The following is a 57671-nucleotide window of genomic DNA, read 5'->3' on the forward strand; positions in this document are numbered from 1 at the left end:
TCCTCCTCTTATGTCTTGTCGTCCGGTGTGGGGGTGTTGGTTTTTTTTTACACCTCCGTCCTGGGGTGGGTGGGGGGGGGGGGGGGGGGGGGCGCCCCCCCCCCCCCCCCCCCCGCTCCACATCACCGGAAGGGGGCGCTCCGTACGGATGTACATCACGTCCACCCTCGTGCGGGTGATCCTTCCACGAGGGCGCGGTGCGCGGCCCGTCGCATGACTACACTTCTCAACACATACACGCGTCAGGGCCCACAGTGTCGTGCGTCTACCACGCGGCTAGCCCCTCCACCGCCTGCGGCCGTCGGGACGGCCGTCCGGCACTGGACTTGTGAGGACTCACGTGAGCTCGAAACCTGTCGTACTCATCGCTGAAGAGCTGTCGCCCGCCACGGTGGACGCTCTGGGTCCGGATTTCGAGATCCGGCACTGCAACGGCGCCGACCGCGCCGAACTGCTCCCCGCGATCGCCGACGTCGACGCCATCCTGGTGCGTTCCGCCACGAAGGTCGACGCCGAGGCGATCGCCGCCGCGAAGAAGCTCCGCGTGGTGGCCCGCGCGGGTGTCGGTCTGGACAACGTCGACGTCTCCTCGGCCACCAAGGCCGGCGTGATGGTCGTCAACGCCCCGACCTCCAACATCGTCACCGCCGCCGAGCTGGCCTGCGGTCTGCTGGTCGCCACCGCGCGCAACATCCCGCAGGCCAACACCGCCCTCAAGAACGGCGAGTGGAAGCGCTCCAAGTACACCGGGGTCGAGCTCAGCGAGAAGGTCCTCGGCGTCGTCGGCCTCGGCCGCATCGGCGTCCTGGTCGCGCAGCGCATGTCGGCGTTCGGCATGAAGATCGTCGCGTACGACCCCTACGTCCAGCCGGCCCGCGCCGCGCAGATGGGCGTCAAGCTCCTCAGCCTGGACGAGCTGCTTGAGGTCGCCGACTTCATCACCGTGCACCTGCCGAAGACCCCCGAGACCCTCGGTCTCATCGGGGACGAGGCGCTGCACAAGGTGAAGCCCTCGGTCCGCATCGTCAACGCCGCGCGCGGCGGGATCGTGGACGAGGAGGCGCTGCACTCCGCACTCAAGGAGGGCCGCGTCGCCGGCGCCGGCCTGGACGTGTACGCGAAGGAGCCCTGCACGGACTCCCCGCTCTTCCAGTTCGACCAGGTCGTCTGCACCCCGCACCTCGGCGCCTCCACCGACGAGGCCCAGGAGAAGGCGGGCATCGCGGTCGCCAAGTCGGTGCGCCTCGCCCTCGCCGGTGAGCTGGTCCCGGACGCGGTCAACGTCCAGGGCGGCGTCATCGCCGAGGACGTACGCCCCGGCCTCCCGCTCGCCGAGAAGCTCGGCCGGATCTTCACCGCGCTCGCGGGCGAGGTCGCGGCCCGCCTCGACGTCGAGGTGTACGGCGAGATCACCCAGCACGACGTCAAGGTGCTGGAACTCTCGGCGCTCAAGGGCGTCTTCGAGGACGTCGTCGACGAGACCGTGTCGTACGTCAACGCCCCGCTCTTCGCCCAGGAGCGCGGGGTCGAGGTCCGCCTCACCACCAGCTCCGAGTCGCCCGACCACCGCAACGTGGTCACCGTGCGCGGCACGCTCTCCAGCGGCGAGGAAGTCGCGGTCTCCGGCACGCTGGCGGGCCCGAAGCACCTCCAGAAGATCGTGGCCATCGGCGAGCACGACGTGGACCTGGCGCTCGCCGACCACATGGTCGTCCTGCGCTACCAGGACCGCCCCGGTGTGGTCGGCGCGGTCGGCAAGATCCTCGGCGAGGCCGGCCTGAACATCGCGGGCATGCAGGTCTCGCGGGCGGCGGAGGGCGGCGAGGCCCTGGTCGTCCTCACCGTCGACGAGACCGTCCCGCAGGCGGTGCTCGGGGAGATCGCCGACGAGATCGGCGCCTCCTCGGCCCGCTCGGTGAACCTCACCGACTGACCCACCCTGTTCCGTACCCGGCTGCCGGGCGCCCCTTCACCGGAGGCGCCCGGCAGCCGCTTGCGTTCTACGAGGACCAACCCGCCCCTATGGGCCCCGGGTTGGGTCCTGGGGCCCACGACGGGTGAGCCGCCCCGACCCTAGGGTGACCGGTTGTCATGTCACTCATGGGCACCGGGGGTCGGATCACGTATGTCTGCTGTCGGTGGCATACCCGTAGCGGGAGGCCCGGCGCCGGCCGCCGCCCCGCGCCGTGACCTCCCGGGCCCGCTCGTCGTCGTACGGGTGCTGCTCCTGGTCCTGCTCGGCGCGACGGCCCTCGGCGCGATCGGCCTCTCCGGCTCCGCGATCGCCGCCGACGCCATGGGCGCGCAGGTGCTCGGCATCCTGCTGTACGCCTCCGCCCCCGGGGTGCTCTGCGCCCTGCTGGCCTGGCACCTGCGGACGGGCGGCGGGCGGGTGCGGTGGGGGATCGTCGCCGTCCAGGTCTGGCTGATCATCGGGGGCCTCGGCAACCTGGCGGACGGGTCACCGGACGGGTTCACGCAGCTCGTGCTGCCCGTGGTGATCCTGGTGCTGCTGAGCCGGGCGCAGAGCCGGGCGTGGTTCCTGCTGCCGCCCCGGGAGCGCGGGGAGCCGCCGAAGCTCTCGCTCCCGTACCTGATCACCTGGCGGCGGGACCGGGGGCAGTCCGCGCTGGAGTACCTGGGCCTGGTCCTGATCGTGGTCGCGCTGATCGCGGCGCTGACGGTGGGGGGCCTGGGCGGCCGGATCACGGAGGGGCTCCAGTCGGCGATCTGCTCCCTGACGGGCAGCTCGTGCCCGGTCTCGGGCGGCAGCGGCGAGGTGGAGGCGGGGGACACGTCGGGGGGCACGGGGACGGACGGGGGATCGTCGTCCGAGGGTGCTGACGGGGGTGTGGACGGGGGCGCTGACGGCGGTACGTCCGGTGAGACATCCGGTGGTACGGACGCGGGTTCCTCCACGGTCACGGGTGGTACGGGTGCCTCCGGCGGCGACGCGACAGGCGGGACGGGCGGGCCCGGCGGGACGGGTGGCACCGGCACCACCGGCGGCGGCGAGACCTCCGGCTCCGCAGGCTCCACGGGCTCCACGGGCTCATCCGGCACCACAGGCTCCACCTCCGGCGGCGGCACCGGAGGCCCCGACGACGACGGGCGCCCCGGCACCGGCGAGGACACCTTCCCCGAGGACCACGAGGAGCCCGAGGCCGCCTACGACGTCCCCGCCTCAGCGGAGGGGGGCGGCGAGAACGGCGGAGGCGAGGAGGCCGAGAAGCCGGAGGACTGCGGCGGCTGGGGGTTCTTCGGCTGCGCCTGGGACCGTACGACGCAGGTCTTCAAGGGCCTGGTGGTCGACGGCATCTGGGGCGACATCTCCGGGATCATCGACCTGTTCAAGCCCGAGACGTGGGCCGGTCTCGCCGACTACGGCGTCCAACTCGGCGACCAGTGGATCAAGGACTCCCAGGGCGCGGGCGACAAGTGGAGCGACGGCGACTACCTGGGCGCGATCGGGGACTGGGGCAAGGCCTCCGTCACCACCGTAGTCACGGTCGGGGACGACGTCTTCGTCGGGGACGAGGTCCGCGAGCGCTGGAACAACGGGGAGAAGACCCGGGCCGTCACCGATGTGATCTGGAACGTCGGCTCGCTCTTCATCCCCGGCTACAACGTGGCCAAGGTCGTCGGCAAGGCCGGAAAGCTCGGCAAGATCGGCAAGGTGGCCTCCGAGGTCGCGGACGCGGCGGGCGACGCGGGCGCGGCCGCGCGGCGGGCCCGCAAGGCGGCGGAGGCGGGCGACCTCGACGGCGTACGCAAGGCGGCGAAGGAGGCGGACGAGGCGGCCGACAGTGCCGAGGACGCGGCGCGCCGCACGGGGTGTGCCATCGCGTCAGGGGCGCCGCCGCTGGTGCGGTACGGGGGCGGGGCGACCGGCGGCGTCCCCGGTGACGGTACGGGTGTGCTGGCGGGCGGCTCGCCGGGCCGGGTGGTCGCGGCGGCCGGCGGCTGCGACGAGGCGGCGAAGGCCGCGGCGGCGGAAGCCCGTAAACAGGAGCGCGCCGCACACCTGGAGCAGAAGCGGCTGGAGGAGCCGGAGCGGGCGCGGAAGGCGGAGCTGGAGAAGAAGCAGCACCCGGAGCCGCAGCGCAACGACACCTCCGACCCGCGCAACTACAACCCGCCGTCCTGGGCGGACGACCTCACGAGCCGCACGCTCGGTGACGCGGACGCGGGTGACGGCTACTGGGCGAGCCGGGACCGCAACCCCGCGCCCAACTGGAAGAACGAGTCCTGGCTCCGCTACCAGGAGCAGATCACCGGCACCAACCGGGGCCAGGAGTACGTCGTACCGCACCCTCGCGAGGGCAAGCCGGCCGTGGAGTACGACGGCTGGGACTCCTCCCGGCAGACGTACCTGGAGGCCAAGAACGGCTACGGCAGCTACCTCTCCAAGACCGACCCGGGCACGCTCACCCCGTCCGGCAAGGACAAGTTCGTGGCGGAGGCCCGTGCCCAGGTGGAGGCGGCCGGCGGCAAGCCGGTGGAGTGGCACTTCTCGGACCCGGAGGTCGCGAAGGCGGCGAGGAAGGCGTTCCGGGACGAGGGGCTGCCGGTCAAGGTGGTCCCCACGCCGGTGAAACCGGGCGACAGCACCAGGAAGCCCGGAGCCTTCGACGAGTAGCCGAGTAGCCTGCACGCGAGGGGGACCCGGAGCACGCGGGGGAAACCCGGAGCGGTCCGGCGACGGAGGAGAGAGATCAGCATGCGACGTGTAGTGCGGGGCTTCTGGGGCCCGAGGCCCGAGTCCGCCGACGCTCTGGCCGACCGGTGGCAGCGGACCCTGGACGGGCTCGCGGAGCTGGTCCCGCAGGCGGCGGACGCCTGGAGCCAGGTGCACGGGGACGGTCCCGCCACCGCGTTCACCCCCGAGGGGGACGCCCTGCTCGACGCGGTGCGCACCGCCCGGAGCGCGGCGGACTGGTCGGACCTGACCGGCACCGGGCTGCGGCTGGTCGGCACGGGAACGCCCGGCTGGGAGGCGGAGGTCAGCGGACTGGCGGGCGGGCGGCCGGAGTTCCTGCTCCAGTCGCTCGCGGTGATCCTCCACGCCCCGGACGACGCACCCGTCCCCGAGGAGGACATCCTCGCGCTCCTCGCCCAGGTCTGGGAGCCGGACTTCGGCGATGTGAGCGACGACGACGTGCTGGACGCGTTGGAGGACGAGGCCGGGTACGCGGTCGGCGACCCGGTCGTGGGCCGCACCGGCTACCTCTCCCCGGCCCGCGCCGCCCTCGTCCCCAAGGATCTGGTAGCGGTCCGCCAGGAACTCCCCGGCGGCGGCGAGCTGTTGAGCTTCGCGGCCCCCGGCGACAGCGCGGCGGTGGTGCGCGCGTACGAGCGCCTGCGCGAGGCGGGGGCCCTGGCGCCGCTGCCCCGCCCGATGGACCGGGCGGTGCTGTGACCCGCGGAGCCGCCCCTACGACCTCCCGGGCCGCGCTGTGACGGCCAGGGCGGGGGAGCCCTTCGTGCTCCCCCGGGCGGTGGCCGAGGCCGAACAGCTCCTCGCCGCCCCCGTACCGCCCGCCGGTCCCACCCTCGCGCAGGGCGACCCGGTGACGGGCGAGTGGACCGCCACCGAGGGCGCGGGCTTCCGCATCGTGCCGCTCTGGGAGGGCGACCCGCTGACCGGCGTGTACGCCCCCGAGTGGAACGACGCCGAGGAGGCGGCGGAGGCTCACCTTGCCTCCCTGGCCCAGGAGTTGGACCACCGCTGGGGCCCGCACACCACCGTCACCCTGCACGTGCCGCTGCAACGGTGGCAGGTCGGCGGCCCGCCCGTGGAGCCGCTGTTCCAGGCGCTGTTCGCGGAGGACCTGTACGGGGACCTGACCGTCTGGGGCCCGGTCGGTGCCGCCGGCCCGGGCGGAGCCGGTGACCGCTGGTTCGCCGTGACCGTCGGCCACAGCGACGGCGACGCGCCGCTGGTGCTGGCCGCCCTGGTGAGTGACCGGCCGGTGGCTGCGGAGCAGCCGTAGCGGGGCAGCCGTAGCGGTGGCCCGGCCCGGATCACGGGGATGCCACGGTCACAGCCGCGCCCGCTTCACCGCCATGTGCAGCAGCAGCCGGTCCTCGCCGTCGTTCAGGTCGAGGCCGGTGATCTGCTCGATCCGGGAGAGGCGGTAGTAGAGCGTCTGGCGGTGGACGCCCAGCTCGGCCGCCGTCCGGCTGGCCTGGCCCGCGCAGTCCAGGAAGACCTCCGCCGTGTGCGCCAGCTCCTTGTGCAGCGGGGTCAGCAGTGAGGCGACCGCCGGGTCGGCCGGGTCCGTGCCGGTGCCGGGGAGGGCGGTGAGCAGGCGGTACGGGCCGATCGCCGACCAGCGGGCGACCGGGCCGAAGCGGGTCTCGGCGCGGGCCGCGCGGGCCGCCGCCGTGGCCTCGCGCCAGGAGGCCGGCAGCGCGTCCAGGCCCCGGCGCGGTGCCGCGATCCCCCCGGTGGCCCCCGGGCCCGCCCCCGTACGCAGGCGCTCCGCGGCGCCCGTCGCCGGGTCCAGCCGGTCCGCCGAGCGCAGCCGGATCAGCGCGGCCAGTGACACGGCCCCGGTGCCGCCCGGCCCGGTCCCCGCCCCGGTGACCGTCGCCAGTGCGGCCGCCGAGGCCACGCCCCGTACCGACGGGGTGTCCTCCACACTCCACGGCGTCACGCACACCACCGCGTGCAGCCCCTCCGCGTCCTGCCCCAGCGCCTCGCTCAGCGCCGCCACCGCCGTGTCGTGCTGCCGCCCGGGCCCGGCCGTCAGCACCGCGCCGAACTCCCGGGAGAGGTCCGCGCCCGCCCGCGCCTCGTCGGAGAGCAGCGCCCCGATCCGGGCGGTGACCTCCATCGCCGCGGCCAGCCGCTCCTCGGTCGGGCCGGGGTCGGTGTCGAGGAGCCAGACGTAACCGAGGACGACACCCCGATGGCGTACCGGAAGGCAGATCCTGTCCCGGAAGACCCCGGCCTCGGGCGCGGCGGGGATGCGGACCGGACCGGTCGCCCGGGTGATGCCGAACCCCTCGAACCAGGCGCGGACGGCGGGGGTGGAGCGGCGGGTCAGGATCGAGCGGGTGCGGACCGGGTCCATCGCGGTGTCGTCGTCGCTGTCGTGGGCCCCGAACGCGACCAGGCCGAAATCGCGGTTCTCCAGGGTGGCGGGGGCGCCGAGGAGGGCGGAGATCTCGTCGACCAGTTCCTGGTAATCGCCTGTCACTCCGCCATTCTCGCACCCTTCGCCCGCTTTCTTCATACAGATGTCTGAGATGGCGGCCACGGATGCGTGACAGGTGTCGATGGCACAGCGTGTGCGGGGTACCTAGATTTCACAGTGGTTATCCGTGCCGTACCGGTCCGTTCACGTTCGTACCGTTACGGCCCCTCGTCCGTATATTCGTGGAGGTCCCCGTGCTGGGTCCCGTGATTCTCGCCGCGTCCCGCAGCGACAAGATGCGCCGGTTCATCTCGGCCGCGCCCGGCACCAAGCAGGTCGTCGACCGCTTCATCGCCGGGGAGAGCGTCGACCAGGTCGTGCCGATCGTCGAGGACGCGGCGGACAAGGGCCTGGAGGTCACGCTCGACGTCGTCGGCGAGGACATCACCACCCCCGCGCAGGCCGAGGCCGCCCGTGACGCGTACCTGGAGCTCGTGGAGCGCCTGAAGGCCCTGGACCTGGGCCCGCGCGCCGAGATGTCCGTCAAGCTGTCGATGTTCGGGCAGGCGCTGGAGAACGGCCACGAGCTGGCCCTCGCCAATGTGCGGCCCGTCGTCGAGGCGGCGGCCGCCATCGGCACCACGGTCACCCTGGACGCCGAGGACCACACCACCCTCGACTCGATGTTCGCCATCCACGAGGAGTTGCGGAAGGACTTCCCGCAGACCGGCTGCGTCATCCAGTCCTACCTGTTCCGCACCGAGGACGACGCCCGCCGCCTGGCCGCCGCCGGCAGCCGCGTCCGCATCGTGAAGGGCGCCTACAAGGAGCCCGCCTCCGTCGCGTACCAGGACAAGGCCGAGATCGACAAGGCGTACGTCCGTATCACCCGGATCCTCATGGAGGGCGAGGGCTACCCGATGATCGGGTCCCACGACCCCCGTCTCATCGCCGTCGCCCAGGAGCTCGGCCGCCAGGCCGGGCGCAAACTGGATGAGTACGAGTTCCAGATGCTGTACGGCATCCGCAGCGACGAGCACATCCGGCTCGCGGCCGAGGGCCACCGGATGCGCGTCTACACGGCGTACGGCACCGACTGGTACGGATACTTCATGCGCCGCCTCGCGGAGAAGCCGGCCAACCTGCTGTTCTTCGGCCGCTCGATCCTCACCAAGGGCTGAGCAGCCCCCGGGCTGACCCACACCCCCCGCCGACACCAAGGAGACAAGGCACTCATGGACGCCGTCACCCAGGTTCCCGCGCCGGTCAACGAGCCGGTCCACTCCTACGCCCCGGGCTCCCCGGAGCGCGCCCGCCTGGAGGTGAAGCTCAAGGAACTCGCCGACAACCCGATCGACCTGCCGATGACCATCGGGGGCGAGAAGCGGATGGGCGGCGGCGAGCGGGTCAGGGTCGTGCAGCCGCACAACCACCAGGCCGTCCTCGGCACCTTCGCGGGCGCCACCGAGCAGGACGCCCAGGACGCCATCGACGCGGCCCTCGCCGCCGCTCCGGCCTGGCGCGCGATGTCCTTCGACGACCGCGCGGCGATCATCCTGCGCGCCGCCGAGCTGCTGTCGGGCCCCTGGCGCGAGACGCTGGCCGCCTCCACCATGCTCGGCCAGTCCAAGACCGCCCAGCAGGCCGAGATCGACACCCCCTGCGAGCTCGTCGACTTCTGGCGCTTCAACGTGCACTACGCGCGCCAGATCCTCGCCGAGCAGCCGCCGGCCAACTCCCCGGGCGTGTGGAACCGCATGGACCACCGCCCGCTGGAGGGCTTCGTCTACGCGATCACGCCGTTCAACTTCACGGCCATCGCGGGCAACCTCCCCACCGCCCCCGCCCTCATGGGCAACGTCGTGGTGTGGAAGCCGTCCCCGACCCAGACCCACGCCGCCGTGCTGCTGATGCAGCTCCTGGAGGAAGCCGGGCTGCCCAAGGGCGTCATCAACCTGGTGACCGGCGACGGCATCGCCGTCTCCGAGGTGGCGCTGAACCACCGCGACCTGGCCGGTATCCACTTCACCGGCTCGACCCCCACCTTCCAGCACCTGTGGAAGACGGTCGGCAACAACATCGCCACCTACCGCACCTACCCGCGGCTCGTCGGCGAGACCGGCGGCAAGGACTTCGTCGTCGCGCACCCGAGCGCCGACCGCGCCGTGCTGAAGACCGCGCTGACCCGCGGCTCCTTCGAGTACCAGGGCCAGAAGTGCTCCGCGTCCTCCCGTGCGTACGTCCCCGCCTCCATCTGGAACTCCGGTTTCAAGGAGCAGTTCGCGGCCGAGGTCGACTCCATCACGATGGGTGACGTCACCGACCTCAGCAACTTCATCGGGGCCGTCATCGACGAGCGCTCGTTCGCCAAGAACAAGGCCGCGATCGACCGCGCGAAGTCCGACCCGGCGTGCGAGATCGTGGCCGGCGGTACGTACGACGACTCGGTGGGCTACTTCGTCCGCCCGACCGTCATCGTCTGCTCGGACCCCGACAACGAGGTCTTCACCACCGAGTACTTCGGCCCGATCCTCGCGGTCCACGTCTACGAGGACGCGGAGTACGACGCCATGCTGGAGCAGATGGAGTCGGTCTCCGACTACGCGCTGACCGGCTCGGTCATCGCGGGCGACCGTGCGGCCGCCGCGTACACGATGGAGAAGCTCCGCTACGCCGCGGGCAACTTCTACATCAACGACAAGTCGACCGGCGCCGTCGTCGGTCAGCAGCCCTTCGGCGGCGGCCGCGCCTCCGGCACCAACGACAAGGCGGGCGCCCCGCAGAACCTCCAGCGCTGGACCCTCACCCGGGCCATCAAGGACACCCTGCTCTCGCCGACCGAGTACACCTACCCCCACCAGGGCTGACGCCCTTCCCCGGGGCGCCGCAGCACGGCGCCCCGGGCTCCAGGGCCTTGGTGAAGGCCCCCTGAGCACCGCCCCCCGACCGGTCCCCCTACCGGCCGGGGGGCGGTTTCCACGTGTCCCCACGTACGAGTGGTCCTTCAGATCTCCACCAGCACCTGGTCCAGCGACTTGCGTACGAGGTCGGGGACCTCGCAGTCGTCGGCGGGATGGCCCACGGGGATCACGGCGAACGCCTTCTCGTTCTCGGGCCGGTTCAGCACCTCACCGAGGAAGCGCATCGGGCTCGGCGTGTGGATCAGCGCGGCGAGCCCGGACAGGTGCAGGGCGCTGAGCAGCATCCCCACCGCGATGCCCACCGACTCGTCCACGTAGTAGTGCTTGCGCCTGGTGCCGTCCTCGCCGAGCCAGTAGCGCTCCTGGAACACCACGATCAGGGCGGGCGCGTCCGTCATATGGGCCTTGACCGCGTCGGTGCCCAGCGGGCGCAGGGCCGCGAGCCACTCCTCGCCGAGCCGCCCGTCGTAGCTCAGCTTCTCCTCGTGTTCGGCGGCCTCCCGGATCCGGCGGCGCACCTCGGGGTCCTTGACCAGGACGAAGGTCCACGGCTGCTGGTGGGCGCCGGAGGGGGCGGTGGCCGCGCAGGCGATGGCGTCGCGCAGCACCTGCTCGGGGACCGGGTCGGGGGAGAAGGCGCGGACGGTCCTGCGCTCGTCCATGCGCTCCCGCAGCCGGGCGGCGCGGGCCAGGGACTCCTCGGGGGCGGTCCGCTCGGGGCGGTAGGGGGCGGGGCGGTACGGGCCGCCATGGGTGGGCGACCACTGCCGGGGTGCGGGTGTCGTGTCGGACATGGGCGCAGTGTGCGCGGCGGGGGCGGCCGGGGGAAGCGGGGGACCGGCCAGGGCGGGGGCCGGTCCCGGTCAGTGTCCGGTGACCGGGACCGGCTGTCCGCCGGGCGTGTGCCTCGGAACACTCCTCCGGACGCTCCTCGGGGCACTCTCCGGGGCACGCGGTCTTGTGGCTCAGGTAATGAACATGTCAAATTTCTTCTCGGTACGTCCCCACGCGTCACCCGAGAAGGAGCTCCCCCCATGAGACGCAACTCCCGCGCCCGCCTGAGCCTTTCCGTCCTGCTCGTCGCCGGAGCCCTCGGCCTCGGCGCCACCCCCGCCACCGCCGCCGAGGTGCACACCGCCGCCGCCCCCTCGGCGATCCCCGTCGCCGCTGCCCCTTCGGCGATCCCCTCCGCCTCCGCGTACGCACTCGACGCCGCCGTCGAACGCACGCTGGGCGCCGGCACCGCCGGAACCTACCTCGACCGCAAGACCGGCGACCTGGTCGTCACCGTCACCACCGACCGGGCCGAGGAGCAGGCCCGTGCCACCGGGGCCACCGTGCGCCGGGTGGCCCGCAGCGCCGCCCAACTCGACTCCGCCATCGGGACCCTGGAGGCCGAGGCGAAGATCACCGGCACCTCCTGGGGTATCGACCCGCGCACCAACCAGGTCGCCGTCGAGGCCGACTCCTCCGTCTCCGCGCGGGACATGGCCCGCCTCCAAGCCGTCGCGAAGCGGCTCGGCGGAGCGGTGAGCATCAGCCGCGTACCCGGCGTCTTCCACCGCGAGGTGCTGGGCGGCGGGGCCATCTACGGCGGCGGCAGCCGCTGCTCGGCCGCCTTCAACGTCACCAAGGGCGGCGCCCGCTACTTCGTGACCGCCGGACACTGCACCAACATCTCCGCCAACTGGTCCGCCACCTCCGGCGGTCCGGTCACCGGCGTCCGCGAGGGCACCAGCTTCCCGACCAACGACTACGGCATCGTCCGCTACACCGACGGCTCCTCGCCCGCCGGATCGGTCGACCTCTACAACGGCTCCACCCAGGACATCGCCTCCGCCGCCAACGCCGTCGTCGGCCAGGCGATCCGCAAGAGCGGCTCCACCACCAAGGTGACCTCCGGCACCGTCACCGCCGTCAACGTCACCGTCAACTACGGTGACGGGCCCGTCTACGGCATGGTCCGCACCACCGCCTGCTCCGCCGGAGGCGACAGCGGCGGCGCCCACTTCGCCGGTTCCGTCGCCCTCGGCATCCACTCCGGCAGCTCCGGCTGCTCGGGCACCGCGGGCTCGGCCATCCACCAGCCGGTGGTGGAGGCGCTCCAGGCGTACGGCGTCTCGGTGTACTGAGCCGGTGAGGCGCGGGGTACGGAGCCGCCTCGACCGGCTCCGTACCCCGCGTCCCGTGCCCCGCGTCCCGTGCCCTGCATTCCGTAACCCCGCATCCCGTACCCCGCGTCCCGTGCCCCGTATCGCCCCTGCGTGCCTGGTGGGAGCCGGTGCCTGGGAAACTGGGACCATGACCGAGCTCCCCGCGGTGCACGCCGCCCACACCTATGAGCTGACCGCGGCTGTACGGGACGAGATCCGCACCCTGCTGGACACCGCCTTCGAGGGCGACTTCGGCGACGACGACTGGGAGCACTCCCTCGGCGGCGTCCACGCCCTGGTGCGCGACACCGGCGGGCTCCTCGTCGCCCACGGCTCGATCGTCCAGCGCCGGGTGCTCCACGACGGCCGCTCGCTGCGCGCCGGATACGTCGAAGCCGTCGCCGTCCGTCCCGGCCGCCGCCGCCAGGGGCTCGGCCACCGGGTGATGGGCGCGCTGGAGCGGGTCGTCGACGGGGCGTACGAGTTCGGCGCGCTCTCCGCCTCCGACGCGGGCGCGGCCCTCTACGCCTCCCGCGGCTGGCAGGTGTGGCCGGGGAGCCTCGCCGCCCTCGGCCCGCACGGGACCGTGGCGCTGCCGGAGGAGGAGGGCTCCACCTACGTCCGCCCGGCCGCCGGGCACGTACTGCCCGCCGCCGGCCACCCGCTGGTCTTCGACTGGCGCGACGGCGACCTGCTGTAGGCGGCGCGGGCCAACTCCGCGCCGCAGGGCCTCAGTCGGCGACCCGGATCAGCATCTTCCCGGTGTTCCCGCCCCGCAGCATCCCGAGGAACCCCTCCACCGTCCGCTCGAACCCGTGCGCCACCGTGACGTCAGGCACGACCACGCCGCTCTGCAGATGCGGCACCAGGAAGTCCTCCAACTCCCGCTGCACGTCGCGGTGGTTGCGCACCATCACCCCTTCCAGGCGCAGGCTCTTCTCCACGATGTCGAACAGGTTGCGCGGGGCGGCCGGCGGCTCGTGCGCCGAGTGGTACTGGGAGATGGCGCCGACCCACGCGATCCGCCCGTGCTCGCGGAGCACCGAGATCGCGCCCTCCAGATGGTCCCCGCCGACGTTGTCCACGTAGGCGTCGATGCCGTCGGGCGCCGCCTTCGCCAGCAGCTCCCCGACCGGGCCGTCGTGGTAGTCGAACGCCGCGTCGAAGCCCAGCTCCCCGGTCAGCCGGGCCACCTTCGCCGGCGTCCCCGCGCTGCCGACGATCCGCCCGGCGCCGAGCAGCCGGGCGATGCGCCCCACCGCCGTACCGACCCCGCCCGCCGCCGCCGAGACGAAGAGGTCCTGGCCCGCCCGGAACTCCAGCGTCCGGGTGAGCGCCACATAGGCGGTGAGCCCGGTGCCGCCGAGGATCGACACGTACGCGGCGAGCGGGACCCCGTCGTACGCGGGCACCTTGCGCACCCCGCCCTCGCCGGGCACCACCACGGCATGGGTCCGCCACCCCTCGCGGTGCAGGACGAGGTCGCCCTCCGCGAACCCAGGGGCGCGGGAGGCCGTCACCCGGCCGAGGGCCCGGCCCTCCAGCGGGACGCCCAGCGCCCAGCCGCCGTCCATCTCCTCGCGGTGGTACGGGTCCACGGAGAGGTAGAGGTTCTCCACGACGGCCGTGCCGGGGGCGGGCTCCGGTACGGGTGCCTCGCGCACGGCGAAGAGACCGGCCGTCGGGAAGCCGTGCGGGCGGGCGGCCAGGTGGAGGGTGCGGGCGGTGCGCTGTGTCGTCATGCCGCCGACGGTAGGAGGGAGCGCGGTGGCCGGGCAGGGGGTGGCGTCGATGGAAGAATCGTTTCCATGAGCAGCTTTCATGGGTCTTCAACGCCTCGCCCGGTGGACGGCGTGGGGCGGGCCTCGCGATGACCGACCTCGCCCCGCACGAGCTGCGCGTGATCGTCGCCGTCGCCGACGTACGCGGGTTCTCCGCCGCCGCCCGGCAGCTCGGCATGACCCAGTCCGCCGTCTCCCACTCCGTCCGGTCCAGCGAGCGCAGGATCGGCGCCGTCCTCTTCGAGCGCGGCCGCCGCGGCGCCACGCCGACCCCGGCCGGTGAGGTGGCCGCCGCGCACGCCCGCCGCGTCCTGCGGCTGCTCGACGTGATGGGCGCCGAGGCGCGGGGGGCCGCCGCCGGGCCCGGCGGCGGGGACACGGTCGGCGGGCCGCTGCGGATCGCCGCGTTCCGCAGTGCGGCCCTGCATCTGCTGCCGCCGGCCCTGGAACGCCTCACGGCCCGCCACCCCGGCATCGAGCCCGTGGTGCGGATGGTGCGTGAGGTGGGGCGGGGGACGGCCGGTGAGGTGCTGGACGGGCGGGCCGACCTGGCGGTCGCGACGATCGGGACCACCTCGCTCGCGCCGGCCGAGCTGGTCGGCGGCGTACTGCTGGAGGAGGAGTACGCCCTGGTGCACCCGGCCGGGCACCCCGCGCCCCGGACGCTGCCGCTGGTCGACTGGGCCGAGAACTGCACCTCGTACACCCGCGACTGGTGGGCGGCCCAGGCGTGGATCCCCCGGGCGACGGTGGAGGCCGAGGACGACGGAGCGGTGCTCTCGATGGTGTCCCGTGGTCTCGGTATGGCGATCATGCCCGGTCTGTCCCTGTACGGAGCACCGGACGGAATCGAGATCACTGCTCTCGGAGCGGACCGCCCGACCCGCTCGATCGGCTACCTCACCACCCCTGAGCAGGCACGATCCCTCGCCGTACGGGCCCTGATCCGTGAGCTGCGGGCGGAGCGCGGGGGAGTGGCCGTCTCAGATAGTAGGAAGTCCGACTAACTGTAGAGACAGAGCGGCCCGACTGTCCTAGCTTTGTAGGAGCCGAACGAATCGCTCGATCGAGCGTCTGTGGCGGTTGCGGGCGCACGCCCCGAAGCAGGTCACCCCCTGCGGCGTACGCTCCCCGCTCCTTCCGGCACCTCGAAATCCGATCCCGGCCCGGCCTCGGCGCCGCACCACGCTGTGCGGCCCGCCCCCGGCATCCATGCGATCTCAAGGAGTCGATCCATCATGGCCAACACCACCACCCGCCGCGTCCGCCACTCCTCCCGCCAGGCCGAGGCCGAGCGCAAGAACGCCGCCGCCGCGCTCCAGCGCGCCCTCGACCGCCGCGACAACGGCGGCTCGACCGGCCACTGAGCCGCAGGTCTCGACCGGCCGCCGCGCCCCGCGCCGCCCGCACACCGCTCACCCCACCCCGGGACGCCCGAACACCCCGAACACCCCGAACGCGCATACGTCGCGTCCGTATGGTGGACGTCGGATGTCATGGGGTGGGACGCACCGTTAGGCTTCCCGCATGTCTCGCAGCATCGATCTCGCAGTGATCCCCGGTGACGGAATCGGCCAGGAAGTCGTGGCCCAGGGCCTCAAAGTCCTCAACGCTGTCCTCCCGCAGGATGTGAAGCTGGAGACCAAGGAGTACGACCTTGGCGCCCAGCGCTGGCACCGCACCGGCGACACCCTCCCGGACGCGGAGCTGGAGGCCCTCAGGAACCACGACGCCATCCTCCTCGGCGCGATCGGCGACCCGTCCGTGCCGTCGGGCGTCCTGGAGCGCGGGCTGCTGCTGAAGCTGCGTTTCGCCTTCGACCACTTCATCAACCTGCGCCCCTCCAAGCTCTTCCCGAACACCGCGACCCCGCTCGCCGGCCGCCCCGACATCGACTTCGTCGTCGTCCGCGAAGGCACCGAGGGCCCGTACACGGGCAACGGCGGCTCGCTGCGCACCGGCACTCCCGCCGAGGTCGCCACCGAGGTCAGCGTCAACACGGCGTACGGCGTCGAGCGCGTGGTCCGGGACGCCTTCGAGCGCGCGGCCGCCCGGCCCCGCAAGAAGCTGACGCTGGTCCACAAGAACAACGTCCTCGTCTACGCCGGCCACCTGTGGAAGAACACCTTCGACAAGGTCGCCGCCGAGTACCCGCAGGTCTCCACCGACTACCTGCACGTCGACGCCGCGACGATCTTCTTCGTCACCCAGCCGGAGCGCTTCGACGTCATCGTCACCGACAACCTGTTCGGCGACATCCTCACCGACCTCGCCGCCGCCGTCACCGGCGGAATCGGCCTGGCCGCCTCCGGCAACATCAACCCGACGGGCGCGTTCCCGTCGATGTTCGAGCCGGTCCACGGCTCCGCCCCCGACATCGCGGGGCAGGGCAAGGCCGACCCGACCGCCACGGTCCTCTCCGTCGCCCTCCTGCTGCGCCACCTCGGCTACGAGGCCGAGGCCCTGCGCATCGAGGACGCCGTCTCCGCCGATCTCGCGGAGCGCGACGGCGCTGCCACGCGTACGACCGACGAGATCGGTGACGCGCTCGCGGTACGCGTAGCGAGCTGACCCGACGACTCCACTTCGAAGCCGCCGGGTCGCATCAGCGCCCGGCGGCTTCACCTGTGCGGCCCCCGGGTGCCACCATCGACCCCTGGACCGCATTCCCACCATTTCGTACCTGGCCCCCCGCAAGCGATAATCGAACGCGGGGCCGTGGCTCGTGGTGAAGCTCGGACGTCCTAGGACCTGACCGGAAAGTGTCGGGAGGAGGACGGGCGTGGGCGCGGTCCATCACACACAAGACCGGTGAAGGACACGCACTCATGACGACGCCCACGATCGAGCTCAAGCCCTCCTCGAACCCGCTGTCCGACGCGGAGCGCGAGGCGATCCTGGCCAGCCCCGGATTCGGCCGGCACTTCACCGATCACATGGTGACGATCCGCTGGACCGAGGGCCGTGGCTGGCACGACGCCGAGCTGGTCCCCTACGGCCCGCTGTCGCTGGACCCGGCCAACATGACCCTGCACTACGCGCAGGAGATCTTCGAGGGGCTCAAGGCCTACCGCCAGCCCGACGGCTCGGTCGCCTCCTTCCGCCCCGACGCCAACGCCCGCCGCTTCCAGCGCTCGGCCGCCCGCCTCGCCATGCCGGAGCTGCCCGTCGAGACGTTCATCGAGGCGTGCGACGCGCTGGTGCAGCAGGACAAGGCGTGGGTCCCGGCGCACGGCGGCGAGGAGTCGCTCTACCTGCGCCCGTTCATGATCGCCACGGAGGTCGGCCTCGGTGTGAAGCCGGCCAACGAGTACCTCTTCCTGGTCATCGCCTCGCCCGCCGGCGCCTACTTCCCCGGCGGCGTGAAGCCCGTCTCCATCTGGCTCTCCGAGAACCGCGTCCGCGCGGTCCCCGGCGGCGTCGGCGACGCCAAGACCGGCGGCAACTACGCCGCCTCCCTCCTCGCCCAGGCCGAGGCCGCCGCACACGGCTGCGCCCAGGTCGCCTACCTCGACGCCGTCGAGCACAAGTGGGTCGAGGAGCTCGGCGGGATGAACCTGTACTTCGTGTACGAGCAGGAGGACGGCTCCAAGAAGATCATCACGCCCTCCCTCACCGGCTCCCTCCTCGCCGGCGTCACCCGCGACTCCCTCCTCAAGGTCGCCCGCGACCTCGGTTACGGCTCCGAGGAGGGCCGCGTCTCCATCGACCAGTGGCGCGACGACACCGCGAAGGGCACCCTCACCGAGGTCTTCGCCTGCGGCACCGCCGCCGTCATCACCCCCGTCGGCATCGTGAAGACGGCGAACGGCGAGTGGACCCAGGGCGACGGCACCCCCGGCGCGGTCACCATGAAGCTGCGTGACCGCCTGCTCGACATCCAGCGAGGCATCGCCGAGGACACCCACGGCTGGATGCACCCACTCGGCTGAGGACCCCTCCACCCAGGATCAGGCCGCACCCGCTCTCTTCGCGGGTGCGGCCTTTTCCCTGTCCGAGGAATAGAGCGCTGCTCGAACAGGAGCGCAAGAAACTTCCTTACAGCCCCAGGGCATCGTTAGAGTGGCACTCTAATCACCGTGACCAGGAGCCCCACATGCCCGCCACTTCCGTCACCCCCACCCCCTTCCGCATGCCCCCCGAATGGGCCCCCCACGAGCGCACCTGGATGGCCTGGCCCGGGCCCAACCCCACCTTCGCCTCCGCCGACGAGCTGGCGGAGGCCCGCCGCGCCTGGGCCGCTGTCGCCCGGGCCGTACGCCGGTTCGAGCCCGTCACGATGGTCGTCGGGCCGGGGCAGGAGGAGGGGGCCGCCGCCCTGCTCGGCCCCGAGGTCGAGCTGGTCGTCCGGCCGCTCGACGACGCCTGGATGCGGGACATCGGGCCCACCTTCGTCACCGACGGCCGCACGCTCGCCGCCGTCGACTGGACGTTCAACGGCTGGGGCGCCCAGGGCTGGGCCCGCTGGGAGAGCGACCAGCACATCGCCCGGGCCGTCGCCGAGCTGACCGGCACCCCCGCGCACAGCTCCCCGCTCGTCAACGAGGGCGGCGCGATCCACGTCGACGGCGAGGGCACCGTCCTGCTCACCGAGACCGTCCAGCTCGGCGAGGAGCGCAATCCCGGTTGGACCCGTGAGCAGGTGGAGGCGGAGATCCACGCCCGCCTGGGCACCGAGAAGGCGATCTGGCTGCCGCGCGGGCTGACCGGCGACTACGGGACGTACGGCACGCTCGGCCATGTCGACATCGTCGCCGCCTTCGTGCGCCCGGGCACGGTCGTCGCCCACGTCCAGCCCGACCCGGCCCACCCCGACCACGAGGTCTCCCGGGAGCTGCTGGCCGTCCTGCGGGCCGCCGCGGACGCCAAGGGGCGCCCGCTGGAGGTCATCGAGGTCCCCGCGCCCACCGTGCTCCGCGACGAGGACGGCGAGTGGGTCGATTACTCCTACATCAACCACTACCTCTGCAACGACGGCGTGGTCCTCTGCGCCTTCGACGACCCGCGCGACGAGGAGGCCGCCGCGATCTTCCGGGGCCTGTTCCCGGACCGTACGGTGACCCTCGTCGACGCCCGTACGATCTTCGCCGGCGGTGGAGGCATCCACTGCATCACCCAGCAGCAGCCCAGGATCTGAACCCGGTCAGCAGCCCAGGATCTGAACCCGGTCAGCAGCCCAGGATCTGAACCCGGTCAGCAGCCGAAGGCCCGACCCACCCCGAAAGTCCGGTCCCATGCCCCCCACCCCCCGCCGCACCCACCACGCCGCCCCGCCCCGTGAGGACGTCCTCGCCGCCGCCATGGCCACCATCGCCGCGCGCGGGCTCGACGGGCTGACCATGGCGGGGCTCGGGCGCGAGGTCGGTATGAGCAGCGGGCACCTGCTCTACTACTTCCGGACCAAGGACGAGCTGCTGCTCCGCACCCTGGAGTGGAGCGAGGACCGCCTCGGGGCGAAGCGGCGCGCCCTCCTCGCCGAGCCGGGGACCGCCCGCGAGCGGCTGGACGCGTACCTCCGGCTCTACCTCCCCGCCGGGCACCGCGACCCCCACTGGACGCTCTGGCTGGAGGTCTGGGGCCGCTCGCAGAACGCGGACGACGACGCCCGGGGCCGGCAGGCCGCCATCGAGGGGGCCTGGCACCGGGACCTGGTCGCGCTGCTCGCCGAGGGGGTCTCGCGGGGGGAGTTCCGGGCGGTGGACGCGGACCGGTTCGCGACCCGGCTGCGGGCGCTGCTGGACGGGTTCAGCATCCATGTGACGGTCGGCATCCCGGGAACGGGCCGGGAGCAGATGCTGGCCCAGGCGGCGGAGTTCCTGGACGAGGCGCTGACGCAAGACGGCTGACCGAGCGATGCGACCGGCGTCACGACCGCATCCTGAGACGCCGGTGTCACGGACGCGTCACTGTGCGAGACTGCTGCCGTGTCCTCGTTCGTCATGATTATTGGCAGCAGGCGCGCCGGTCCGCAGTGACCGTCCCGTACCACCCTGTACGGCGCGGCCACCGTGCCCCAGACCCGCGCGCAGACCTCTCGCACCCGCGAGGGGTTTTTTCGTTTTCCGGCCCGCACCCGGGCCGGGCGGAGCGCGCGGGATGATGGGGGCAAGTGGAGCCCGATCGTCCGGATCCACTCATCCGACAGGAGTCAGATCAGCATGACCACCAAGGCCAACGCCACCGACGACAGTTTCCATGTCTTCGACACCACACTGCGCGACGGTGCTCAGCGTGAGGGCATCAACCTGACGGTCGCCGACAAGCTGACCATCGCCCGGCACCTGGACACCTTCGGGGTCGGGTACATCGAGGGCGGCTGGCCGGGTGCCAACCCGCGCGACACGGAGTTCTTCGCCCGGGCCCAGCAGGAGATCGCCTTCGAGAACGCCCGGCTCGTGGCGTTCGGCGCGACCCGCAGAGCCGGTGGCAGCGCGGCCGAGGACCCCCAGGTGCAGGCGCTCCTGAACTCCGGCGCCCCGGTGATCACGCTGGTCGCCAAGGCGCACGACCGCCATGTGGAGCTGGCCCTGCGCACCACCCTGGACGAGAACCTGGAGATGGTCCGCGACACCGTCTCCCACCTGCGCGAACAGGGCCGCCGGGTCTTCGTGGACTGCGAGCACTTCTTCGACGGTTACCGGGCCAACCCGGCGTACGCGAAATCCGTGGTCCGTACCGCGTACGAGGCGGGTGCCGAGGTGGTCATCCTCTGCGACACCAACGGCGGGATGCTCCCCGCCCAGGTCCAGGCGGTCGTCTCCACCGTCATCGCGGACACCGGCGCCCGGCTCGGCATCCACGCCCAGGACGACACCGGCTGCGCGGTCGCGAACACCCTGGCCGCCGTGGACGCCGGCGCCACCCACGTCCAGTGCACGGCCAACGGCTACGGCGAGCGGGTCGGCAACGCCAACCTCTTCCCCGTCGTCGCCGCGCTGGAACTCAAGTACGGCATGAAGGTGCTGCCCGAGGGCGCGCTCGCCGAGATGACCCGGATCTCGCACGCGATCGCCGAGGTCGTCAACCTCACCCCCTCCACGCACCAGCCGTACGTGGGTGTCTCGGCCTTCGCCCACAAGGCCGGGCTGCACGCCTCCGCGATCAAGGTCGACCCGGACCTCTACCAGCACATCGACCCGGAGCTGGTCGGCAACACCATGCGGATGCTGGTCTCCGACATGGCGGGCCGCGCCTCCATCGAGCTGAAGGGCAAGGAGCTCGGCGTCGACCTCGGCGACGACCGGGCCCTGGTCGGCCGGGTCGTGGAGCGGGTCAAGGAGCGCGAACTCCAGGGCTACACCTACGAGGCCGCCGACGCCTCCTTCGAACTCCTGCTCCGCGGCGAGGTGGAGGGCAGGGCCCGGCGCTACTTCCGTACGGAGTCCTGGCGGGCGATCGTCGAGGACCGCCCCGACGGCACCCACGCCAACGAGGCCACGGTGAAGCTCTGGGCCAAGGGCGAGCGCATGGTCGCCACCGCCGAGGGCAACGGCCCGGTCAACGCCCTGGACCGGGCCCTGCGCGTCGCCCTGGAGCGGATCTATCCGCAGCTCGCCAAGTTGGAGCTGGTCGACTACAAGGTCCGCATCCTGGAGGGCCGTACGGGCACCGAGTCCACCACCCGGGTCCTGATCACCACGGGCGACGGCGACGCCGACTGGGCGACCGTGGGGGTCGCCGAGAACGTCATCGCCGCGTCCTGGCAGGCGCTGGAGGACGCGTACACCTACGGCCTGCTGCGGGCGGGCGTGGAGCCCACCGAGTAGCGCGACCCGTCCCGCCCGCGAGAGCCGCTGCCCCGACCCGGGGCGGCGGCTCTCGCGCGTTCAAGAGCTGAACGCACAACGCGCCCTGCCCGCCCGGCAGATGAGACCGGCCCAATCTCGGTGTGAAGTATTGACGGCCCTGTATCGGCGGGGTTAACTCCTGCCGCAACGCCGGTACCGGTTCCGGAACCGGTACCGGAAACCTCTCCAGCACGTCTCCCGGCCCCTGGAGGCCCAGATGCGCGTCACCATCGCCGATGTCGCCCGTGAGGCCGGCGTCAGCAAGACGACCGTGTCGCGGGTCATCAACACCAAGGGCGAGGTGGACGGTTCCACTGCCGCCCGCGTTCGTGAAGTGATCGCACAGCTCGGCTATGTGCCCAGCTCCGGAGCCGTGGGCCTGGCCCGCGGCTCCAGCCGCACCGTCGGCATGCTGGTCCCCTCGCTGACCTGGCCGTGGATGGGCGAACTGCTCCAGGGGGTCGTCGACACCGTCGAGGCCGCCGACTACGGGCTGCTGCTCTTCACCTGCAACCGGGGCGCCGAGTCCGTCCAGCGCTTCACCACCCAGGTGACCGCGCGCGCCTTCGACGGGCTCGTCGTCGTGGAGCCGGAGAACACCCTCGGCCACCTCACCGCCCTGCACCGCGACGGCCTGCCGATCGTGCTCATCGACGACCGAGGCCACCACCCCGCGTTCCCCTCCGTCGTGACCACCAACCACGAGGGAGGAGCGTCGGCGGCCCGCCACCTGCTCGCCGCCGGACGCTCCAGGCCCGTCGTCCTCACCGGACCCCAGCACTTCGGCTGCGTACGGGACCGGCTCGGCGGCTTCCGCTCGGTCCTGCCCGAAAGCGTCGTCGTCGAAGGCGACTTCACCGAAGTGGGCGGCCGCCTCGCGATGGAGGAACTCCTCGCCCGGGGCGTCACGTTCGACTCCGTCTTCGCCCACAACGACATCAGCGCCGCCGGCGTGCTGCGCGCCCTGCGGGTCGCCGGGCGCAGGGTCCCCGACGACGTCGCGGTCGTCGGCTTCGACGACATCCCGATGGCCGAACACACCGAACCGCCCCTCACCACCGTGCGCCAGCCCACCCGCCGCATGGGTGAGACGGCCGCCCGGATGCTGCTCTCCCACCTCGGCGGCACGCCCGTACCCGACGGCCCGGCCGTGCTGCCCACCGAACTGGTCGTGCGCCACTCGGCGCCGTGACGGACCCGGCCGCCCGGCCGCGCCCCGCCTCAGCCCTTCCACCCTCCGCCGGATCGCCCCGACCCGGCAGCCCCTCCCTGGAGTCGCCATGTCGTCACGCCGTCGCACCACGCTCAGAGCGGTCGCCGCAGCCACCGTCGTGATCGCCCTCGCCGCCGGTTGCTCCAACGCCAACTCGGGCGCCAACAAGAACGGTGGCGGCTCCGCCACCGGCGTACTGACCCTCGGGAAGCCGGACGGGCCGCAGACCAACAACGGCAACCCGTTCCTCAACACCTCGGCGGGCGCCACCCTCGGCTACCGGTACATGATCTACGAGCCGCTGGCCATGACGAACATGATCAAGCCCACCGACAAGGCCGACCCGTGGCTCGCCACCGACTGGGCGTGGGAGGCCAACTTCACCAAGGTCACCTTCACCCTGGACGCCCGGGCGAAGTGGGCCGACGGCAAGCCCCTGACGGCGGCCGACGTGGAGTTCACCTTCAACCTCCTGAAGAAGCACTCGGCGCTCAACTGGAACGGCATCCCCTTCGACGGGATCGCGGTCGAGGACGGCAAGGTCGTCCTGACCTTCAAGGAGTCCCAGTTCGTCAACCAGAACAAGATCATCCAGACCTTCATCGTGCCCAAGCACATCTGGGAGAAGGTCGAGAACCCGGAGACCTGGCCCAACCGCACGCCCGTCGGCTCCGGCCCGTACAAGCTCAAGACGTTCACGCCGCAGACCACCACCCTGACCGCCACGCCGAGCTACTGGAACGGCAAGACCAAGGTCAAGGAGCTGCGCTACACCGCGTACAACGACAACAGCGCCGCCACCACCGCGCTGGCCACCGGCAAGGTCGAGTGGTCCTTCGTCTTCATGCCGAACCACAAGCAGCTCTTCATCGACAAGGACCCCAAGAACCACAAGCTCTGGTTCCCCTCCGGCCTCGGCATCCACGGCCTCTGGTTCAACACCGCCCGCAGGCCCTTCGACAACCCGGCGCTCCGTAAGGCGATGGCGATGGTCATCGACCGCAAGGCCATCCACATCCAGGCCCAGGCCACGCTCTACCCGGAGATCACCAACCCGACCGGCATCCCGCTCCCGGCCGGTGAGCCCTTCCTCGCCCCCGAGTACCAGAGCGCCAACACCAAGCCCGATGTCGCCGGGGCCAAGAAGATCCTCGACGAGGCCGGCTTCGAGCTCAGCGGCGGGGTGCTCAAGGACCCGTCCGGCAAGCCGGTGACGCTCACCTTCACCGACCCGGCCGGCTGGAACGACTACATCACCGGTCTCGCGATCATCAAGGACAACATCAAGCAGCTCGGCATCGAGGCCAAGGTCAAGACCCAGACCGCCGAGGCCTGGGGCGTGGACGTGGCCAACGGCAACTTCGACGCCACCCTGCGCTGGACCAACAGCGGCGCCACCCCGTACGACATGTACCAGAACGTCATGGACGGCGCCCTCCTCCAGCCCATCGGCAAGAGCTCCCAGCAGGGCAACTTCGGCCGCTTCAAGAGCGACGAGGCCACCGGAGCCCTGAAGGAGTACGCCAACGCCAAGGACGAGAGAACCCGTACCACGGCGCTCAACACCATCCAGAAGATCTTCGTCGAGCAGGCACCGATGATCCCGACCGCCGCCGCGCCCATCGGCGCCGAGTACTCCACGAAGAACTGGATCGGCTGGCCCACCGAGGCCAACCCGTACGCCCCGCCGCAGCACACCCAGCCCAGCGCGCTGGAGATCGTGCTGAACCTCACGCCCGCCAAGTAAGTACGGGGAAGAACCGGCCATGACCACCGATCAGTCCGAGACCGTGCGCACCGGCACCGACGTGGTGCTGGAAGCGCGCGGGGTCACCAAGCACTTTCCCCTGCGCCGCACCGCGCGCGACCTGTTCGCCCGCGAGCGCCGCAGCGTCCACGCCGTCGACGACGTCTCGCTCAAGCTCCGGCGCGGCACCGTCACGGCCCTGGTGGGGGAGTCCGGCTCGGGCAAGTCCACCGTCGCCCGCCTGCTCGCCCAGCTCCACCCACTCACCTCGGGGGAGATCCGGCTGGGCGGCGAGCCGGTCGTGGCCGGTCGTGGCCGGTCCTTCCGCCGCTACGTACGCCGGGTCCAGCTCATCTTCCAGGACCCGTTCGCCTCGCTGAACCCGGTGCACACCGTGCGCTACCACCTCACCCGCGCCCTGAAGATCCACGGCCGGGCGGGGAACGGGGACAAGGAGCTGGAGCAGGCGCTGACCGACCTGCTGAACCGGGTCCAGCTCACCCCGCCCCACCAGTACCTGGACAAGTTCCCGCACGAGCTCTCCGGCGGCCAGCGCCAGCGCGTCGCCATCGCCCGCGCGCTGGGCGCCGACCCCCAGGTGCTGCTGGCCGACGAGCCGGTCTCCATGCTCGACGTGTCGATCCGGCTCGGCGTCCTCAACCTGCTGCGCGACCTCAAGGAGCGCCTGCACCTGGCGATCCTCTACATCACCCACGACATCGCCTCCGCCCGCTACTTCGCGGACACCACCCTGGTGATGTACGCGGGGAGGATCGTCGAGGGCGGCGACAGCGAGAGAGTCACCCAGCGCCCCGCCCACCCCTACACCCAGCTCCTCATCGCCTCCGCGCCCGACCCGGACCGGATCGTCGCCGAGGAGGAAGAGGAGGAAGAGGAGGAAGAGGAGGAAGAGGAGGAGACCGGCACCGGCGAGCCACCCTCCCTCATCGCCCCGCCGGCCGGCTGCCGCTTCCACCCGCGCTGCCCGAAGGCCATGGAGCGCTGCCGCACCGAACTCCCGCCGCGCTTCGACCTGGCGGACGGACAGTGGGCGGCGTGCTGGCTGTACGAGGGCGGTGACGCGACCCCGTACGGGAACGCGGTCGCGGCCGGCAAGGAGGCATCCCGGTGAAGTACCTCCTCCAACGGCTCGCGTTCTACGCCGTCACCGCCTGGGCCGCCATCACCATCAACTTCCTCATCCCGCGCCTGATGCCCGGCGACCCCGTACAGGCGCTGCTCAGCCGCTACCAGGGCCAGCTCGACACCAAGGCCATCGACTCCCTCAAGGCCCTCTTCGGCCTCGACGAGCAGCAGTCGCTCTGGCAGCAGTACACCGACTACTGGGCCCACCTCCTCGACGGCGACCTCGGCCTCTCCTTCACCTTCTTCCCGACCCCGGTCAGCGAGGTGATCGTCCAGTCCCTGCCGTGGACGCTCGCCCTGGTGGGCGTCACGACGCTCCTCAGCTTCCTCCTCGGCACCGGCATCGGCGTCTACAGCGGCTGGAAGCGCGGCTCCTGGCTGGACGGGCTCCTCCCCGTCACCACCTTCATCTCCTCCATCCCCTACTTCTGGCTCGGCCTCATCGCCATCGCCCTGTTCGCCGAGAAGTGGTCGCTCTTCCCGAACTCCGGCGGTTACGACAGCGCCCTCGTCCCGGCCTTCGACTGGCCGTTCATCTCCAGCGCGCTCTACCACGCGTTCCTGCCCGGCGTGACGATAGTGCTGAGCGCGGTGGCCGGCTGGATCCTCGGCATGCGGAACATGATGGTCACCGTCTCCTCCGAGGACTACGTGATGGTGGCGCAGGCCAAGGGCCTCTCCGAGCGGCGCGTGATGTTCGGCTACGCGGCCCGCAACGCCGTCCTCCCCAACATCTCCGGCTTCGCCCTCTCCCTCGGCTTCATCGTCGGCGGCACGCTGCTGGTCGAGATGGTCTTCACCTATCCGGGCATCGGCTTCCAACTGCTCCAGGCGGTCGGCGCCAAGGACTACCCGCTGATGCAGGGCGTCTTCCTGATCATCACGCTCTCCGTCCTGGCCGCGAACCTGCTGGCCGACCTCGTCTACGCCGCCCTCGACCCCCGCACCCGGAAGGAGGCGTAGCCCGCCATGTCCATCACCGCCACCGATGTCGCCGTCCTGGACGGCGCGCCCGCACCCGAGGCGCCCACCCGCCGGGCCCGGCTCCGGTTCCTGCGCGGGGGCAAGACCCGTACCGGGCTGCTCATGCTCGCCTTCTTCGTCCTGCTGGCCGTCATCGGCCCGTGGATCGCCCCGTACGACCCCGACGCGATGAGCGACCAGCTCCTCCAACCGCCTTCCGGCGCCCACTGGTTCGGCACCACCCACACCGGCCAGGACGTCTTCTCGCAGATCCTCGTCGGCACCCGGGGCGTCCTGATCGTCGGGTTCGTCGCGGCGGTCATCGCCACCGTGCTGTCCGTCCTCATCGGGGTCACCGCCGGGTTCCTCGGCGGGGCGGTCGACGAGATCCTCTCCGCGCTCGCCAACATCTTCCTGGTGCTGCCCGGACTCCCGCTGATCATCATCGTCGCGAGCTTCGTCCCGGACACCGGCGACCTGCTCATCGCCTTCGCCATCGCCCTGACCTCCTGGGCCTGGGGATCGCGCATCCTGCGTGCCCAGACGCTGTCGCTGCGCCGCCGCGACTACGTGGAGGCCGCCCGCGCCACCGGCGAGTCCACCTGGCGGATCATCCTCTTCGAGATCATGCCGAACCTCACCGCCGTCATCGCCTCCGGCTTCGTCGGCACGGTCATCTTCGCCGTCCTCACCGAGATCACCCTCGCCTTCATCGGCGTCGCGGACATCTCGCACTGGAACTGGGGCACGGTCCTCTTCTGGGCCCAGTCCAACCAGGCCCTCGCCCAGGGCGCCTGGTGGTGGTTCGTCCCGGCCGGCCTCTGCATCGCCCTGCTGGGCACCGCACTCGCCCTCATCAACTTCGGCATCGACGAGTTCGTCAACCCGCGCCTGCGCACCGCCACCGGCTCCTCCCGGAAGGTGAAGATGCGCGTCGGCTTCACGCCGGTCGCCCGGAAACCGCTGAACGGCGGCCATCGCCAGCACAGCAGCAAGGAGCCGCGCCCATGAGCGCCGAGCCGGTCCTCACCATCAGCGGACTGAACGTCGACTACGGCACCGACGAGCGGGCCGTGCACGCGCTACGGGACATCGACCTCACCCTGCACCGGGGCGAAGTCCTCGGCCTGGCAGGGGAGTCGGGGTCGGGCAAGTCGACCCTCGCGTACGCCGTGACCCGGCTGCTCGCCCCGCCCGGGGTGATCACCGGGGGAGAGGTCCACTACCACCGGCAGGGCGGCGACCGGCTCGACATCCTCTCGCTCTCGCCGGAGCAGTTGCGCGCCTTCCGCTGGCAGGAGCTGTCCCTCGTCTTCCAGGGCGCGATGAACTCGCTCAACCCGGTGCACACCGTCCACAGCCAGCTCACCGACGTACTCAAGGCGCACCGCCCCGACCTGAAGAAGGCCCAACGGACGGACCGAGCGAAGGAGTTGCTCAGCCTTGTCGGTATCTCCGCCGACCGGCTCGCCGCCTACCCGCACCAGCTCTCCGGCGGGATGCGGCAGCGCGTGATGATCGCGATGGCGCTCGCCCTGGAGCCCGAGATCGTCATCATGGACGAGCCGACGACCGCGCTGGACGTCGTGATGCAGCGCCAGATCCTGCGACGGCTGGTCCAGTTGAGGGAACAGCTCAACTTCTCCGTCGTGTTCATCACCCACGACATCTCGCTCCTGATCGAATTCTCGGACCGGATCGCGATCATGTACGGGGGCCGCATCGTGGAGGAGGCGGGCGCGGCGGAGATCTACCGCGACCCCCGCCACCCCTACAGCGACGGGCTGCTCCACTCCTTCCCCGCCCTCCACGGCCCGCGCCGCGAGCTGACCGGCATCCCCGGCTCGCCGCCGCACCTGTCCGCGATGCCGGCCGGCTGCGCGTTCCACCCGCGCTGCGGCAAGGCGTTCGAGCCGTGCGGCGTACGGGTCCCGCTGCTGGCGGCCCCGGCCCAGTCACCCGCCGAAGACCGCCGCACGGTCGCCTGCCATCTGCACGGCTGACCGGAACCGCCCGGCCAGGACCGGTCGCCCCGGCCCCACCCGACCAGGCTCCTCCCTCTACGTACGGAGACCGGATGAACCTCGCCACCACCCCGCAGCGCACCCTTCGGCCCACCGCGCTGAGCGGGCTCCCGGCCGGCTTCCGCTGGGGCGTCGCCACCTCCTCGTACCAGATCGAGGGTGCGGCCACCGAGGACGGCCGCACGCCCTCCATCTGGGACACCTTCTGCCGGGTGCCCGGCGCCGTCGAGGGCGGCGAGAACGGGGACGTGGCCTGCGACCACTACCACCGGATGCCCGAGGACGTGGAGCTGATCGCGGGCCTCGGCGTCGACACGTACCGCTTCTCGCTCGCCTGGCCCCGCATCCAGCCGGGCGGCCGGGGCCCGGCGAACGAGAAGGGGCTGGACTTCTACAAGCGGCTGATCGACGAGCTCCAGGGCCGGGGCGTCACCCCCTGGATCACCCTCTACCACTGGGACCTGCCGCAGGAGCTGGAGGACGCGGGCGGCTGGCCCGCGCGGGACACCGCCCTGAGGTTCGCGGAGTACGCCTCCCTCGCGTACGAGGCCCTCAGCGACCGGGTCGAGCACTGGACCACGCTGAACGAGCCCTGGTGCTCGGCGATGCTCGGTTACGCGTACGGCCTCCACGCCCCCGGCCGCAAGGACTTCGGCGCCTCGATGCACGCCGTCCACCACCTGCTCCTGGGCCACGGTCTGGCCGCGCGGGCGATGCGGGAGGCGGCGGGAAGCAACCCGCTGGAGCTCGGCATCACCCTCAACCTGGGCACCGCGACCCCGGAGACCCCCAGCGAGGCCGACCGCGACGCCTGCCGCCGGGCCGACGGCATGGGCACCCGCCTCTACCTGGACCCGATCGTCCACGGCCGCTACCCGGAGGACGTGGTCGCGGACCTGGCCGCCCAGGACGCGGAACTCCCCGTGCGGGAAGGAGACTTGGCGGCCATCTCCACGCCCCTCGATGTCCTCGGCGTCAACTTCTACCGGGGCATGCAGTTCTCCGGCACCACCGAGGACGGATCGACGGCCGACGCCGAAGGGCTGCCCGTGGTCCGGATGGTGGAGCGGGATCTGCCGCGCACCGCCATGGACTGGGAGATCACCCCCACCGAACTCACCGACCTGCTGGTCCGGTTGGAGAACGACTACGGGCTCCCGACCGTCATCACCGAGAACGGCGCCGCCTTCGACGACACCGTGGCCGCCGACGGCTCGGTCCCGGACGCCGACCGCACCGCGTATCTCGCGGATCACATCGACGCGGTGGTCGCGGCCCGTACCCAAGGGGCCGATGTCCGGGGATACTTCGCCTGGTCGTTGATGGACAACTTCGAGTGGGCCTACGGCTACGACAAGCGGTTCGGCATCGTCCGCGTCGACTACGCCACCCAGACCCGCACGCTCAAGGACAGCGCCAAGTGGTACCGCGACACGATCCGGCTCACCAGGGACGGGCAGCGGTAACCGCACCGCGGCTCACCCGGGACGAGCAGCGGTAACCGCACCGAACAAGCGGTAACCCGCGGCCCCGTTCCAGAATCTCACTGACCCCTTTCCTCTCCAGCTCCAGCGACCCACCCGCCCCCGACATGAGAGCGCTCTCACCCATGCCTCGTAGCTCACACCCCCGCCCCCGCAAAGGCAGAAGCAGACCCGCGACAGCCGCCCTGGCCGCCGCCGCGGTCCTGGCCACCCTGCTCGCCGGCGCCGCGCCCAGCCAGGCCGCCGCCGACGACCCGGCCCCCGTCCTCATCGACCGCTTCGAGGGCGAGGTGCCGCTCGGCAACAACCCGCCCGCCGACGCCATCTTCACCTGGGGCGGCGATGCGGACGACCACCCCGAGCTGAAGCTCACCGAGCGCGCGGACGCCCCCGAGGGCGAGCAGGTCCTCGAAGGCTCCTACGACATCAGCGCCTGGGGCGGGTTCAGCCACGAGTTCGCCGTGGACACCCCGCCGCAGAACTGGACCGCGCACCAGGGCATCCGCTTCTGGTGGTACGGCCAGAACACCGCGCCCCTGCCGCCCGGTTCGGGCAAGCGCATCAACTTCGAGATCAAGGACGGCGGTGCCAACGGCGGCGCGTCCGAGCTGTGGACCACCTCCTTCACCGACGACTGGGAGGGCTGGCACCTCGTCGAGATCCCGTTCGCGGACTTCGTCTACCGGGCCGACTACCAGCCCGTCGGCGGCATCGACCAGATCCTCGGCCTGAACGAGATGTGGGGCTACGCCTTCACCATGCCGGGCGGCGCCCCCGGCACCTTCGCCCTGGACGCCGTGGAGCTGTACGGCAAGGCGGACCCGGCGCTCACCGCGAGCGTGGTCACCGACACGGCCGTGCGCCCGGTGAAGAACGGCTCCAGCGCCGACCTCACCCTCTCCGTCGCCACGACCGGCTCCGTCCCGACGGAGGAGCCCGTCACCGTCACGTACACCACCAAGGGCGGCACGGCGGTCGCGGGCAAGGACTACACCCCGGTCACCGGCACCCACACCTTCCCCGCGGGCACCGCCTCCGGCACCACGCACAAGGTCACCGTCCGCACCGCGAAGGCGGCCGAGCCGGCCGAGGCGAAGACGATCCCGCTGGAGCTGACGGTCACCGGCGCCAAGGCCCCGAAGGAGAACCCGCAGGTCGTCATCGACGCCCACGGACTCCCGTACCAGAACGCCAAGCTGCCGGTGAAGCAGCGGGTCGCCGACCTGCTCTCCCGGCTCTCGCCCGCCGAGAAGGCCGGCCAGATGACCCAGGCCGAGCGCAACGCGCTGCGCGCCCCCGGTGACATCGCCGCCTACGACCTCGGCTCGCTGCTCTCCGGCGGCGGCTCGGTCCCCACCCCCAACACGGCCGCCGCCTGGGCCAAGATGGTCGACGCCTACCAGTTGCGCGCCCAGGCCACCCGCTTCCAGATCCCGCTGATCTACGGCGTGGACGCGGTGCACGGCCACAACAACGTCGTCGGCGCGACGATCATGCCGCACAACATCGGCATCGGCGCCGGCCGCGACCCGAAGAGCGCCGAGAAGACGGGCGCGATCACCGCCAAGGAAGTCCGCTCCACCGGCGTGCCGTGGGACTTCGCCCCCTGCGTCTGCGTGACGCGCGACGAGCGCTGGGGCCGCTCCTACGAGGCGTTCGGTGAGGACCCGGCGCTGGTCGAGGCCATGGAGACAGTCATCCAGGGTATGCAGGGCGACCCCTCCGGCAAGGACCTGCACCGCAACGACAAGGTGCTCGGCAGCGCGAAGCACTTCGTCGGGGACGGCGGCACCGAGTACGGCTCCGCCACCACCGGCTCGTACACGATCGACCAGGGCATCACCAAGGTCACCCGCCAGGAGCTGGAGGCAGTCCACCTGTCGCCGTTCGCGGAGTCGGTCAAGCGGGGCGTGGGCACGATCATGCCCTCCTACTCCTCGCTCGACATCCTGGGCGACGACCAGGGCCCGGTGAAGATGCACGCCCACGCCGAGATGATCAACGGTGTCCTCAAGGACCGGATGGGCTTCGAGGGCTTCGTCATCAGCGACTGGCAGGCCATCGACCAGATCCCCGGCGACTACCCGAGCGACGTCCGTACGTCGATCAACGCCGGACTCGACATGATCATGGTCCCGACCGCGTACCAGGAGTTCACCAAGACGCTGAAGGAGGAGGTCGCGGCCGGCCGGATCAGCCAGGCCCGGATCGACGACGCGGTCTCCCGCATCCTCACGCAGAAGTTCCGCCTGGGCCTCTTCGAGAAGCCGTACGCGGACACCACGCACCTGGCGAAGGTCGGCTCGGCCGAGCACCGCGCGGTGGCGCGTGAGGCGGTCGCGAAGTCGCAGGTGCTGCTGAAGAACGAGGGAGCGGTCCTGCCGCTCAAGCCGGACCAGAAGGTGTACGTCGCCGGGTCCAACGCCGACGACATCGGCAACCAGGCCGGCGGCTGGACGATCAGCTGGCAGGGCTCCTCCGGCAGGACCACTCCCGGCACGACGATCCTGGAGGGGATGAAGAAGGCGGCGAAGACCCCCGAGTCCGTCACTTACTCGCGCGACGCCTCGGCCGCCACGGACGGCTACGACGTCGGCGTGGTGGTCGTCGGCGAGACCCCGTACGCCGAAGGCATCGGTGACGTCGGCAACGGCCACGACCTTGAGCTGACGGCCGCCGACAAGGCAGCGGTGGAGAAGGTCTGCGCGGCCATGAAGTGCGCGGTCCTCATCGTCTCGGGCCGGCCGCAGCTCATCGGCGACCAGCTCGGCACGATCAACGCGCTGGTGGCCTCCTGGTTGCCGGGCTCCGAGGGCGACGGCGTGGCCGACGTCCTCTACGGCAAGCGCGCCTTCACCGGACAGCTTCCGGTGACCTGGCCGAAGTCGCAGGCGCAGCTCCCGATCAACGTCGGGGACACGGCGTACGACCCGCAGTTCCCGTACGGCTGGGGCCTGACGACCCTGAAGAAGCCCCCGGTCGGCGGCGAGCTGACCCTGACCGCCCTGGCTCTCGCCGCGCAGATCGCGGAGAAGGCGAAGCTGGGGAAGACCCCGGCGGGCAAGGCGATCGTGGACCAGGCGCGGCTGCTGGTCCAGCAGAAGATCGACGGGAAGTTCACGCAGGCGGTGTCGAAGCCGTTCGCGGAGGCGGACCACCTGCTGCTGACGGGTGACCTGACGGGCGCGGTGGCCAAGCTGCGCACGGCGTACAGGGCCGCGTAGGTACCCCGCTCTCCAGGCGGGCGGCGGCGTTCGTCGCCCGCCTGGAGTAGCGTTAAGTATGAGGAAAAGGCTTTTCCCCTCGCTGTTGGCGGGCCTGCTGCTCATCATCGCAGCGGCTGCACTCGCCCTGACCTCCCCTGCGTCGGCCGCCCCCGCGGCGACGATCACCGACGCCGCCCAGGCCCTGCGCGAGGACCCGGTCTATGTGGACCCGGCCGCCCGCGATCAGCTCTCCGTCGCTGACGAGAAGGCCCTGGAAGCCACCATCCAGAACGCTGACAAGCCGGTCTTCGTCGCCGTCCTGCCCGACACCCAGGCCTTCCCCGAGGAAGGCCTCCTCACCACCCTGCGCAACGACACCGGCATCACCGGCGTCTACGCGGTACGCCTGGGTGACGGCTTCGACGCGGGCGCGGACCCGCAGGTCATGCCGACGAGGGCGGTCGACAACCTCACCGCCTCCGTCAAGAACCCGGCCACCGCCACCGACGCACCGGCCCAGCTCAACGCCTTCGTCGACCGGGCCGTCGAACAGGCCCGGGGCACCGCCCCCGCCTCCTGGTCGGGCGGCTCAGGTTCGGCCGACGAGTCCGGCGCCCCGGTCTCCGGCCTGATCACGCTCGGCGCCCTGGTGGCGGCGGGCGGCGCGGGCGCGTACGCGATCTCCCGCCGCAACAAGCGGAGGAAGGCGGAGGAGGAGCGGGCGGCCCTGGACAAGCTCCGGGTCGTGGTCGACGAGGACATCACCGCGTACGGCGAGAAGCTGGAGCGCCTGGACTTCCACCCCGCCGAACCGGGCGCCGACGACACCATGCGCGGCGACTACGAACGCGCTCTGGACTCCTACGAGACCGCCAAGACGAAAATGTCCGAGGCCGAACACCCCTCGGACGTGCGCGGGGTCACCCAGGCCCTGGAGGACGGCCGCTTCTCCCTCGCGGTCCTGGAGGCCCGCCGCACCGGGACGGCGATCCCGGCCCGCCGCCCACCGTGCTTCTTCGACCCCCGCCACGGCCCCTCGGTCACCGACGTGCTCTGGACCCCTTCGGGCGGCGCGTCCCGCGAGGTCCCGGTCTGCGGCGCGGACGAGGCCCGGCTGACCCGGGGCGAGGACCCCATGAGCCGTACGGTCGATGTCGGCGACGGCGACCGCCGTCCGTACTGGGAGGCGGGCCCGGCCTACGGCCCCTGGGCCGGCGGCTATTTCGGCGGCGGCCTGCTCCCCGGCCTCCTGGTCGGCACGATGCTCGGCTCGATGCTCGCGACCCCGGCGTACGCCTCCGAGTACGGCGGCGGTGACTTCGGCGGCGGCGGCGAGTGGGGCGGCGGCGACTTCTCCGGCTCGGACTTCGACTCGTCGGGCTTCGGCGGGTTCGGGGACGGCGGCGGCGGCTTCGGCGACGGAGGCGGTTTCGGTGGCGGCGGCTTCGACGGCGGCGGCTTCTAGGGGTCTGGTAGGCCCGGAGCCGCTACCGCACCGCCCACCAGACGAGCACGCCCCCGAGGACGATCAGCGAGCACAGCACCACATTGATCCGCTTGTAGTCGACGAGGACGGCGGCGAATTCGCGCAGCGTCGCGTTGGGCCAGAAGTACGCGGCGGTGGGCGCGCCCACGACCTGCCCGCGGATCTGCATCCGGCGGGCGGTGAGGGCGGCCCGGAAGGCGTGGTAGTTGTTCGTGACGACGACGCACCGGTAGTCGGGCTTGGCCTCCTCCATGATCGCCTTGCTGAACCGCAGGTTCTCCTCGGTCGACGTCGACCGGTCCTCCCGCCTGATCAGATGGGCCGGAAACCCCTCGGCCACCAGGTGGTCGGCCATGGCGTGCGACTCGGGCAGCTCCTCGTCCGCCCCCTGCCCGCCGGAGGTGATGAGCACGGGGGAGCCCCCGCGCCTGGCGAGCCGCGCGTGCACGTCCTGCCCGCGCTTCAGCCTGCTCGCGAGGAGCGGCGGCACGGTGGTGCCACCGATGAGCCCGGACCCCAGGACGACCACGAAGTCGGCCTTGCGGCGCACCCGCAGCCGCCCGTAGAGGAACGCGTAACAGACGAAGCACAGGAAGAGGAACGAGAAGTAGAGCGCCAGCCCACCGGCGGCGGCCGCCACCCCGATCAGCACCGGATGCCGCAGGCTCACGGCGGTGGCCAGCAGCGCGACGACCCCGACGATGGCGAGGGCGGCGGCCAGCGAGAGCAGGTTACCCGGACTCCGCCCCTCCTTGCGCAGCATCCGTACGCCGTTGACGAACAGGAAGTACGTCAGCAGAAGGACGGCCACCGCCCCCAGCACGAGCAACGACCAGGCGGCGACCGCGCCGGAGGTGGACTCGGACCGGATGAGTTCGTACAGCCAGGCGGCCAGGGCGCAGAGCACGGCGAGCCCGAGGATGACGGCGTTGCTGAACTTCCTGCGGTCGTGCAGCACGCTCACGCAGAAGACGAGGAGGAGGAGCGCCGCAGGGGCGTAGACGAGCATGGGCACAGGGTAGGGGGCGGGGTTCGGGCGGTTGACGGCGAGGTGGGGCCCGGCCCGGTCGGGCCGGAACCGGGCACGTCCGGCACCCCGGAAACTCAGGGCGCGAATTCAGGGCGTGCCCTTTCCAGGGGCTGAGCCGTTGAACCCGTCATGAAGAAGCGAAGCGTTCTCGCCGCCGTCACCCTCGCCACCGGAGCGGTCATCGCCGCCATCGCCCCGCACCCCGGAGGCGGGGACACGGCCCACGCGGCCGAGCCGCCGATCAGCCTGGGCGCGCTGGACAACGTCAGCGAGCTCGGCAAGGTGGTCGACGGCGCGGCGGAGACGACCTCCTCCACCGCGGGCACGGTGACCACGACCCTCTCCGACGCCCGCTTCAACTGAGCCGACAGACAGAGACACAGTCACCGTTTACAGGCGGCCCCCCGGGAAGAACCGGGTGGGCCGCCTTTCGCATGCCCGGCATTCCCTCCCTCCCTCCCTCCCTCCCGACCGACCGATCCGGGCACGGACGGTCGGGTCCGGCAGGCTGGTCCCTTCCTACGGTGAACGGGAAAGGAAGGCGGGACAAGGTTGCTGGACCGACTGAACGAGGCCATGGAGTACATCGAGTCGCATCTCGGTGAGCGCATCGAAGCCGCAGAGCTGGCGCGTATCGCGATGACTTCGGAGTACCACTTCCGCCGGATGTTCTCCGCACTGGCGGGCGTACCGCTGGCGGAGTACATCCGCCGGCGCCGTATGACCCTCGCGGGCGCCGAGGTGCTCGGCGACCCGGACCGGACGCTGCTGGACGTGGCCGTGCGGTACGGCTACGACACGGGGGAGGGCTTCGCCCGCGCCTTCCGTGCCGTGCACGGCGTCGGACCGGGTGAGGCCCGGCGGAGCGGTGCGGTTCTGCGGTCCCAGCAACGCCTGACCTTCCGACTCGTCGTCGAAGGGAGCAGTGCCATGCGTTACAGGCTGGTGGAGAAGGAAGCGTTCCGGGTGGTGGGGAGGCGGGCACGCGTCCCGCTGATCCACGAGGGGCCGAATCAGGCCATCGCGGAGTTCATCCGTGGCATCGGGCGGGAGGAGCTGGACCGTATCGCGGCCCTCTCCGACCAGGAGCCGGCCGGGCTGGTCGGCGTGAGCGACCAGCTCGACCCGAGCCGGGCAGAAGGGACCGAACTGACCTACTACCACGCGGTGGTGACGGGCCAGCAGAACCTCCCCGATGACCTGGACTCGCTCGACGTACCGGCCGGTTCCTGGGCGGTGTTCGCAAGCGAGGGCCCGTTCCCGCAGGCCCTCCAGTGCCTCTGGCGGGACGTGTTCACCCAGTGGTTCCCCTCGAACCCGTACGCCTCCCGGCCCGGCCCGGAGATCCTGCGGGTGCGGCTGTACGAGGAGGGGAAGCGGGCGGAGGCGGAGCTGTGGATCCCGGTGGAGCGGACGGATCGCGGCGCGATCGCGTAGGCGGAAAAGCGTCGGTTTCCGGCCAGGGGGCATATGCGATGCCTTAATGGTCCAGACCTGTTGTGCGGGTGCTCCTCGCTCGCTAGCTTCTTCCTGGCGGCGCGCGCTGATCGGTTCGGCTCTACCCATTCACTGATGCACAGTCATGTGCGTTGATTGAAAACGGAGTTACCGACATGCGTACACGTATCACCACGCTCGCGGTCACGGCAGTCGCGGCGGCCGCGATGGTCCTCGGCACGGCCTCCACCGCCTCCGCCGTGGGCTCGGGCTACACCATCCGGGGCCACTACGCATCACAGGCGGAGTGTCAGGCCGCCGGGGCGGCCGGCGCCGCCGCCCACATCTGGAGCCCGCTCTACATCTGCAACCCGTACGCGGCCAAGCCGGGCGTGTACGAGCTGTGGGTGCGCTACTAGGCCGTCCCGCGCCCATGAGAACCGCCCCGTTTCCGGCCGAGGGGCCGGGGGCGGGGCGGGTGCGCGTGCGGAGGGTTCAGAGCGCGGTGCCGCTGTGCACGAAGGCGCTCCAGGCGGCGGGCTCGACGGTGAGGACGGGGCCGTCGGTCACCTTGGAGTCGCGGATGTGGATGGCGGCGGGGTGGGCGGCGACTTCGACGCAGGCTTCGCCGTCACCGTTGCTGTAGCTGGACTTGAACCAGTGGAGGGTGGTGTTGTCGGGGGCCGGGTGTGCTGCGCGGGACATGTTTCTCCAAGCAGTGCGTCCAGTAGCCGGGCGCTCTCCTCGACGGTGAGCGCCTGGGAGCGCAGCATCCCATACCGCTGCATGAGAGCGCTGACGTCAGCCGGCTCGTCGTACAGCTCTGCGCGTAGCTGGCCGCTGATGTAGGCGAGCTGGTCATGGTCGGGGGTCTCCAGCAGGATGAGCGGTCCCGAGAGCCCGGCGTGCCGAGGGGTGTTGCGGGGCATGATCTGAATAGTGACGAACGGCAGATCCATGCAGCGCCGCAGATGGAGAAGCTGCTCCCGATAGCGCTCTTTCCTGGGGATCTTCTCCACCGCGACTCGCAACGCGCCCTTGGTCTGCAGCAGTTCATCGAGCCGGACGGCCAGGTCCAACTGAAGCGCCCGCCGCCCCTGCTCGATCGAGGCGAGAGCCGCGCGCACGACGTACTGCTCTGCGTAACCGAACTGGCGACCAACGCTCTCCGGCACGGTGTCCCGACTGGGCGTGGCTTCCGGGTCCAGATCTTCCTGGAGCGGATGGAGATGGCGCTCCGGGTCGAGCTGCGCGACAGCGGCGACGGCAGGGTCCGGGCGGCGGATGCTCTCCCGGGTGTGGAGGACGAGGGTGGCCGGGGGCTGCTGCTGGTCGGGGCGCTGGCGGACAAGTGGGGGGTCGCGGAGCGGAACCCCGGCAAGATCGTGTGGTGCGAGTTCAACCTCGGGTAAACATTGCTGTTTCGGCAAGCGTCTTTGTCGTTCCGGTCGGCCTGCGTGCACTATCTCCACCAACTGGAGGTGGTCCGCATGACCGACATGAAGCAGCAGCGGTACGACGTGGTGATCGTGGGAGGCGGGGCGGCCGGCCTGAGCGGGGCGCTGACCCTGGCGCGGGCCCGGCGCTCGGTGCTGGTGATCGACGCGGGGGAGCCCCGTAACGCCCCCGCGTCCCATGTGCACAACTACCTGGGCCGCGAGTCGACCCCGCCCGGGGAGCTGCTGGCGATCGGACGCGGCGAGGCGGCCGGGTACGGGGCGGAGATCGTCGCGGGGCGGGTGGCTTCGGCCGAGAGGTTGCCGGGAGAGGGAGAGGGGGAGCAGGAGTCCGGCTTCCGGGTGGTGATGGAGGACGGTCGGAGCGTCGAGGCGCGCAGGCTCCTGGTGACGACGGGGCTCGTGGACGAGCTGCCGGCCGTACCGGGGCTGGCGGAGCGGTGGGGGCGTGAGGTGCTGCACTGCCCGTACTGCCACGGGCGCGAGGTGGCGGACCGCCCGGTCGGGGTGTTGTCCGTCGGCCCCCTCGCCGTACATCAGGCGCTGATGTGGCGGCAGTGGACCGACGACGTCACCCTTTTCCGCCACACGGGTCCGGAGCCGACGGACGAGGAGTACGAGCAGCTCGCCGCGCGGGACGTGGCCGTGGTGGACGGCGAGGTGGCGGGGCTGGAGGTCACGGACGACCGTCTCACCGGCGTACGCCTGGCGGGCGGCCGGGTGATCCCGCGCGACGCCCTCGTGATCCAGGCCCGGTTCACCGCCCGTTCGGCCGTCCTCGCATCGCTGGGGCTGGTCCCGGTCCCGCAGGAGATGGGCGGTGAGGTGATCGGTACGTACGTCCCGACCGACCCGGTCGGCGCGACGGAGGTCCCCGGCGTCTGGGCGGCGGGCAACGTCACCCGCCTCACCGAACAGGTCATCGGCGCCGCAGCCGGGGGCCTCGTGGCGGCGGCCGCGATCAACGGCGACCTGATCGCCGAGGACACCCGTATCGCGGTGGAGGCTCGGCGGCGCGGCTGAGGGCGAGCGCCCGGGGATCCCGCGCGGTGCCGTTACGAGAACACGGCCGAGAACAGGTCCCCCACCCACCCGAAGAACGTATGCACCAGCACCGCCAGCAACACGAAGATCCCGAGGATCACCACGGTGACCCAGGAGCAACCGCGCCCTTCCCCCGCCTCGGGATCGTCCCGTCCACCCAGCTCCGCGTCGAACAGATCCATGGTTCGCCCCACCCCATCGCCCACATACCCGTCACCGGAGCCCCCCGGCTCCGTGGGGTGAACTCTCGCACGGGCGGGGCGCGGTGGTGGAGGGGCTGTCGTACTCAGGGCGGGGGTGGAAGGTACTCATGCGGCAGGCGCTCGTGCGGCAGGGTGCTCGGGCGGGCAGGCGTTCAGGCCGACGGGTCGGACCGCGCCTCTCCCACCTCGGTCGTCGGGAGCGGCCCGCCCTGCTCATCGGTCCTGTCGGAGGACAGCGGCCGCGCGCGGCTGATTCCTCTCGGGAAGGCCATGAAAAGCACGTGCCCGGGGATCTTCGGCCTGTCAGAATCCGGCGCATGTCCGTTCGCTACCCACGCCCTCTGCGTCCCGGTGACCGTGTCGGCGTCACCTCTCCGTCGAGCGGAGTCCCGAAAGAGCTTCAGGCGCGCCTCGACGTGGCGATCCGTGAGGTGGAGGCCCGGGGGTACGAGGTGGTGGTCGGGCACTGCATGAGCGGCGACGGCCACGTCAGCGCCCCGGCGGCCGAGCGCGCCGCCGAGCTGACGGCGATGCTGACGGATCCCGGTATCAGGGCCGTGGTGCCGCCCTGGGGCGGGGAGACGGCGATCGACCTGCTGCCTCTGCTCGACTGGGACCGCCTGCGTGAGGCCGAGCCGGCCTGGCTGGTCGGGTTCTCCGACCTGTCGACCGTCATGACGCCGCTCACCCTCCTCACGGGGACGGCCACCGTGCACGGCAACAACCTCATGGACACGCCCTACCGGGTGCCCGAGGGGCTGCTGTCCTGGCTCGACATCGTCTCCGCGCCTACGGGCCACCACTTCACGCAGATACCTCCCGGCCGCCACCGGGCCACGGGCTGGGACGACTACCGCACCCGGCCCGACGTACGCACGTACACGCTCGACGCACCCGGCCGATGGACCCGGCTGGACGGCGACGAGGACGTGGAGGCCGAGGGGCGCCTGATCGGGGGCTGTATCGAGATGCTCTGCAACCTCGCGGGAACGGCCTTTCTCGACGTCTCCGCCTTCGCGCGGGCCGTGTCCCCGCAGGGGCTCCTCGTATACGTCGAAGCGGGTGGCGACGACGCCTTCGCCATCTGCCGGAACCTGCACGGGATGCGGCTGGCCGGCTTCTTCGACACGGCGAACGCGATCCTCGTCGGGCGGACCTCGGCACCCGGCACCGATTCGCTCACCCAGCACGAAGCGGTGCTCGACGCGCTCGGCTCCCTGAACGTGCCGATCCTCGCCGATGTGGAGTGCGGGCACGTTCCGCCGTACCTGCCGATCGTCAACGGGGCGCGGGGCCGGGTCGTCCATACCGCCACCCGCAGCGAGCTGGTCCAGACGCTGGACTGATGTCTTACTCATCCCGTCGGCGTGTCGCACATCCTGGGAATGGTTCATGTCATGGACTACTACGCGGGATTCATCCTCGTGCAAGTGGTCGGCTCGCTCCAACTGCAGGCCGACGAACGGGGCATCAGCGTTGTAGCGCTTCGGTCGATGCGTGAACTTGCGGCGAATGACGAGCCGGAGATCGCCATCGACCATCTCGTCAACACGGTGAACTCGTTCGGGCTCACGCTGAAGCGGGATGAATACGACCGGCTCTCCGCGCTGGCCGTCCGTCTTGAGTACCCGGACGTCCTGACCGACATTCGCCCTGAACTGATGCTGTCCTGACCGCCGATGCCCATCTGTCCGTGCCCGAGACTCTCTGCGCCTGAGTGCGGCAGCCCTGCGGTCACGGCTGGACTTCGGCCCTGCTCCCGTTGCGCAGCGCGATGCCCGCCCAGATGCCCGCCAGGACCAGCGCACCGGCCGCCATCGCGGCGAGCTCCGGCGTCTCCGGGCGCCAGCCCAGGGAGAGGCGGGTGCCCACGAGGAGGAGGATGACGGCGATCGTGCCCGGGGAGGGGACCGGCACCTTGGCCGCCGCGACCCGCAGCACGGTCGTCACCGCCAGGCCGGTGGCGGCCCAGACGCCGAGGTAGGTCCAGGGTGACCCCGGGGCGGCGGCGAGCAGCCCGTAGTCGTCCGGGCCGAGGCGGAACAGCGAGCCCGCCCAGCCCAGGCCCACCCCGAGGGCGGCGACGCCCAGCGCCCACAGGGCATGGCGCCACAACGGGCCGGGCCGTACGGTCACTTCGTCGTCCGCGGGGCCGTCCTCACCGAACGGGTCCAGGAAATCCATCACGCTCCTGAAGACGCACGGCAGGGCCGATACGTTGCGTCGAACAGTCATCACATGGTCGAACCAGGCCGTCGGCGCCGCGCCGGGCCGGGCTCAGCCCGGGAACCGGCCTCGGGCCTCCTCGATATGGCCGAGGTGCTGCTGGGTCCAGTCGCACATCAGGTGGACCGTGTCCCGCAGGCCCTGGCCCGGCTCGGTGAGGGTGTACTCGACCTTGGGTGGCACGGTGGGGTACACGGTCCGTTCGACCAGGCCGTTGCGCTCCAGCATGCGCAGGTTCTGGGTGAGCATCTTGTGGCTGATGCCGTCGACCTCCTTCAGCACCTCGCTGAAGCGCAGGGTGCGGTCACCGAGGGATTCGATGATCAGGAGCGCCCATTTGTTGGCGACGTCCGAGAAGATCTCCCGCGCCAGGGAGTCCGCGCGGCGGAGGTCCGTCTCGTCGGGCGAGCCGCTGAACTGCTTGGTCACCATGAGGTTCCTCCGTCACCCGAAAGTGCGTTCTTCCACGTCAGCGCTGACTCTCCTACGGTTCCTGAGTAACCACAAGAGACCATCAGTTTGTTCACGAGGAGGCGCGGAACATGGCCATCACTCTGCTGGACCCCGAGGGGCTGCCCAAGGTCGGCGTGTACCGGCAGGTCGCCATCGCGACGGGCTCGCAGCTCGTCTTCATCGCCGGGCAGGTCGCCTGGGACGCGGACGGCACCACGGTCGGTGAGGGCGACCTCGCCGCCCAGGTGGAGCGGTGCTACCTCAACATCGGGACCGCCCTGGCCGCGGCCGGGGGCTCCTTCGAGGACGTGGTGAAGCTGACGGTGTACGTCGTCGACTGGACGCCCGACAAGATGCCGCGGTTCCTGGAGGGCGCGGCCCGGGCGGCGGCGAAGCTGGGCGTCACCCCGGTCCCGCCGGGCACGCTGGTGGGCGTCGCGGCACTCGACGTACCGGAGCATCTGGTCGAGATCGAGGCGACTGCGGTCCTGGACTGAGCCGCCCCCCCGAAGGTCCTGCGGCCCTCCGGGCTCCCAGGCGCCCGGGGGCTTCCCCGTCCGGCGTAACGCGTGGCCCCGTCCGGCGTAACGCGTGGCGGCTAATGACGGAGCCCTGGGGCGGCGGCCGTGCCCGGCCCATGTGTGAGCTTCTGCTACGGGGATACGCGGAGGGGGCCGGGCGCCACGCGGGTGCCTGTACGCCGGCAACGTAGAGGGAGACTTTCGTGAGCATCATCGCCTGGATCCTCATCGGCCTGTTCGCGGGGCTCATCGCCAAGGCGCTGACTCCGGGCAAGGACCCGGGGGGCTGTCTCCTCACGATCGTGATCGGCATCGTGGGCGGTCTGCTCGGCGGCTGGCTGGGCAAGGTGATCTTCGGCGTCGACTCGATCGACGGCTTCTTCAGCGTGTCGACGTGGATCGCCGCCATTGCCGGATCGGTGATCGTTCTGCTGCTCTACCGCGTGGTCACGGGCCGGCGAACGCGCTGACCCGGCCCGGCGCCCCGGCCCGGCATCTCGAAGCGTGCCCTGTCTCGCCCTCGCCCTCGACGGGTCGATTCGTCCTTGTCTGCCTACATTGGCAGAGGGTCAGTAGGGCAGCCGTAGCAGGAGCCATCGCCGACACGTCTGCGGAAGACAAACAAGAGGAAATGACGACATGACCGACACCTCGCGCAAGCCGACCACCTCCGACTCCGGTGCCCCGGTGGAGAGCGACGAGCATTCGCTCACCGTCGGCCCGGGAGGGCCGATCCTGCTCCAGGACTCGTACCTGATCGAGCAGATGGCCCAGTTCAACCGCGAACGGATCCCCGAGCGTCAGCCGCACGCCAAGGGCAGCGGGGCCTTCGGGAAGTTCGAGGTGACCTCGGACGTCTCCGCGTACACGAAGGCCGCGCTCTTCCAGCCCGGCACGACGACCGACCTGGTCATCCGGTTCTCCACCGTCGCCGGGGAGCGGGGCAGCCCGGACACCTGGCGGGACCCGCGCGGCTTCGCGGTGAAGTTCTACACCAGCGAAGGCAACTACGACATGGTGGGCAACAACACCCCCGTGTTCTTCGTGAAGGACCCGATGAAGTTCCAGCACTTCATCCGGTCCCAGAAACGCCGGGCGGACAACAACCTCCGCGACCACGACATGCAGTGGGACTTCTGGACGCTGTCGCCGGAGTCGGCCCACCAGGTCACCTGGCTGATGGGGGACCGGGGCATCCCGCGCACCTGGCGCCACATGAACGGCTACACCTCGCACACGTACATGTGGATCAACGAGGCGGGCCAGCGGTTCTGGGTGAAGTACCACTTCAAGACCGACCAGGGCATCGAGACGTTCACGCAGGACGAGGCCGACCAGATGGCCTCCGCGGACACGGATTACCACACGCGTGATCTGTTCGAGCACATCCGCGACGGCGAGTACCCGAGCTGGACGCTGAAGGTCCAGGTCATGCCGTACGAGGAGGCGAAGGACTACCGGTTCAACCCGTTCGACCTGACCAAGGTGTGGCCGCACGCCGACTACCCGCTGATCGAGGTCGGCCGGATGACGCTGGACCGCAACCCCACGGACAACCACGCCGAGATCGAGCAGGCGGCGTTCCAGCCGAACAACTTCGTCCCCGGCATCGGCCCGAGCCCGGACCGGATGCTCCTGGGGCGGCTGTTCTCCTACGCCGACGCGCACCGCTACCGCATCGGCGGCAACTACCAGCAGCTCCCCGTGAACGCCCCCGTCGCCCCGGTGCACACGTACTCCAAGGACGGGGCGATGGCGTACCGGAAGACCAGCGACCCGGTCTACGCCCCGAACTCCAAGGGCGGCCCGGAGGCGGACACGGCGCGCTACGGGACGCCGCCGAGCTGGTACGCGGACGGTGACATCACCCGGGCGGCGTACGTCGACCACGCCGAGGACGACGACTGGGGCCAGGCGGGCACGATGGTCCGCGAGGTCCTGGACGACGCGGCACGGGGCCGACTGGTGGACAACGTGGTCGGCCACCTGCTGAACGGCGTGACCGAGCCGGTGCTCCAGCGGGCGTTCCAGTACTGGTCGAACATCGACAGCACCATCGGCAAGCGCATCGAAGAGGGCGTCCGCGCGAAGGCCGGCGAGAAGGACCCGAAGGCGGCCGACCAGGGCAACCCGGCCCGCTCGTCGATGCAGCACAAGGCCTGAGGAGCAAGGCCCAAGGAGCACAAGGCCTGAGGCGACGGTCCGCCCTCAGGACCACGGCACAGGCCCCCCGCCCCGTCGACGACGGGGCGGGGGGCCTGTGCGGTTCGCTCGCCGCCGCGGTCAGCTGTCCACGGCTTCGCCCTGGGGAGCCGGTGGCCGCCGTATCAGGACGACGCCGCCGGCCAGGTCTATCGGACCCCGTCCGGGATCGGCGTCACCGGCATCGTGGAGGACGAGCTCCTGTCGTCGGCGTTCCTCCTCTGTGTGCCGACGATTCGCGGCGAATAGCTGTTCGAACGTGCTGATCATGGCTGCTGCTCCTCCTGGCGCCGCCCGCCGGGGACCGTCGGATGGGACGGTCCCCGGCGGCCCGGTATGCCGGCCGGTGCGGTGTCTCGGCTACTTGCCTCGGATACTCGCCATGTACGCGGCGATCCTCGGCTTGTCGTCCTCGATCCGCTCCAAGATCACTTCCGCCGTTTCCCGGCGCCGCGTCCCCAGCTCCCGGTAGACGAGCCAGAGGCCCGTGCGCGCGGCCTCCCTGCACCGTGCACCGAGTTCGGGGTTGCCGAGGGCGACCTCGTCCCGGTCCGACTCGCCCATGACGATCTGCTGGAGGAGTTCCAGGACGAGGTCGCGGGCATCGGCGGACAGATCGTCGAGGAGCCCCGCGAGCAGGACGGAAACCGTGGGAAGGGCGGCGCTGTGCAGTTGGCCCTGCACCACGACGACGTTCTCCAGGTCCCAGTAGGCCGCCATGGCCTCATCCTCGTCCGAGGCCGCCATCAAGCGGCGCAGTGCGTCGGGCACACCGGCGGACCGGTCGCCCATGGTCCGGAATTCCTCCCAGGCCCAACGGGTGATCTCCACCTCGGCCAGATTCCTGCTCACCGGTCGACCATCCTGTTCTCGTTGATCACTCCGACCAGGCCCCGCCCTTGTCGTAGGTGGCGTCCGGCGGGAACTGACTGCGCTTGTAGCGGGCCTGGCACCTCACGCAGATGGGGATCTCCACCCACTTCTTGGCACGCCATCCGAACGCCTTGGTGAAGACGACAGCGGCCGGGCCTCTGCCCACCTGTCTCTCCACGTCCTCTTCCGCGCAGTTGGTGGGGTTGGACGAACAACCGACGAACACGCGGCTGGGATCACTGGGATCGAAGCCACCAGTGTAGGCGGGGTGCTTGCCCTTCTCCTCCTGACCCTGCAGGTCACGTGCGTATCGGGCCGCTGAAGCGGGGTCCTCCTGTCCCTCGCTCCACTCCGCGGTCTTCTCCTGGGCAGCCTCCCCGGCCTGTTCCTTGGCCTCGGACTTCGTCTCCCGGGCCGCCTTGCGCACCGTCTTCTGTGCCGGCTTCTTCGCCTGGGAGGGCTTGATCCTGGGCCTGGGCTGGCTCCGGGGCCGCGGCCTCGGCTTGGGCCGTGCCGCCGCCCGGCGAGCCGACGCCCGCTTGGCCGCCTCTCGTTTGGCGGCCGCGCGCTGAGACCTGATCTTGGCCTGGGCCGCCGACCGGCGTTGCGCCGCCCGCTTCTCCGCGGCCCGCTTCTGGGCCGCCTTCTTCGCCGCGGCGCGCTTCTGCGCCGCGCGCCTCTCCGCGGCTTCGCGGTCCGCCTTCGCCTTGGCCCGCTTACGGGCCTCCGCCTCGGCCCGCTTCTGTGCCGCCAACTTCTTCCGGGCCTGCTCCGCGAGCTTCTTGCGCAGAGCCTCCTGCGCCAGTCGTCGCTGGGCGGCCTTGCGCGCGGCGATCTGTGCCGCGCGGAGACCGATCACGATCACGATGGGCCAGAAGAGCCCGCTGGCGTCGGAGAACGTCGCCGGGGCGTTGTTGCTGTAGGCGTAGGGGTTGATGGTGGCGGGCTCGCCGTAGTCGACCAGCGGGTCGATGGCGAGGAACCGCCCGGTCACGGGGTCGTAGTCGCGAGCACCGAGCCGGGTGAGGCCGGTGTCCTCGTCGACCGTGCCGCCCACGAAGCCGCGCGACCCCGGCCAGGTCGACGGCTGGGCTCCCCGGTGCTCACCGAACGGCATCAGCTTGCGGCGGGTGACGCTCATCCCGACGCCCGCCATGTCGACCGTGGTGTTCGACGAACCGTGGTGGTCGGCCAGCACGAGCTGCCGCCCGCCCCCCGTGGAGCGCACCGTCGTGGAGCCGTCGGGGTGGGGGTAGAAGCGCTCGGCCGTCTTGGTCGTGCCGTCGGCACTGACCTTCAGCTCCGCCTCGCCCAGGTAGAGCGTCTTACTGCCGTCGGACGCCGAGCGGATCAGCCGCCCGCCGTCCGCCCCGTAGAGGTAGGACGTCTTCTTGACGCCGCTCCCCGCCGGCTCGGACACCGAGGCGAGATCCCCCTCGACGTTCCACTCCAGGGTCTGCGTGACCCCGTTGTGCTGCCGGCTGGTGGTGTTGCCGGCCTCGTCGTAGCCGAAGGACTGGACCCGGGTGCCACCGGGACCCGTCGACGTGACATCGGCGAGGGCGTTGGGCCCTCCGACCCCCGGCTTGCCGTAGGTGTAGGTCCGCGTGACGTCCTTGGCGGTGTCGCCGGTGGTGTCCTTGTCGACGAGCTGCTTGCGGTTGCCCGCCTCGTCGAAGGCGTACGTCTGCCAGTAGGGGTCCGGCCCTGCGACGGTGTCCTTGGACGCGGGAGCCTGGCAGTCGTCCTTCGCCGTCCAGGCCGACGTCATCTGCCGGAGCTGGTTGTAGACGAAGCACTGGGTGTCGGTCTTGCCGCTGTCCGGCGCGGCCGCGCCCGGCGTGTCCTTGATCCGGGTGACGTTCCCGGCATCGTCGTACGCGTACCGCGTGGCGCCGATGTGGCCCGGGTTCACCGACCGGTCGAAGCTGGACTCGGTGAGGCGGCGGGTGAACTCGTCGTACAGGTGGGTCCCGTAGACCTTCCTGCCCGCGACTCCCGCGTCCGTGCGCAGGACCTCACCGAACGCCGAGTACTTGACGTCGTTGAGGTAGGACGCCGTGCCGCCGATCGAGATGGGGAGGTCGTCCGAGTTGTACCGGAAGACGATCGTCTCGCCCACGAGTCCGCCCACGCCGGGCGGCTGGACGAAGGCCAGATTGCCGGTGGGGGTGTAGCCGTACTTGTACTCGTAGGTGCCGCCCAGCCCGGTCTCCTCCGCCGGGATGACGGTCTTGGCCGTCTTGACACGGTACGCGCTGTCGTAGGCCGTGACCTCCTCGCGGTACTCGCGGCCGTTCTCGAAGCGGACCGCCGCGGTGGGCAGACCCTTGCCGAGCGTGTCGTAGGTCCACTCGATCCGCTTGGGACCGGTGTCGCTGCCCACCCGCAGGGAGGTCGGACGGCCGCCGGCGTCGCGGGTGGTGACCAGGACGTTGTTGCGCGGGTCGGTCGTCGAGACGACGTTGTCCGCGTCGTCGTAGGCGATGACGGTCTTGCCGCCGTCAGGGTCGGTCAGCGAGACCTGTCGCCCCCGCCCGTCGTACTCGAAGAGGGTCTCCGCTCCACCCGGGGCGGTGACCTTCACGACGTTGTCGAAGTCGTCGTACTCGTAGGAGGTGTCGCGCCAGGTCGTGCGCGCGGTGTTCGTGTACTCCCTGATCCGCTCGGTACGGCCCTCGGCGTCGTTGAAGGTCGCGGTGACCGTGTCGCCCTTGGGCGGGACGGCGGTGGAGACGTCACCGTCGCGCTCGGTGCTGGTACGGAACTTCTCGTTGCCCCGGTGGTAGGTGATCTCCGCAACAGGATCGCCCATGCCGTCGAACGTGGTGCGGTTCTGCGAGGGGACCTCGTTGTCACCGACCTCCAGGAGCTTCGCCTCCGGCTCGGCGGAGTGGAAGTATCCGTCGTTGGTCTTCCATCGGCGGCCGGCCGAGTCGTAGAACGTGTCGCTGACGATGCGGCCCGGTCCGTCCACCGCCTCGTCCTGGGTCTGCCGCTCACGCAGCAGGCCGTCCATGATCTCGTAGGAGACCGCGTACTCGCCGTTGTCCTTGAGCATCCGGTTGGTGACGACCGTGGGACCGTCGCGGCGGACGGCGTAGTCGTAGGTGGCCGTCGGTGTCTGGGTGGCCGGGTCCCGGTCGATCTCCCAGACCTTCAGCAGCCGGCCCAGCGGGTCGTACTGCATGGTCGCCGACTTGCTGTTGGCGTCCGACTCCTTGACCGGCAGGCCACGGACGGCGTCGAACTCCGTGGTCTCGGTGTGGCCGAGCGGATCGGTCGTGACCGTCTTGACCGGGCGGGCATGGGTGAGCGGCGTGTTGACGACCGAGGTCCTGCGGTTCTCGGCGTCCCAGGTCTCCGTCTCACGGCCGTGGATGTCGTACGCGGTCCGGTCGACGGTGATGTACCCGTCGCCCTTCGCGTTGAGCTCCTGCACCTCGGTCGGCAGACCCTTGACCGGAGCGGCCCCGAAGGCGAGGTTGTCGTAGAGCGTGCGGTTATCCTCGACGACCTTGCCGCCGCTGGTGCCGCAGGCGCCCAGGGTGGTCAGTTCGCGGGACACCGACTCCAGCAGGTGCAGAGCGGTGTTGCGGGCGTACGAGGTGACCGCGCACCTGCGTTTGCCGCCCGGCGTCGTCTCGTCCACCTGGCGCGGCAGCCCGTAGGCGTCGTACGTGGTGGTCTCGGTGGAGGTGCGCCACGTCTCGCCCTTGACCCGCTCACGGGTCGAGACGGTCTCCGGGCGCGCCATCCACGCTTCCAGGGCGGTGGTGCCCGGCCTGGCCCGGGTGGCCGTCCGGACCGCCCAGGCGGTGGTCAGGACCGAGGAGTCGACGGAGCCGCCGTCGGAGGCGTACTCGATGTGCTCACGCGGCTGGCCCTGGAGGTGCCCGAGGTCTGGAGCGCTGCCGCCGCGGGAGTCCACGACCGCCGCGGTGCGCGTGCCGGTGGGCATCTTGTCACCGTGCATACCGCGGAAGTAGCGGTCCTCGGTGAGCTGCTTGACGTCGTCGCCCGACCCCAGGCGGGTGCGCACCCGCTCGTAACCGCGGTACTGCGACCACGTGCGCTGCTTGTTCTCGGTGAACTCCCCGTCGTCGTAGGCCCAGGCGGGAGAGCCGAGGTACTCGTACGAGGTGACCTTGTCCGGTGCGTCGGTGACCAGGTCGTCCTCGCGGACCTGCTCGACGACGTACTTGTGGAACCAGTCCTGGACCGGATTCAGGGCGCCCTTCGGCGTCCAGTACTGCGGGTAGCAGCGCAGCGTGTTGCTCTCGGGCGACGCGGGCATCTTCCGCGGTGCCAGCACCTGGCACTCGCGGGGCGAGTAGGTGACGCCGATGCGTCCGCCGGTCTCGGTGTCGATGGCGTGGACGCGCAGCCGGGAGAACGGCGGCAGTCCCTCGATGCCGTCGACCCGGTTGTCCATCTGCGTGCCCGCGAAGGTCACCTTCGGCATGGCGGCACTGCCCCCGGCACCGTGACCGGTACGGGTGATGGACTCCAGCCACAGGGCCGGGGACGAGCCGTCACCGGTGGGCGGGAACTTCTGCTCCAGGTCCCAGGAGTCGACGTCGGTGAGAGCCGAGCCGGACAGGACCTGGGTGCCGATCCTCACCAGACGCTTGGTCGACCAGAACGTGGGTGAGTACTTGTCCGTGCACTTCGCCCCGGAGGCGCACTCCTGGTCGAGGGGGGTGTCGGGCCAGTACTTGGCGTTGGCGGGGGTCCGCTTGCTCGCCGCGCAGTCGAAGCCGGCGACGGGTATGCAGCGCTCGGTGGTGGTGAAGTTGACCCGCCCGGCCGGCAGCCGCCCGAACAGGTCGCTCGCGCGCTGCCCGTAGTCGATCCGGGCCAGGTGGGCGGCGCGGGTGTAGGAGATCTGCTGGTCGGCCTTCATGTGCTGGCCGTAGTAGTTGGTCTCCTTGTTCCACCACAGGGTCATGGCGTCACCGAGAGGGTCGGTGACGTAGTCCAGGTTCCAGCGGTACGCCTGGGCGCAGTCGGAGGCCGCGAAGGTGGAGGCGTGGCAGGGCTCGTCGGGGTGGTTGCCGAACACCGGCACGGTCAGCGCGGAATTGGTGCGCTGGGTGGTCGCGCCGGGCAGCTTGTCGAGGCCGAAGTGGTACTGCACACCGTCGGTGCCGGTGAGGATCCAGTACTCACCGTCCTTGGCGCCGTTGTCCGCACCGGTCCTGCGTTCCAGCTTGCTGCCGTCGTCGTCTGCCGGACGCCACTCCTCCTTGCCGTTCTCCGTGCCGTCCTTCTTGACCAGTTCGGTGGAGGAGCCGCCGAGCGACATCACCACGTGGTCGGAGCCCCAGCACAGGTCGGCGGTCTCACCGCTGTTGTTCGGGGCCTTCCCGTCGACCTTGCCCTTGTCGTCGGCGCAGGAGCGGAAGCGCCGCTCGATGAAGCCGGGCTCGTAGTCCCAGCCCTCCGCGATCCAGGAGGACTGGCTGTTGGTGGAGGCCGTACGGCCGTCCACGCTCTGCGAGGAGTACGACAGCTCGATCTCGGGCTGCGGACCGCCGGGGACCTCGGGGGCCTCCACCGGGTAGGACCAGGCGAAGCCACCGGAGGAGCTGCCCGCCATCCAGGAACCGGTCGGCGACAGCGAGGTGGCCTCGTGGCTGCCCCCGGGACCCGACGCGGCGGCCGAGGCGGCCAGGACCATCGGGGCCGCGGCGCGGGCGGCCTTCGCCTGCCGGAGATCGACGGTGGCGCTGACGGTGTGCGCTGCCGCGTCGTTGGAGCCGTCCAGCTCGGTCCTGGACCGGCACTCGGGCTTCTCCGGCGTGGTCAACGCACACGCGGGAAGCTGGACCAGGCGCAGGCGTGAGCCCCAGTCGCCACCGTAGACGTCCTTGACCGCCGCGTAGTCCAGCTCGACCTCGACGGCTCCCGACGCCGCCGGGGCCGTTTCGGTCCGCGCGGGGGCCGCGGTGAACAGGAGCCCTTCGACGCCCGCCTTCCGGGCGGTGGCACGGTCCTTGATCTCGATCTCGGCCGCCGTACCCACCTGCGCCGGGGTCTTGGTCACGGCGGTGGTGGTACGGGCCTTCGCGGCCTGCTTCGTGGAGACCTCCCGCAGTCTGACGGGCGGGTCGCCGAGGGCGGGAGCCTGTGAGCCGAAGGCCTTCCCCGGGGCGGCGCCGAGGGCTTTCCCGAGGGCGGCACCCTGGGACGTGCGAGCCGCCGGTGAGCCGCTCGTTCCCCCCTGGGGCGTCACCTGGACGGTGAAGTCGCCCACGGGGGGCGCGGCGGCGGAGGGTATCCAGTCCTTGGCGGCGTCGTTCCTGACGCGGGGGCGCTCGGCCGCGAAGTCGCGGCCCGGAACGGAGCGTTCGCGCTCCAGCTCGGCCAGCCGGGCCTTTCCTGTGCCCGCTACGGCGGGATCATTCGGCACAAAGGTGATCAGCAGCACCAAGGAGGTAACCAAGGACACGGATCTGTGCCAGTGCCCCAAATAGCGCAAATGTTGCAGTAGTTCCCGCACCAGTCTTCCTTACCTTACGTCACGGATCACACGAACGGGGTGACATTAGGTGGAGGCTCAAGTTGACTGCAAGTCAAGAACCAACCCAGAGAATGGCTGTGATTGGTCAACCTTCCGCAAAGGCTGCACTCCTCCGACGTGTACTCTTCGCCCGACATTGCAGTTGATCAGGGAGTCCTGGGGGGCTTTGCTCATGCCACACATATCCACGGTGAGAAAGAGACCGACGCACCGTGCTGTCCGAATGGCGCTGGCCGCAGTGGTGGTCGGCAGCTCATTGAGCCTTGCGCCCATAGGCGTCACTGCCGCATCCGCGGCCGGGCAGTCGGAACGCGGATCGGTCTCCAAGGCCGTCAGCGCGGAGGAAAGTGCCTTCGCAAGAGCGAAACTCACTGGCGAGCCGGTCGAATTGACGGCCGAGCGGTCCAGCACCAGCGAGACCTACGCCCTGCCGAACGGAAACCTCCGCCGCACACAGCACACCGTTCCGGTACGGGTCAAGCGTGAAGGCGTATGGACGCCGATCGACACCACCCTGACCGAGGTCGCCGGCCGCGTCGCCCCGAAGGCGGCAGCCGGGAAGGTGACCTTCTCCGCAGGCGGCAGCGGACCGCTGGTCACGCTGACCGACCAAGGTCGCGATCTCTCCCTCAGCTGGCCGAAACCTCTGCCGGCTCCTGTGCTCGACGGCTCGACCGCGACCTACCCCGAGGTGCTGCCCGGGGTCGATCTCGCCGTCGCCGCGAGCGTCGACGGCTTCAGCCAGGCCCTCATCGTCAAGACCGCCGAAGCCGCGGACAACCCCGACCTCGCCGAACTCGACTTCGGGCTGCGGGCGGACGGTCTCACCATGAAGCAGGACCCCGCGGCGGGCACGCTCACCGCGCTGAACCCGGCCGGTCAGACGGTGTTCGCCACCTCCACCGCCCGGATGTGGGACTCCTCCGGCGCGCAGGCCGCCGCTCCCGCGCGGTCCGGCGCCCGGAGCGCCGTCAGGACCGGCCCGCCGGCCGAGACTCCGACCGACCTGACGCCCGGCACGAACAGCAGCACCGTCGAGGTCGAGGTGTCCGCGGAGCGGCTGACCCTCAAGCCCGACCAGGAGCTGCTCAACTCGCCGGAGACCACGTTCCCGGTCTACATCGATCCCCGGATGACCGGTAACCGCCAGGCGTGGACCATCGCCTACAAGCCGCACCCCAACGACAGCTACTGGAACGGCACCGGTTGGAGCGGGGGAACCACCGGAGAGGCGCGCGTCGGGTACGAGTCCTCGACGGGCGGGACCGCCCGGTCGTACTTCCGCGTCGACTCCACGTTCCTGGCCGGCGTGAAGGTCGTGGACGCGCAGTTCCAGATCACCCAGACCCACTCCTGGTCGTGCACCCCCAAGCCGGTCGAGCTGTATCTGACCGGGGGCATCTCCTCCGCCACAACCTGGAACAAGCAGCCCGCCCAGTCCACCCGCCAGGACCGGCAGGACTACGCCCACGGCAACGAAAGCGTCGGGTGCTCCGACAAGCCCGTGGACTTCACGGCCAAGGACGCGGCGGCCAAGGCCGCGGCGGGCAAGTGGACGAACATCACCTTCGGGCTGCGCGCGCCGCAGAGCTCGGAGGACGCCAGGGACCCGTACAGCTGGAAGAAGTTCAAGCCGGACGCCAAGCTGATCGTGGACTTCAACCGGCTGCCCAAGGCGGCCTGGGCGCTGGACACTTCGCCCAGCACGAAGGTCGGTGCCAACGAATGCGGCAACGGCAGCGGATTCGTCACCCTCGGCAACACCGACGTGACCCTGGCCGCCCAGGTCTGGGACCCGGACGGCGGCGACGTCAACGTGCAGTTCCACCTCTGGGCGACCGGCAAGCACGACGTGGCCCCGGGGATCATCTTCGACAAGAAGGTCCGCAAGACCGTCCTGGCGAATGACTCCAAGGGCGTGCAGGCCCGCATCGTCGTTCCCAAGGCCCTGCTGAACCAGCACCGGGGCGCGAGCAACGGCCAGTTCTCCTGGAAGGCCCAGGTCGAGGACGTCGCGGACGCGAATTTCGCCTCCGACTGGACACCGACGCAGGGTGCCTCCGGCTGCCGCTTCGGGTTCGACCCGACCGCCCCCTCCGCGCTGCCGACCGTGACCTCGGTGGGCGGCCTCTTCCCCGAGGACGAAGAGGGCGCCCTGGCGCGTACCGAGGGCGAGTTCATCCTCGGAGCGGGGGGTGAGAAGGACATCGTCGAGTACCGGTGGGGCCTGGACCGCACGCCGCCCGCCAACGCCGTGAAGCCGGCCGCCGCGGGCGGAAGCGCCTCGGTCAGGATCACTCCGCTCACCCCGGGCCCGCACACGCTGTACGTCCAGGCGTTCGACGCGGGCAAGAACGCGGGCCCCGTCTTCCCGTACAAGTTCTACGCGAAGAGCCCCGGTGTCGTGGACAGGCCCGGAGACGTCAACGGCGACGGCCTGCCCGACATGTTCGCCGTCGACGGGTCGAGCAAGCTGAGGATGTACGCCGGCACCGGCAACGGCCGGGTCGAGCCCATGGTGCTGCAGAACTCCGCCGCGGACTGGAGCGGCGCCCTGCTGACCCACCGGGGCGACTGGACCGAGGACTACTACGAGGACCTGGTCGCACGGAAGCCCGACGGCAAGCTCTGGCTCTACCCGAACGACGGGCTGGGGCAGTTCACCGACGACACCCGGCAGGAGGTCTACTTCTTCGCGGACCCGGAGACCGACGTGGCCCTGGACCCGAGGACCATCAAGCAGATCGTGTCGGTCGGGGACGTGTCGGCCGGTGAGGAGTCGTCCAACCCCGACTTCCTCGCGGTCATCGGTGACCAGCTCTGGTTCCTGCCGGGGTACACCGGCGGGACGGTCCAGCCGGGCTACCCGATCGGGTCCGCGGGGTGGAGCACCCGGCAACTGGCGTCGCCGGGCGACGTCGACGGCGACGGCTTCACCGACCTGGTGGTCCGCGACACCGCCAACGGGGCGGTGTGGCTCTACCACGGACGGAGCAACGGGGACGCCGACGGCGACGGCACCCCGGACGGAGGCACCGACCCCGCGTCCCTGGCCTCCGATGCCAACCGCACCGCGTACGCCACCGGCTGGACCACTGCCGCCAGGCCCTTGATCACGGCCTCCGGCGACTCGAACGGCGACGGTGTGCCGGACCTGTGGACCACCACGGCCAACACCACGGCGGGCCTCGAGTTCATCCCGGGCCGCAGGACCGGTCTCACCGGCGCTCCGGAGGTCGTGGGCACCGGCGGGTGGCAGCCCATGAAGGCCCTCTCGTAAGAAGGACCACCGAGGCGACCCGCCTCGGCCGGCCCGGTCCACGCGCTGCCGCCGTGGACCGGGCCTTGCGCTGCCCGCGCGGTGCGGCCCGACATGACGACCCGGCGTGCGGTCCGGTACGGCGGCCCGGTTGCCGTCCGGTACGACGGCCCGGTTGCCGTCCGGCGCCGTCAGCCAGGCGCGTGGCCGTCAGGCCGGAGCGGGCCCGTCGCCGGACCCCTCCCACGTCTCCGGCGCCCACACCCCCGACCGCCGCAGCGCGTTGTGGCAGTGGCGGAAGATCTCGTCGATCTCGACGACCAGGGCCAGCTTCGGGCGCTGGCCCTTCAGGGTCATCGCGTCGAAGAACGGGGCGTCCGTCAGGATGCGGGCGCGGCCGTTGACGCGGAGGACGTCCATCGCGCCGGGTATCAGGTAGAGCAGGCCCACGTGCGGGTTGGACAGGATGTTGTGGAAGCTGTCCGCCCTGCGGTTGCCCGGGCGGTCGGGGAGGGCCAGGGTGCCGGGGTCCAGGACGTGGGTGAAGCCGGGGCCGTCGCCGCGCGGGGTGACGTCGCAGTTGCCGGACGCGTCGGACGTGGAGACCGCGCAGAACGGGGAGCGGGCCAGCAGCGCCAGGTCGTCCTCGGTCAGCCGGTCGTGCACCTTGTCGATCACGATCGGGTGCGGGGTGCCCAGGATCTCGCGCAGCTCCTCCGCCGAGCCCAGGGGCACGGCCCCGGCCAGCGGGCCGGGGGTGGGGGCGGCAGCGGGGTCGGCGGCGTCGGTGGCGGCGGCGTCGGTGGCGGCGGCGTACGGCAAGGAAGCGCTCCGGGCTCGTGGGGTGCGGCGGTGTGGGGGCGGACCGGCGCTGTTAGGGTGACCTTACTTTGGGCCCCCTGTCATGCCTTCGTCGGGGTGCCCGGGTGCGGACGGCCCGCGCGCCCGAGCGCCCCGCCGACAGAACGCGCCGATGAGCAAGGGTGAGACACCGTGCACCACCGTAGTCCCGCCGCCGCCACCCCGGTGGCGAGGCCGTGAGCGGCTCGACCCTCCTGGCGAAGGAGAAACCGGCGGACGGCGGCAAGAAGGAGGCGCGGGCCAAGCGCAGCCGGCCCGTCCTCGCCCTCGGGCTCCTGGCCGCCCTCGGGGTGCTGGTCCTCGTCGTCGTGGCGAGCCTCGCCATCGGCTCCGGGGACGTGCCGTTCCGCGACGTCCTGCCCGGTGTCTTCGACCCCGACCTCACCGTCAAGGGCCAGCTCGTCATCCAGGAGGTCCGCATCCCGCGTACCGTCGCCGGGCTGCTCGCCGGTGCGGCGCTCGGCCTCGCGGGGACCGTCATGCAGGGCGTCGCCCGTAACCCCCTCGCCGACCCCCAGCTCCTCGG

48 protein-coding genes and 1 pseudogene (1 of these 49 running past the window's edge) are annotated in these 57671 nt (G+C 71.1%); 36 read left to right on the forward strand and 13 right to left on the reverse strand.

Annotated features, from left to right (window positions below; genetic code table 11):
* Positions 1-340 precede the first annotated feature (340 nt).
* The 4 genes from serA to ACFWRT_RS14515 all read left to right on the forward strand — a co-directional run bounded on the left by serA (position 341) and on the right by ACFWRT_RS14515 (position 5993).
* Complete coding sequence (gene serA, locus ACFWRT_RS14500; RefSeq protein ID WP_380950931.1) at positions 341-1933, forward strand: phosphoglycerate dehydrogenase; 1593 nt, start codon at positions 341-343, stop codon at positions 1931-1933.
* A 192-nt stretch (positions 1934-2125) separates the two neighbouring features.
* Positions 2126-4639: a Tox-REase-5 domain-containing protein gene (locus tag ACFWRT_RS14505; RefSeq protein ID WP_380950930.1), complete on the forward strand. Its 2514-nt coding sequence runs from the start codon at positions 2126-2128 to the stop codon at positions 4637-4639.
* 81 nt (positions 4640-4720) lie between these two features.
* Positions 4721-5419: a serine/threonine-protein kinase gene (locus tag ACFWRT_RS14510; protein WP_380950929.1), complete on the forward strand. Its 699-nt coding sequence runs from the start codon at positions 4721-4723 to the stop codon at positions 5417-5419.
* A 37-nt stretch (positions 5420-5456) separates the two neighbouring features.
* Positions 5457-5993, forward strand: coding sequence for a hypothetical protein (locus ACFWRT_RS14515; protein ID WP_380950928.1), 537 nt, complete (start codon positions 5457-5459; stop codon positions 5991-5993).
* A 48-nt stretch (positions 5994-6041) separates the two neighbouring features.
* Here the strand turns inward: ACFWRT_RS14515 and ACFWRT_RS14520 are convergent, their stop codons facing one another.
* Positions 6042-7205: a PucR family transcriptional regulator gene (locus ACFWRT_RS14520; RefSeq protein WP_380950927.1), complete on the reverse strand. Its 1164-nt coding sequence runs from the start codon at positions 7203-7205 to the stop codon at positions 6042-6044.
* A gap of 191 nt (positions 7206-7396) precedes the next feature.
* Between ACFWRT_RS14520 and ACFWRT_RS14525 the strand changes: the two genes are divergently transcribed.
* Positions 7397-8323 carry a proline dehydrogenase family protein gene (locus tag ACFWRT_RS14525; protein WP_380950926.1) on the forward strand — a complete coding sequence of 309 codons (927 nt, stop codon included), beginning with the start codon at positions 7397-7399 and terminating at the stop codon, positions 8321-8323.
* Positions 8324-8377: 54 nt separating this feature from the next.
* Positions 8378-10009, forward strand: a complete 1632-nt coding sequence (gene pruA, locus ACFWRT_RS14530; RefSeq protein ID WP_380950925.1) for an L-glutamate gamma-semialdehyde dehydrogenase — start codon at positions 8378-8380, stop codon at positions 10007-10009.
* Between the two features lie 137 nt (positions 10010-10146).
* Here pruA and ACFWRT_RS14535 read toward each other — a convergent pair whose 3' ends face one another.
* On the reverse strand, positions 10147-10857 hold the full coding sequence (locus ACFWRT_RS14535) for a nitroreductase family protein (RefSeq protein ID WP_380950924.1): 711 nt from the start codon (positions 10855-10857) through the stop codon (positions 10147-10149).
* A gap of 240 nt (positions 10858-11097) precedes the next feature.
* Here ACFWRT_RS14535 and ACFWRT_RS14540 point away from each other — a divergent pair, with 240 nt between their 5' ends.
* A complete protein-coding gene (locus ACFWRT_RS14540) occupies positions 11098-12195 on the forward strand; it encodes a S1 family peptidase (RefSeq protein ID WP_380950922.1) in 1098 nt (365 codons plus the stop codon).
* A 169-nt stretch (positions 12196-12364) separates the two neighbouring features.
* A complete protein-coding gene (locus tag ACFWRT_RS14545; protein WP_380950921.1) occupies positions 12365-12916 on the forward strand; it encodes a GNAT family N-acetyltransferase in 552 nt (183 codons plus the stop codon).
* Positions 12917-12947: 31 nt separating this feature from the next.
* Here ACFWRT_RS14545 and ACFWRT_RS14550 read toward each other — a convergent pair whose 3' ends face one another.
* The gene (locus ACFWRT_RS14550; protein ID WP_380950920.1) at positions 12948-13958 is read right to left on the reverse strand and encodes an NADP-dependent oxidoreductase; all 1011 of its coding nucleotides are present in this window, start codon (positions 13956-13958) and stop codon (positions 12948-12950) included.
* 128 nt (positions 13959-14086) lie between these two features.
* Here ACFWRT_RS14550 and ACFWRT_RS14555 point away from each other — a divergent pair, with 128 nt between their 5' ends.
* The 16 genes from ACFWRT_RS14555 (at position 14087) to ACFWRT_RS14630 (ending at position 35032) form a co-directional block, all read left to right on the forward strand.
* On the forward strand, positions 14087-15004 hold the full coding sequence (locus tag ACFWRT_RS14555) for a LysR family transcriptional regulator (protein ID WP_380950919.1): 918 nt from the start codon (positions 14087-14089) through the stop codon (positions 15002-15004).
* Positions 15005-15235: 231 nt separating this feature from the next.
* The gene (locus tag ACFWRT_RS14560; RefSeq protein ID WP_015611586.1) at positions 15236-15364 is read left to right on the forward strand and encodes a hypothetical protein; all 129 of its coding nucleotides are present in this window, start codon (positions 15236-15238) and stop codon (positions 15362-15364) included.
* Positions 15365-15524: 160 nt separating this feature from the next.
* On the forward strand, positions 15525-16568 hold the full coding sequence (locus tag ACFWRT_RS14565; RefSeq protein WP_380950918.1) for a 3-isopropylmalate dehydrogenase: 1044 nt from the start codon (positions 15525-15527) through the stop codon (positions 16566-16568).
* Positions 16569-16825: 257 nt separating this feature from the next.
* A complete protein-coding gene (locus ACFWRT_RS14570) occupies positions 16826-17929 on the forward strand; it encodes a branched-chain amino acid aminotransferase (protein WP_380950917.1) in 1104 nt (367 codons plus the stop codon).
* A gap of 164 nt (positions 17930-18093) precedes the next feature.
* Positions 18094-19134 carry an agmatine deiminase family protein gene (locus ACFWRT_RS14575; protein WP_380950916.1) on the forward strand — a complete coding sequence of 347 codons (1041 nt, stop codon included), beginning with the start codon at positions 18094-18096 and terminating at the stop codon, positions 19132-19134.
* A 97-nt stretch (positions 19135-19231) separates the two neighbouring features.
* Entirely contained in the window at positions 19232-19843 is a 612-nt protein-coding gene (locus ACFWRT_RS14580; protein WP_380950915.1) for a TetR/AcrR family transcriptional regulator, read from the forward strand.
* Between the two features lie 312 nt (positions 19844-20155).
* Positions 20156-21763: a citramalate synthase gene (gene cimA, locus ACFWRT_RS14585; RefSeq protein ID WP_380950914.1), complete on the forward strand. Its 1608-nt coding sequence runs from the start codon at positions 20156-20158 to the stop codon at positions 21761-21763.
* A gap of 238 nt (positions 21764-22001) precedes the next feature.
* A complete protein-coding gene (locus ACFWRT_RS14590) occupies positions 22002-22976 on the forward strand; it encodes a LacI family DNA-binding transcriptional regulator (protein WP_380950913.1) in 975 nt (324 codons plus the stop codon).
* A gap of 88 nt (positions 22977-23064) precedes the next feature.
* Positions 23065-24744 (forward strand): ABC transporter substrate-binding protein, encoded by a 1680-nt coding sequence (locus tag ACFWRT_RS14595; protein WP_380950912.1) that lies wholly within the window; start codon positions 23065-23067, stop codon positions 24742-24744.
* Between the two features lie 19 nt (positions 24745-24763).
* Complete coding sequence (locus ACFWRT_RS14600; RefSeq protein WP_380950911.1) at positions 24764-25876, forward strand: ABC transporter ATP-binding protein; 1113 nt, start codon at positions 24764-24766, stop codon at positions 25874-25876.
* The gene (locus ACFWRT_RS14605; protein WP_380950910.1) at positions 25873-26853 is read left to right on the forward strand and encodes an ABC transporter permease; all 981 of its coding nucleotides are present in this window, start codon (positions 25873-25875) and stop codon (positions 26851-26853) included. The genes ACFWRT_RS14600 and ACFWRT_RS14605 overlap by 4 nt, the downstream gene beginning before the upstream one ends.
* A gap of 6 nt (positions 26854-26859) precedes the next feature.
* Positions 26860-27864 carry an ABC transporter permease gene (locus ACFWRT_RS14610; RefSeq protein WP_380950909.1) on the forward strand — a complete coding sequence of 335 codons (1005 nt, stop codon included), beginning with the start codon at positions 26860-26862 and terminating at the stop codon, positions 27862-27864.
* A complete protein-coding gene (locus ACFWRT_RS14615) occupies positions 27861-28856 on the forward strand; it encodes an ABC transporter ATP-binding protein (RefSeq protein WP_380950908.1) in 996 nt (331 codons plus the stop codon). The genes ACFWRT_RS14610 and ACFWRT_RS14615 overlap by 4 nt, the downstream gene beginning before the upstream one ends.
* A gap of 74 nt (positions 28857-28930) precedes the next feature.
* Positions 28931-30343, forward strand: a complete 1413-nt coding sequence (locus tag ACFWRT_RS14620) for a GH1 family beta-glucosidase (protein ID WP_380950907.1) — start codon at positions 28931-28933, stop codon at positions 30341-30343.
* Positions 30344-30486: 143 nt separating this feature from the next.
* On the forward strand, positions 30487-33585 hold the full coding sequence (locus ACFWRT_RS14625; RefSeq protein ID WP_380950906.1) for a glycoside hydrolase family 3 protein: 3099 nt from the start codon (positions 30487-30489) through the stop codon (positions 33583-33585).
* 58 nt (positions 33586-33643) lie between these two features.
* Positions 33644-35032, forward strand: coding sequence for a hypothetical protein (locus tag ACFWRT_RS14630; protein WP_380950905.1), 1389 nt, complete (start codon positions 33644-33646; stop codon positions 35030-35032).
* A 22-nt stretch (positions 35033-35054) separates the two neighbouring features.
* On the opposite strand, the gene ACFWRT_RS14635 is transcribed toward ACFWRT_RS14630, so the two are convergent.
* Positions 35055-36062 carry a YdcF family protein gene (locus ACFWRT_RS14635; protein ID WP_380950904.1) on the reverse strand — a complete coding sequence of 336 codons (1008 nt, stop codon included), beginning with the start codon at positions 36060-36062 and terminating at the stop codon, positions 35055-35057.
* A 150-nt stretch (positions 36063-36212) separates the two neighbouring features.
* Between ACFWRT_RS14635 and ACFWRT_RS14640 the strand changes: the two genes are divergently transcribed.
* The 3 genes from ACFWRT_RS14640 (at position 36213) to ACFWRT_RS14650 (ending at position 37939) form a co-directional block, all read left to right on the forward strand.
* Complete coding sequence (locus tag ACFWRT_RS14640; RefSeq protein ID WP_380950903.1) at positions 36213-36446, forward strand: hypothetical protein; 234 nt, start codon at positions 36213-36215, stop codon at positions 36444-36446.
* Between the two features lie 189 nt (positions 36447-36635).
* Positions 36636-37520 (forward strand): AraC family transcriptional regulator, encoded by an 885-nt coding sequence (locus ACFWRT_RS14645; RefSeq protein ID WP_380950902.1) that lies wholly within the window; start codon positions 36636-36638, stop codon positions 37518-37520.
* A gap of 176 nt (positions 37521-37696) precedes the next feature.
* The gene (locus ACFWRT_RS14650; RefSeq protein ID WP_380950901.1) at positions 37697-37939 is read left to right on the forward strand and encodes a hypothetical protein; all 243 of its coding nucleotides are present in this window, start codon (positions 37697-37699) and stop codon (positions 37937-37939) included.
* A 76-nt stretch (positions 37940-38015) separates the two neighbouring features.
* Here the strand turns inward: ACFWRT_RS14650 and ACFWRT_RS14655 are convergent, their stop codons facing one another.
* Both ACFWRT_RS14655 and ACFWRT_RS14660 read right to left on the reverse strand, forming a co-directional pair.
* A complete protein-coding gene (locus ACFWRT_RS14655) occupies positions 38016-38225 on the reverse strand; it encodes a DUF397 domain-containing protein (RefSeq protein WP_380950900.1) in 210 nt (69 codons plus the stop codon).
* Between the two features lie 77 nt (positions 38226-38302).
* Positions 38303-38539, reverse strand: a pseudogene (locus tag ACFWRT_RS14660) (Scr1 family TA system antitoxin-like transcriptional regulator); the annotation flags it as partial.
* Between ACFWRT_RS14660 and ACFWRT_RS14665 the strand changes: the two are divergent.
* Together ACFWRT_RS14665 and ACFWRT_RS14670 are read left to right on the forward strand one after the other, a co-directional pair.
* Entirely contained in the window at positions 38492-38932 is a 441-nt protein-coding gene (locus ACFWRT_RS14665) for an ATP-binding protein (RefSeq protein WP_380950899.1), read from the forward strand. The pseudogene ACFWRT_RS14660 and the gene ACFWRT_RS14665 overlap by 48 nt on opposite strands.
* Before the next feature lie 87 nt (positions 38933-39019).
* Positions 39020-40000 (forward strand): NAD(P)/FAD-dependent oxidoreductase, encoded by a 981-nt coding sequence (locus ACFWRT_RS14670; RefSeq protein ID WP_380950998.1) that lies wholly within the window; start codon positions 39020-39022, stop codon positions 39998-40000.
* A 32-nt stretch (positions 40001-40032) separates the two neighbouring features.
* Here ACFWRT_RS14670 and ACFWRT_RS14675 read toward each other — a convergent pair whose 3' ends face one another.
* Entirely contained in the window at positions 40033-40203 is a 171-nt protein-coding gene (locus tag ACFWRT_RS14675; protein ID WP_380950898.1) for a hypothetical protein, read from the reverse strand.
* Between the two features lie 338 nt (positions 40204-40541).
* On the opposite strand from ACFWRT_RS14675, the gene ACFWRT_RS14680 reads away from it, so the two are divergent.
* Both ACFWRT_RS14680 and ACFWRT_RS14685 read left to right on the forward strand, forming a co-directional pair.
* Positions 40542-41570 (forward strand): S66 family peptidase, encoded by a 1029-nt coding sequence (locus tag ACFWRT_RS14680; RefSeq protein WP_380950896.1) that lies wholly within the window; start codon positions 40542-40544, stop codon positions 41568-41570.
* 51 nt (positions 41571-41621) lie between these two features.
* Complete coding sequence (locus ACFWRT_RS14685; RefSeq protein WP_380950895.1) at positions 41622-41897, forward strand: hypothetical protein; 276 nt, start codon at positions 41622-41624, stop codon at positions 41895-41897.
* Positions 41898-41958: 61 nt separating this feature from the next.
* On the opposite strand, the gene ACFWRT_RS14690 is transcribed toward ACFWRT_RS14685, so the two are convergent.
* Positions 41959-42408 (reverse strand): hypothetical protein, encoded by a 450-nt coding sequence (locus tag ACFWRT_RS14690; protein ID WP_380950894.1) that lies wholly within the window; start codon positions 42406-42408, stop codon positions 41959-41961.
* A gap of 93 nt (positions 42409-42501) precedes the next feature.
* The gene (locus ACFWRT_RS14695; RefSeq protein WP_380950893.1) at positions 42502-42882 is read right to left on the reverse strand and encodes a winged helix-turn-helix transcriptional regulator; all 381 of its coding nucleotides are present in this window, start codon (positions 42880-42882) and stop codon (positions 42502-42504) included.
* Between the two features lie 110 nt (positions 42883-42992).
* Here ACFWRT_RS14695 and ACFWRT_RS14700 point away from each other — a divergent pair, with 110 nt between their 5' ends.
* The 3 genes from ACFWRT_RS14700 (at position 42993) to ACFWRT_RS14710 (ending at position 45587) form a co-directional block, all read left to right on the forward strand.
* Entirely contained in the window at positions 42993-43400 is a 408-nt protein-coding gene (locus tag ACFWRT_RS14700) for a RidA family protein (RefSeq protein ID WP_380950892.1), read from the forward strand.
* Positions 43401-43627: 227 nt separating this feature from the next.
* A complete protein-coding gene (locus tag ACFWRT_RS14705; RefSeq protein ID WP_380950891.1) occupies positions 43628-43894 on the forward strand; it encodes a GlsB/YeaQ/YmgE family stress response membrane protein in 267 nt (88 codons plus the stop codon).
* 169 nt (positions 43895-44063) lie between these two features.
* A complete protein-coding gene (locus ACFWRT_RS14710; RefSeq protein ID WP_380950890.1) occupies positions 44064-45587 on the forward strand; it encodes a catalase in 1524 nt (507 codons plus the stop codon).
* 120 nt (positions 45588-45707) lie between these two features.
* Here ACFWRT_RS14710 and ACFWRT_RS14715 read toward each other — a convergent pair whose 3' ends face one another.
* From ACFWRT_RS14715 to ACFWRT_RS14725, 3 genes are all read right to left on the reverse strand, one after another.
* The gene (locus ACFWRT_RS14715) at positions 45708-45896 is read right to left on the reverse strand and encodes a DUF6191 domain-containing protein (protein WP_380950889.1); all 189 of its coding nucleotides are present in this window, start codon (positions 45894-45896) and stop codon (positions 45708-45710) included.
* 90 nt (positions 45897-45986) lie between these two features.
* Positions 45987-46478, reverse strand: coding sequence for a hypothetical protein (locus ACFWRT_RS14720; protein ID WP_380950888.1), 492 nt, complete (start codon positions 46476-46478; stop codon positions 45987-45989).
* 25 nt (positions 46479-46503) lie between these two features.
* Complete coding sequence (locus tag ACFWRT_RS14725) at positions 46504-52914, reverse strand: RHS repeat domain-containing protein (RefSeq protein WP_380950887.1); 6411 nt, start codon at positions 52912-52914, stop codon at positions 46504-46506.
* Between the two features lie 499 nt (positions 52915-53413).
* Here ACFWRT_RS14725 and ACFWRT_RS14730 point away from each other — a divergent pair, with 499 nt between their 5' ends.
* A complete protein-coding gene (locus ACFWRT_RS14730) occupies positions 53414-56305 on the forward strand; it encodes a VCBS repeat-containing protein (protein ID WP_380950886.1) in 2892 nt (963 codons plus the stop codon).
* Positions 56306-56494: 189 nt separating this feature from the next.
* Here ACFWRT_RS14730 and ACFWRT_RS14735 read toward each other — a convergent pair whose 3' ends face one another.
* Entirely contained in the window at positions 56495-57106 is a 612-nt protein-coding gene (locus ACFWRT_RS14735; protein ID WP_380950885.1) for an MSMEG_1061 family FMN-dependent PPOX-type flavoprotein, read from the reverse strand.
* Between the two features lie 215 nt (positions 57107-57321).
* Between ACFWRT_RS14735 and ACFWRT_RS14740 the strand changes: the two genes are divergently transcribed.
* On the forward strand, positions 57322-57671 hold the start of the coding sequence (locus tag ACFWRT_RS14740) for a FecCD family ABC transporter permease (protein ID WP_380950884.1). 721 nt of this gene lie beyond the right edge of the window; 350 of the gene's 1071 nt are visible here — the first part of the coding sequence; its start codon is at positions 57322-57324; the stop codon falls past the right edge of the window.

Origin of the sequence: Streptomyces cyaneofuscatus (genome assembly GCF_042718795.1) — a bacterium.
Lineage (GTDB): Bacteria > Actinomycetota > Actinomycetes > Streptomycetales > Streptomycetaceae > Streptomyces > Streptomyces cyaneofuscatus_A.

Coding starts and splice junctions, on each gene's coding strand:
- ACFWRT_RS14665 (WP_380950899.1), top strand. CDS start 38,492: ATGGAGAAGCTGCTCCCGATAGCGCTCTTTCCTGGGGATCTTCTCCAC.
- ACFWRT_RS14600 (WP_380950911.1), top strand. CDS start 24,764: ATGACCACCGATCAGTCCGAGACCGTGCGCACCGGCACCGACGTGGTG.
- ACFWRT_RS14570 (WP_380950917.1), top strand. CDS start 16,826: ATGACGACGCCCACGATCGAGCTCAAGCCCTCCTCGAACCCGCTGTCC.
- ACFWRT_RS14535 (WP_380950924.1), bottom strand. CDS start 10,857: ATGTCCGACACGACACCCGCACCCCGGCAGTGGTCGCCCACCCATGGC.
- ACFWRT_RS14505 (WP_380950930.1), top strand. CDS start 2,126: ATGTCTGCTGTCGGTGGCATACCCGTAGCGGGAGGCCCGGCGCCGGCC.
- ACFWRT_RS14715 (WP_380950889.1), bottom strand. CDS start 45,896: ATGATCAGCACGTTCGAACAGCTATTCGCCGCGAATCGTCGGCACACA.
- ACFWRT_RS14550 (WP_380950920.1), bottom strand. CDS start 13,958: ATGACGACACAGCGCACCGCCCGCACCCTCCACCTGGCCGCCCGCCCG.
- ACFWRT_RS14635 (WP_380950904.1), bottom strand. CDS start 36,062: ATGCTCGTCTACGCCCCTGCGGCGCTCCTCCTCCTCGTCTTCTGCGTG.
- ACFWRT_RS14655 (WP_380950900.1), bottom strand. CDS start 38,225: ATGTCCCGCGCAGCACACCCGGCCCCCGACAACACCACCCTCCACTGG.
- ACFWRT_RS14685 (WP_380950895.1), top strand. CDS start 41,622: ATGGACTACTACGCGGGATTCATCCTCGTGCAAGTGGTCGGCTCGCTC.
- ACFWRT_RS14640 (WP_380950903.1), top strand. CDS start 36,213: ATGAAGAAGCGAAGCGTTCTCGCCGCCGTCACCCTCGCCACCGGAGCG.
- pruA (WP_380950925.1), top strand. CDS start 8,378: ATGGACGCCGTCACCCAGGTTCCCGCGCCGGTCAACGAGCCGGTCCAC.
- cimA (WP_380950914.1), top strand. CDS start 20,156: ATGACCACCAAGGCCAACGCCACCGACGACAGTTTCCATGTCTTCGAC.
- ACFWRT_RS14625 (WP_380950906.1), top strand. CDS start 30,487: ATGCCTCGTAGCTCACACCCCCGCCCCCGCAAAGGCAGAAGCAGACCC.
- ACFWRT_RS14620 (WP_380950907.1), top strand. CDS start 28,931: ATGAACCTCGCCACCACCCCGCAGCGCACCCTTCGGCCCACCGCGCTG.
- ACFWRT_RS14670 (WP_380950998.1), top strand. CDS start 39,020: ATGAAGCAGCAGCGGTACGACGTGGTGATCGTGGGAGGCGGGGCGGCC.
- ACFWRT_RS14680 (WP_380950896.1), top strand. CDS start 40,542: ATGTCCGTTCGCTACCCACGCCCTCTGCGTCCCGGTGACCGTGTCGGC.
- ACFWRT_RS14540 (WP_380950922.1), top strand. CDS start 11,098: ATGAGACGCAACTCCCGCGCCCGCCTGAGCCTTTCCGTCCTGCTCGTC.
- ACFWRT_RS14690 (WP_380950894.1), bottom strand. CDS start 42,408: ATGGATTTCCTGGACCCGTTCGGTGAGGACGGCCCCGCGGACGACGAA.
- ACFWRT_RS14700 (WP_380950892.1), top strand. CDS start 42,993: ATGGCCATCACTCTGCTGGACCCCGAGGGGCTGCCCAAGGTCGGCGTG.
- ACFWRT_RS14675 (WP_380950898.1), bottom strand. CDS start 40,203: ATGGATCTGTTCGACGCGGAGCTGGGTGGACGGGACGATCCCGAGGCG.
- ACFWRT_RS14580 (WP_380950915.1), top strand. CDS start 19,232: ATGCCCCCCACCCCCCGCCGCACCCACCACGCCGCCCCGCCCCGTGAG.
- ACFWRT_RS14590 (WP_380950913.1), top strand. CDS start 22,002: ATGCGCGTCACCATCGCCGATGTCGCCCGTGAGGCCGGCGTCAGCAAG.
- ACFWRT_RS14565 (WP_380950918.1), top strand. CDS start 15,525: ATGTCTCGCAGCATCGATCTCGCAGTGATCCCCGGTGACGGAATCGGC.
- ACFWRT_RS14555 (WP_380950919.1), top strand. CDS start 14,087: ATGACCGACCTCGCCCCGCACGAGCTGCGCGTGATCGTCGCCGTCGCC.
- ACFWRT_RS14695 (WP_380950893.1), bottom strand. CDS start 42,882: ATGGTGACCAAGCAGTTCAGCGGCTCGCCCGACGAGACGGACCTCCGC.
- ACFWRT_RS14630 (WP_380950905.1), top strand. CDS start 33,644: ATGAGGAAAAGGCTTTTCCCCTCGCTGTTGGCGGGCCTGCTGCTCATC.
- ACFWRT_RS14615 (WP_380950908.1), top strand. CDS start 27,861: ATGAGCGCCGAGCCGGTCCTCACCATCAGCGGACTGAACGTCGACTAC.
- ACFWRT_RS14595 (WP_380950912.1), top strand. CDS start 23,065: ATGTCGTCACGCCGTCGCACCACGCTCAGAGCGGTCGCCGCAGCCACC.
- ACFWRT_RS14575 (WP_380950916.1), top strand. CDS start 18,094: ATGCCCGCCACTTCCGTCACCCCCACCCCCTTCCGCATGCCCCCCGAA.
- ACFWRT_RS14610 (WP_380950909.1), top strand. CDS start 26,860: ATGTCCATCACCGCCACCGATGTCGCCGTCCTGGACGGCGCGCCCGCA.
- ACFWRT_RS14545 (WP_380950921.1), top strand. CDS start 12,365: ATGACCGAGCTCCCCGCGGTGCACGCCGCCCACACCTATGAGCTGACC.
- ACFWRT_RS14650 (WP_380950901.1), top strand. CDS start 37,697: ATGCGTACACGTATCACCACGCTCGCGGTCACGGCAGTCGCGGCGGCC.
- ACFWRT_RS14510 (WP_380950929.1), top strand. CDS start 4,721: ATGCGACGTGTAGTGCGGGGCTTCTGGGGCCCGAGGCCCGAGTCCGCC.
- ACFWRT_RS14560 (WP_015611586.1), top strand. CDS start 15,236: ATGGCCAACACCACCACCCGCCGCGTCCGCCACTCCTCCCGCCAGGCC.
- ACFWRT_RS14710 (WP_380950890.1), top strand. CDS start 44,064: ATGACCGACACCTCGCGCAAGCCGACCACCTCCGACTCCGGTGCCCCG.